This window comes from Variovorax sp. GW821-FHT06D12 (assembly GCF_059419205.1).
In genome coordinates this window covers 874,004-916,983 of the sequence record NZ_JBWKRI010000002.1, presented here as the reverse complement: position 1 = coordinate 916,983, position 42,980 = coordinate 874,004, and the positions used below count along the sequence as shown (strand labels likewise).

The following is a 42,980-nucleotide window of genomic DNA, read 5'->3' as shown; positions in this document are numbered from 1 at the left end:
CACTCAGCGTGCGACACCGCATGCAATTCCAGAAGCTTGAACTTCATCAGCACCTTCATCGCGTGACGCGCGTGCTTTACAGGATCGCGCTCCAAGCCAGCTAAACGCTTGCGCGCCGTATGCAACGCGCGCTCGACATCGGTGAAGACGCCACCATGCCCCGGGATCACCTGCCGCGGCGCCAACTTCTCGATCAAATCGAGCGTTGCCGCAATGTCCCCGAACGAGGGCTCACCCATCAGCTCCGGAAAGGCGATGCCAAACCCGTTCTCCCAGAGCGCGTCCGCTGAAATCAGAGTCCGCGACACCGGGTCGAATAGGATCACCGAGTGCGGATCGTGACCTGGAGCCCCATGCACTTGCCACGCGCTGTCTCCCAGCAGGCATTCAGTGCCTGGCTCGAGCAGTCCAGTGAAGCCAAAGCGCGGGCAACTCTGCCCCGTCGCAAGAAAACTCAGACCCTGCGCATCCCATCGTTCAACCAGCGCCGCCTCTCCAGGCGGGATGTCCGTCCGCAGCGATGGATAACGCTGCTGCAACGCCGCGTTCCCCCCGCAGTGATCGCTGTGCAGATGTGTGTTCAGCACCCGATCGAGTGGACGTTTGCCCAACACCGACTCCACCAGGGCCAGCGTCTGATCGGCATGCGTGGCATAGCCGGTGTCGACCAGCGCCGTTTCCTCGGCTCCGACGAAGAGGATGTTGTTCGAAGACAGCCAGCCCCGCTCGAACACGACGACATTCGCTGGCAGCCCGGCGCTGGCTTCCCAGTGGCGCCCCACGCGCTCAGGCACCGGTGCTGGTGCGCAGCTCGCGCCGCAGGATCTTCCCCACGTTGGTCTTGGGCAGCGACTCGCGGAACTCGATGTGTTTCGGCCGCTTGTAGCCGGTGAGCTGTCCGTTGCAGTACTGGAGCACGGCGTCTTCCGTCAGCGTCGGGTCCTTGCGGACCACGAAGACCTTGATGGCTTCGCCCTGCTTCTCGTCTGGCACGCCGACGGCCGCACATTCGACAACCCCCGGACACAGCGAGATCACGTTCTCCAACTCGTTGGGGAACACGTTGAAGCCGCTCACGAGGATCATGTCCTTCTTGCGGTCGACGATCCGGCTGTAGCCGTCTTCCTGCATCACGGCGATGTCGCCGGTGCGCATGAAGCCGTCGGCCGTGAAGGCTGCGGCCGTCTCGACGGGCTGGTTGTAATAGCCGGTCATCACGTTCGGCCCCTTGATGCACAGCTCGCCCGCCTGTCCGATCGGCAGTGATTGGCCTTCATCGTCCTTGATCGCGATCTCAATGCTCGGCAACGGCAGGCCGATGGTGCCCGTGAACTTCGTGTTCGACACCGGGTTGTTGGTGCCGATCGCGCAGGTCTCGCTCATGCCCCAGCCTTCGATCATCGGGCAGCCGGTGGCTTCGAACCACTTGCGCGCCGTGCCTTCGGAGGCAGCCATGCCACCGGCCTGCGAGACGAACAGCGTGGAGAAGTCGACTGTCTTGAACTCCGGGTGCATCAGCAGCGCATTGAACAGGGTGTTCACGGCCGGCAGCATGTGGAAGGGCCGCTTCTTCAGCACCGCGACGAACTTGTTGAAGTCGCGCGGGTTCGGAATCAGCGTCATGTGTGAGCCCTGGCGGATCACCAGCAGGCACAGCGTCAGCGCGAAGATGTGATACAGCGGCAGCGCGGCGATGCTGTTGACCTTCGCCAGGTCGCCGGCCCGCGCCAGTGCGGGCGTGAACCAGGCTTCAGCCTGCAGCGTGGCGGCCACGATGTTGCGGTGGGTCAGCACCGCGCCCTTCGACAAACCGGTGGTGCCACCCGTGTACTGCAGGAAGGCGATCGAATCGAGCGTGCTCTGGTCGGGCCCGAGCGTGCGTCCGCGGCCTTCGGCAATCGCCTGCTTGAACGGCGTGACCGTGCGGCCGTCGCTCAGCGGCAGCTTGTAGGGCGGCACCATCTTGGCCAGGTGGCGCACGGCCACCGTGATCCAGGCGCCGTACAGCCCGCCGAGCAGGTCGCCCATCGCGGTCATCACCACGTGCTTGACGGGCGTGCGCTCGATCACCTGTTCGAGCGTGGCGGCAAAGTTCTCGAGGATGACGATGGCGGTGGCGCCGGAGTCCTTGAGCTGGTGCTCCAACTCGCGCGCCGTGTACAGCGGATTGACGTTGACGCAGGTGTAGCCCGCGCGCAGCACGGCGCACATCGTGACCGCGAACTGCGGCACGTTGGGCAGCATGATCGCCACCCGCGCACCGGGCGCGAGGCCCTGCGATTGCAGCCAGGCACCCATCGCCTTCGAGAGCGTGTCGAGCTCGCCGTACGACATCCAGCGCTCCATGCAGACCGAGAACGGACGGTCCTTGTAGCGGCCGAAGGCCTCGTCGAACATGTGAGGCAGGGAGCGGTACTGCTCCGGATGAATCTCGTGCGGCACGCCGGCCGGGTAGTTCTGTCGCGCGGATGTCTGCATGCAAGCTCCTTTGGCGCGGATTGTGGGAGCCAATGCCTCCCACCCGCCAGCGGGCTTGTCCTAGGGGCGCTTGCCCGGTGTCGCGCAGGCGATAGCCGCCGTGCGCGCTCGGGTCACTGCAATGCGATCAGGCGTTGCCGGATTCGCCCGGCAGCAGCACGCCGGCCGGGATGTCGGGCTCGACCTCGAGCGCGCGGTACAGCGGCGTGAAGTCGGGGGCCGTGAGATCGAAGAGCTGCGCGAAGTTCTCGATCACGAAGTAGTTGGCCTGGTAGGTGTCGATCTTGTATTGCGTGCGCATGGTGCGCAGCAGGTCGAGCGGGAGGCGGTGCGGCTTGGGGCTGCGCACCGCGTGCTGCAGCTCGCCGACCGAACTCAGGATGCCGGCGCCGTAGGCGCGCAGGCCCTCGGGCTGGCGGATCAGGCCGAACTCGACCGTGTACCAGTACAGCCGCGCCAGCTTCTCGCCCGCGCCCAGCTCGTGCGCCTTGATGCCGCCCTGGCCGTAGCGCTGCACGTAGTCGGCGAAGGTGGGGTCGAACAGCATCGGCACGTGGCCGAACAGGTCGTGGAACACGTCGGGCTCGACGATGTAGTCGAACTCTTCGGGCTTGCGGATCCAGTCGGTCACCGGGAACTTGCGGTTCGCCAGCAGCGTGAAGAAGGGCAGCTCGGGAATCAGCCCCGGCACCGCGACGATCTCCCAGCCGGTGGCGCGGTGCAGGCGCTCGTTGAGTTCCTCGAAGCGCGGGATGCGGTCCTTCACGCCGAGCAGCGGCAGCGACTTGATGAAAGCATCGCAGGCCAGGCCCGTCAGCTGCGCGGCCTGGCGTTCGTACAGCCGCTTGTAGGTGTCGTGGTCGGCCGCCGTGTAGCTGGCCCAGTCCTGCGGGCAGGTGTAGTCGGCTTGCACCGAACCGCCGCGCGAGTAGTCGCCGCGCGGCGGGCGATCGGAGGCGCCATAGACGGCGGGAGTGACAACGGCGGCGGGGGAATCCATGGGGCGTTCGGTTTCTCGGGTTACTTGAGCCAGCGGTCCATCACGCGCTGGAAGTCGCCGCCGGCTTGCTGCAGGTGCAGCCATTGGTCGACATACGATTTGAAAGCCACGTCGTCGCGCGGCAGCATCCAGGCCATCTCGCCGTACTGCAGCGGCTTGTCGGGGTTCACGGCGCACAGCCCGGGCTTGAGCTTCTGCTGCGTGATGGCCTCGGCCGATTCGGTGACGAACACGTCGGCGCGGTTGGCCAGGATCTCGTCGAAGATCGTGACGTTCTCGCCGTGCAGCGTGAGCCTGGCCTGCTTGAAGTGGGTACGGGCGAAGCGTTCGTTGCTGCCGCCCGGGTTGAAGATCACGCGGGTCGACGGCTGGTCGATGGCCGCCACGCTCTGGTACTTGGCCACGTCGGCGCAGCGCGCGATGGGCGTCTTGCCGTTGACCATGTAGGGCGTGCTGAAGAAGGCACGCTTCTGGCGGTCGGTGGTCACCGACACGCCGCCCACGGCGATGTCGCACTTGCCCGCGGCCAGGTCGGGCAGCAGGTTGGCCCACGTCGTCTTGACCCATTCGGGCTTGGCGCCGAGGCTGGCGCTGAAGCCGGCCATCAGGTCGACGTCGATGCCTTCGAACGAGGCGTCGGCCTTCTGGAAGCTGAAGGGCCGGTAGTCGCCCGGCGTGCAGATGCGCAGCACCGCCGCCTTCTGCACCGTGTCCAGGTGCGAGGCACCCGGGCCGGCCGCGGGCGGCGCCGAAGCGCAGCCCGAGAGCACGACAGCAGCGGCAACTGCCGCGACGAAGGAAGTGACGACAGTCGAAGAAGACGCGTGGCGCATGCCGGGCTCCAGGGCAGTGGTGAAGCGCCTTATTTTGCGGCGCTCAGCACGCCCCGGCGCATCTGGTCGAGCTCGATGCTCTCGAACAGCGCCTTGAAGTTGCCGTTGCCGAAGCCGTCGTCGCCCTTGCGCTGGATGAACTCGAAGAAGATCGGGCCCAGCTGGTTCTCGCTGAAGATCTGCAGCAGCAGTGCGTCCTTCTTGCCGTCGATCAGGATCTTGCGGCTCTTCAGCTCAGCCACGCTTTCGCCGTGGCCGGGAATGCGCTTGTCGATCAGCTCGTAGTAGGTGTCGATGGTGTCCAGCAGCGTCACGCCGTTGGCGCGCAGCGCGTCGACGCTCTCGTACAGGTTGTCCGAACCCATGGCGATGTGCTGGATGCCCTCGCCCTTGTACATGTCCAGGTACTCCTGGATCTGGCCGGCCTGTTCCTTGCCTTCTTCGTTGATCGGGATGCGGATCTTGCCGCAGGGGCTGGTCATGGCCTTGCTCTTCACGCCCGTCACCTGGCCTTCGATGTCGAAGTACTTCACTTCGCGGAAGTTGAAGAGCTTCTCGTAGAAATTGGCCCACACGTCCATGCGGCCGCGGTACACGTTGTGCGTCAGGTGGTCGATGTAGGTCAGGCCGTTGCCCTTGCGCGCGAGCGCGTCCTGCGACGACACGCCCGGCAGCGCCTCGAAGTCCACGTCGTAGAAGCCGATGTTGCCGATGTCGCCCGGCTGCGCGCCGTTCTTGCCGGGCCAGCGGTCCACCAGGTAGATCAGGCTGTCGCCGATGCCCTTGATGGCGGGAATGTTCAGCTCGCCCGGGCCGGCCTTGTCGGCGAAGCCCCAGGCGCCCAGCGCGGTGGCGCGCTCGTAGGCCTGCTTGGCGTCCTGCACGCGGAAGGCGATGGCGCACACGCTCGGGCCGTGCTCGCGCGCAAAGCGCTGGGCGAACGAATCGGGTTCGGCGTTCAGGATGAAGTTGATCGTGCCCTGGCGGTACAGCAGCACGTTCTTGTGGCGGTGCTTGGCGATGGCCACGAAGCCCATGCGCTCGAACACCTTGCCCATCGCGACCGGATCGGGTGCCGCGTACTCGATGAATTCGAAGCCATCGGTGCCCATCGGGTTCTCCCAGGGCGTGAAGGCGGGGGCGTCGGCGTGGCTCATGGGTGCTGTCTCCGGAAAGTGGGGAAGTTGTGCAGAAAGGAAAACAAAGGCTCGGATTCGGGCCGTGCTGCACTGTAGGTCGGAAGGCGTTCAGGTTTTCTGCGTTTCTGGGCGCCCTGGGTGGCCATGACGCAGTAAAACTGCAAAAATGAGGAAATGGAAGCACTCGACAAGATAGATCGGCTCATTTTGCGCATGCTGCAAGCAGATGGCCGTGCCACCTACGACCAGATCGCGGAGCAGGTCAGCCTGTCGCCCAGCGCCGTGCTGCGGCGGGTCAAGCGGCTCGAAGAGCACAAGGTCATCGACCGCTACGTGGCCCTGGTCCAGCCCGAGGCGGTCGGCCTGGGCCTCACGGCCTACCTGAACGTGCGGCTCGAAAAGCACACCGAAAGCCACAAGCGCAACCCCATGGACCTGTTCCGCGCCAGCGTGCAGACCTGGCCCGAGGTGGTCGAGTGCGCGGCCCTCACCGGCGACATGGACTACCTGTTGCGCGTGGTGGTGGCCGACATGGCGCACTACAGCCGCTTCATCATGGACACCCTGCTGAAGCACCCCAGCGTCGAAGACTGCAAGACCAGCTTCGTGCTCGATCGTGTCAAAGCCACAACATCTGTGCCCGTTTAACCACAAATTGGTTGCGGAAACACCACGCACTCTGGTATCGAGTCACGAATGCGTCCAGAAAGTGTCCTTGCGGGCTTGGTGATTAAGGGAAAACCCTTACATTGGAGCCATGCTTACCGCCAAGACCCTCCTCAAAGCGTCTCTCGGCCTCGGCTCTTTCCTGAAGGCGCCGATGGTTGAGGCGCAACCGCGCGCCGTCAGCGCGCCCCCACCCGTCATGGTGCCGATCCGTTCGATCGGCCCGCGCGAACGCGAACGCATCGCGCGCCACCTGCTGGACCTGACGCCGCACGACCGCTACCTGCGCTTCGGCTATGCCGCGGCCGACGAGCAGGTCCTGCGCTATGTCGAAGGCCTGGACTTCGACCGTGACGAACTGTTCGGCATCTACAACCGCCGCCTCGACCTGATCGCGATGGCGCACGTGGCCTACGCACCCGGCGACCAGCACAGCGACTGCGCCGAATTCGGCGTGTCCGTGTCGTCGCACGCCCGCGGCCGCGGTTATGGTGCGCGCCTGTTCGAACGCGCCGTGGTTGCTGCGCGCAACGAAGGCGTGGGCATGCTCTTCATCCATGCGCTGAGCGAAAACGCGGCCATGCTCAAGATCGCCCGCAACGCCGGCGCCACCGTGGTGCGCAGCGGCTCCGAGTCGGAGGCGCACCTGCAGCTGCCCACCGCCACCTTCGACAGCCGCATGAGCGAGATCGCGCTGGAGCACTACGCCGCGGTCGATTTCGCGCTCAAGAGCCGCGCCAAGCAGTTCTGGGCCTTCCTGGCGAGCCTGCAGGAAGTGCGCAGCGGCATGCGCGACGCAAGAAGCAAATCGGCGCCCTGAGCGGGCAGGGCCGGCCTATGCCGGCCGGACGGTAGAGCCTGTCATGCGCAATCCGTTATCCTTGTCTCTCTTCAACTCCGCCCTCCCGCAGTGGCCGACCCTCACCCTGAACGCGCTCCCGTTGAACGGGAAGACAAGCGTGGCTTTCTCCAGAAGCTCGCCGAATTCATCCACCCCGGCCCCGATTCGCGCGACGAGCTGATCGAAACCCTCGCCGATGCCGAGGACAACGAGGTGATCGGCGCCGAATCGCGCGTGATGCTCGAAGGCGTGCTGCGCATGGCCGACATGACGGCCGGTGACGTGATGGTCGCGGCGCCGCGCATGGACCTCGTGGACATCGACGCGCCCTTCGACGCGCTGCTGCACGCCGTGATCCAGACCGCGCACTCGCGCTTTCCGGTCTACGAGGGCGAAAAAGAAAACATCATCGGCATCCTGCTCGCGAAGGACCTGCTCAAGCTGCAGCGCGCGCCGGGCCTGAACATCCGCGCCTTGCTGCGCCCGGCCACCTTCGTGCCCGAGAGCAAGGGCCTGAACGACCTGCTGCGCGAGTTCCGCGGCAACCGCAACCACCTGGCCATCGTCATCGACGAGTTCGGCCGCGTAGCCGGCCTCATCACCATCGAGGACGTGCTCGAGCAGATCGTCGGCGAGATCGAGGACGAGTTCGACATCGCCGAGGACGAGGGCGACATCTTCGGCCTGGCCGACCACACCTACCGCGTCTCGGGCGACACGCCCATCGAGCGCGTGGCCGAGGCCTTCGGCATCGTCTTCAATGAAGAACAGCTGAGCGAAGACTTCGACACCATCGGCGGACTCATCGCGCACGAGATGGGCCACGTGCCCAAGCGCGGCGAGCACCACGCCATCGGCGGCTTCGACTTCGTGGTGCTGCACACCAAGGGCGGCGCGGTGCGCTGGTTCCGGGTGTCGCCGGCGCGCGGCGGCGACGCGGCCGACTGATGCCGGCGCCCGCAGCAGCGGCCCCGGCCCGCGTCTCGCCCACCTCTCCCCCTTCCTCCGCCGCCTCCGGGCTGCTTCGCCTGCTCGGCTTCGGCCTGGCGGGCGTGGCGCAGGCCCTGTCCATCGCCTGGCCGGGCGACGGCCGTCCGCTGTGGTGGCTGCAGCTGCTGTCGCTGGCGGGGCTGGTCTGGCTGCTCGACGGCCTGCGCGCCCAAGGCGCGGGCTGGCGCCGCGCCGGCCTGCACGGCTGGGTGTTCGCGACCGCCTGGCTCACCGGCAGCTTCTGGTGGCTCTTCATCTCGATGCACACCTACGGCGGGCTGCCGGCGCCGCTGGCGGTGATCGCCGTGCTCGCGCTGGCGGCGGCGCTCGGGCTCTACTACGCCGTGGCCTGCGCCTGGTTCGTGGTGCGCGGGCCGGCAGGGCGCATCGCGGGCGCCTTCGTGTTCGCCGCGCTGTGGACGCTGGCCGAGCTCGTGCGCGGCAGCTGGTTCACCGGCTTTCCCTGGGGCGCAGGTGGCTACGCCCATGTCGACGGCCCGCTGGCCGCGCTGGCGCCGTGGGTCGGCGTGTACGGCATCGGCGCCGCCGCGGCACTGGCCGTGGCGCTGGTCGCGCGGCGGCTGCCGCTGCGTGGCGTGGTGCCGACGGCGCTGGCCGCGATGCTGCTCGCCGCGGTTTTCGTGCTGCCCAACGTTGTCTCGCCGCTGCCTGCCGATGCGCGCGGCGCGCAGGGCACTGCCGGCACGCTGCAGGTCGCACTGCTGCAGGGCAACATCCCGCAGGACGAGAAATTCATTCCCGGCGGCGGCATCGAAACCGCGCTGCGCTGGTACGCCGAACAGCTGCGCGACGCCAAGGCCCAACTCGTGGTCACGCCCGAAACGGCGCTGCCGCTGCTGCCGCGCCAGCTGCCCGCCGGCTACCTCGACAGCATCCAGGAACGCTACGGCCAGCCGGGCTCGCAGCAGGCCGCCATCGTCGGCCTGCCGCTCGGCGACGGGCCGGGCACCTACCGCAACGCCGTGCTCGGCTTCATGCCCGGTGGCGCGGCGCAGCCCTACGCTTACAGCAAGCACCACCTCGTGCCCTTCGGCGAGTTCATTCCGCCGGGCTTTCGCTGGTTCATCCGCATGATGAGCATCCCGCTGGGCGACTTCGAGCGCGGCGGGCTGGCACAGGCGCCCTTCGTCTGGCAGGGCCAGCGCATCGCGCCCAACATCTGCTACGAAGACCTGTTCGGCGACGAGATCGGCGCGAACTTCCGCGACGAGGCCACGGCACCGACCGTCCTGCTCAACGTCAGCAACATCGCCTGGTTCGGCGACTCGGTCGCCATCGACCAGCACCTGGCCATCTCGCGCATGCGCGCGCTCGAGTTCGCGCGGCCGATGGTGCGCGCCACCAACACCGGCGCGACCGTGGTGATCGACGCCGCGGGCCGCGTCACGCACCAGCTGCCGCGCCTCACGCGCGGCGTGCTCGAAGCGCCGGTCGAGGGTCGGCGCGGGCTCACGCCCTTCGCGCGCTGGGTCGCACCCTTCGGCCTGTGGCCGCTGTGGATCGCGGCGCTCGCGATCGTCGCACTGGGCGCGGTCTTCTTCCGGCCCGGGCGCACCCGGGGCTGAGGCGTACCGGCGGATGCAAATTCGACGTCGTCGTCCATGAAGCACCACCACCGCCCCAAGCCCGCCGCGCCATCCGTGGTCGATGGCACAGGCGACCTTCGCGCCAGGGGCTCGGTGCTCGAAGTCTTTCTCGCTTTCCTGAAGCTCGGCCTGACCTCCTTCGGCGGACCGGTGGCGCACCTGGGCTACTTCCGCACGGAGTTCGTGGAGCGCCGCAAGTGGCTCGACGACAAGCGCTATTCCGACCTCGTGGCGCTGTGCCAGTTCCTGCCCGGTCCCGCGAGCAGCCAGGTCGGCATCGCCCTGGGGCTCGGCCGCGCGGGCTGGGGCGGGGCGCTGGCGGCGTGGCTCGGGTTCACGCTGCCGTCCGCCGTGGCGCTCATCCTCTTTGCGGCCGGCGTCACGCACTGGGCGGGGCTGGCGCAATCGGGCGCGGTGCACGGGCTGAAGGTCGTCGCGGTGGCCGTCGTCGCGCAGGCGGTGTGGGGCATGGCGAAGTCGCTGTGCCCCGACCGGCTGCGTGCGGGCGTCGCCATCGCCGCGGCGCTGCTGGTGCTCGCGGTGCCTTCGGCCATGGGGCAGATCGCCGCCATCGTCGCCGGGGGCGTCGTCGGCCGATGGGCGCTGCCGCCCGGCCATCTTCCCGCCGCGCAGCACCGCGACCATGGCGTGAGCAGGGCGACCGGCGCCGCGCTGCTGGGCCTGTTCGCCGCGCTGCTCGTCGCCCTGCCGATGCTGGCCGCGGCGACGGATTGGCCGCCGCTGTCCGTCATCGCGTCCTTCTACCGGTCGGGCGCGCTGGTGTTTGGCGGGGGCCACGTCGTGCTGCCCTTGCTGCAGGCGGGCGTGGTGCCGACAGGCCTGGTCTCGAACGACGTGTTCCTGGCGGGCTACGGCGCAGCGCAGGCCGTGCCGGGGCCCCTGTTCACCTTCGCGGCCTTCCTCGGCGCCGCGATGCCGGGGCCGTTCGGCGGATGGGTGGGTGGCTTGGCGCTGCTGCTGGCCATCTTCCTGCCGGCCTTCCTGCTCGTGGCGGGTGCGCTGCCGTTCTGGGAGACGCTGCGCCAGCGCGACGGCGTCCAGCGCGCGATGGCGGGTGTCAACGCGGCGGTCGTCGGCGTGCTGCTCGCCGCGCTCTATGACCCGGTGTGGACGAGCGCCATCCACTCGAAGGCCGACTTCGGGCTGGCGCTGGCGGCGTTCGGCTTGCTGGTCTACGCGCGCCTGTCGCCGGTGTGGGTCGTCGGGCTGGCGGCGGTGGCGGGCTGGCTGCTGGCCCTCTAAGGCCGGCGCATGACCGCATGCCATGCCGGCATGCAGCGGCATGGCATGCGGGCATGGTTCATGTATCTTCCTCGCCGCCTCGAGAAATCATCCTCAAACCAAGGAGCCCGTATGTACTTTTCTACCCATTTCCGTGCCTTTGCGGCCGGTGCCGCACTGCTCGCGGCCAGCGCGCTCGCGCAGGCCCAGCAGGCGCTGCCCAACGTGGTGATCCTGGCGACCGGCGGCACCATCGCCGGTGCCGGCGCGTCGGCCGTCAACAGCGCCACCTACGCGGCCGCCAAGGTCGGCGTTGAGAAGCTGATCGCCGGCCTGCCCGAGCTTTCCAAGGTCGCCAACGTGCGTGGTGAGCAGGTGTTCCAGGTGGCTTCCGAAAGCCTCACCAACGACAACCTGATGACGCTGGCCAAGCGCGTCTCGGCGCTGTCCAAGCAGTCGGACGTGGACGGCATCGTGATCACCCACGGCACCGACACGCTGGAAGAGACCGCCTACTTCCTGACGCTCACCGTGCACACCAACAAGCCGATCGTCGTGGTCGGCTCGATGCGCCCGGGCACGGCCCTGTCGGCCGACGGCGCGCTCAACCTGTACGACGCGGTGAACGTGGCGGGCAGCAAGGACGCGATGGGCAAGGGCGTGCTCGTGACGATGGGCGACAACATCGACACCGGCCGCGACGTGAGCAAGAACGTCAACATCAAGACCAGCGCGTTCTCCAGCCAGTGGGGCCCGCTGGGCATGATCGTCGAGGGCAAGAACTACTGGTTCCGCGCGCCGGTCAAGCGCCACACCACGAACTCGGAATTCAACATCGACACCATCACCGCGCTGCCGCCGGTCGAGATCGCGATGGGCTACGAAGGCGTGTCGTCGGTGGCCATCGACGCGATCGCCAAGAGCGGCGCCAAGGCGCTGATCCACGGCGGCACGGGCAACGGCTCGGTGGCCGACCGCATCGTGCCGAACCTGCAGAAGGCACGCACCGACGGCGTGATCGTCATCCGCAGCTCGCGCGTGCCCGACGGCTTCGTGATCCGCAATGCCGAGCAGCCCGACGACAAGTACGACTGGGTGGTGGCGCACGACCTGCGCCCGCAGAAGGCGCGCATCCTGGCGATGGTGGCCTTGACCAAGACCAACAACACCAAAGAGCTTCAGCGCATCTTCTGGGAATACTGATCGACGGTCAGCGCGCGGTGCGGCGCTTGCGGTGCCGCGCGTATTCCAGGCTGCTCACGCACACCAGCAGCCAGCCCAGGCCGGTCAGCAGGCCGGCCGCGACATCGCTCGCGAAGTGCACCTGCAGGAAGATCCGGCTGCAGGCGATGGTGACGATGGCCGCCACCGCGGCCATGGCGGCCGGCACATGCCAGCGCGCCGGCAGCAGCCGCAGCGCCAGGTACAGCAGCATCCCGTAGCTCACGATCGCGCCCGCGCTGTGGCCGCTGGGAAAGCTGAAGCTCGTTTCCAGCGCCAGCCCGTGGTCATGCACCGGCCGGGCCCGCGCAAAGATGTGCTTGAGCGCGGGGTTCAGCACCACGATGCCGCCGAGCGCGGTCACCCAGCCGAGCGCCAGCCCGCGGTGCGCGTGGCGCCAGAGCAGCAGCGCGACCACAAGGCACACAGGCGCGAGCAGTTGCGCATCGCCCAGATGCGTGAGCCAGCTGAAACTCACGAGCGCGCCCCACGGCACGTGGGCGCCGATGGCGTCGGCCAGCGCCTGGTCGGCGCGGCCCATGGTGCGGCCGTCGCCCAGGTGCGAGGCGATCCACGCGACCAGCACCGCCGCTGCAAGGATCAGCACGAAGCCCAGGCCCAGTCCGAGCGCCAGGCGCGATTCGTCAGGCTCGCCGGTGTCGGGCAGCGGATGGCGCCGTTGCAGCATCCGGCAGGCGAGGCCGGCGCCGAGCACCGACACGGTCAGCGCGAGCGCGAACCAGGCCAGGGCGTGTTCGCCCAGCTGTTGTGCAAGAAGAACCAAGGGGGCTGAAGAAGAAAGAAGAAGGGTGTCCGCAGGAGGCATGCGGCGCAACCCTAAGGGGCCGTCGCGCGGCTGGCAAGCGGAAGCCGCAATAGGTCGACGCGCGTGAAGGCTTTGTCTGCCGCCGAATGGTCCCAGCGCTCGACCACGCACACGCGCTGCGCGCCGTCGCCGGACGTCTCCGCGCGCAGCACGTTCACCGAGTTCGGCGCGTCCCAGCGCACGCGCGTCGACACCGCGGTGCCGGCCTGCACCGCCCAGGCCGTGGGCGGGCAGCCCGGAAAGCGCTCGTCCAGCGGGCGCACGAAGGGCAGGTGGATGTGACCGCCGACGATCAGGTCGGCGCCCGCCGCCGTCCAGCGCGCCACCGCCGCCGCGCGCCCGTGCAGTCGGTTCTGCCGGTCTTCGGGCCGCGTCACCAGCACCGGCTGGTGCGTCACGACCACGCGCACCTGCCGGGGCGTGGCGCTTGCCAGCCGCGCCGCGACGCGCTCGACCTGCGCGGGCGACACCTCGCCGTCCTCGTGCCGGTACCAGCGCGTCGTGTTGACCGTGACCACCAGCCAGTCGTCGCAGGCGAACACCGGCTCCAGGTCGGGGCCGAAGGCTTCTGTGTAGCGGCCGTAGGGCGAGAACACGCGCGCCGCCAGCTGGAACAGCGGGATGTCGTGGTTGCCCGGAATCGCGACCACCGGCACCGCCAGCCGGTCGGCGAAGGCCCGCGCCGCCGCGAACTGGCGGCGCGTGGCGCGCTGCGTGATGTCGCCCGACAGCAGCACCGCCTGCGGCGCCAGCGCGTGCGCCAGGCGTTCGAGCGCCTGCAGCACCTCGGGCTGCTCGGTGCCGAAGTGCGGGTCGGACACTTGCAGCAGGCAGCTCATGGCCGTGCCGCCTCCAGTTCGGGCGCGCTGTCGGGCCGCACCAGCCACAGCGGGTCGGGCGCCACGCGGAACAGCAGGGGCATGTCGACCCAGTCGATCTCGCCGTCGGTGGCGATCTTCACGCGGCGCGGCGTGCGCAGCCGGCCGGCCTTCACCGTCATCGACTCGAAGGGAAAGCTCAGCACCTCGTCGGCATCGCCCAGCCGCCCGAGCGCGCCGCGCACCAGCAGCCTCGGCATCGCCAGCAGGCCGACCGGCTTGAGCGCCACCGCAGTCAGCCGGCCCTGCTCGGGCGCCTCGGCGTGGTCGACGCCCGCCTGCATCAGCTGCAACGGGTTGTTGCCCACGAACAGCGTGGGCGTGCGGATGTCGCGCTCGTGGCCGTGCGAGGCGATGCGCAGCTGCCAGTGGCGATGGCGCCCGCGCAGCACCGTCAGCAGGCCCGAGTAGAAGGCGATCCACCGGTGGCGGCCGAAGCGTGCCTTGTGGCTCTCGCGCTCTTCCAGCAGGTCGGCATACAGGCCCATGCTGGCGTTGACCAGGAACACGCGGTCGTTCACCAGCCCCACCTGCACGGCCCGGGGCTGCTGCGCGAGCAGCACCTGCAGCGCCTGCGCCGTGTCGCGCGGGATGCCGTGGGTGCGGCTGAAGTAGTTGAAGGTGCCCTGCGGCAGCACGCCGAAAGGGCAGCCGCTGCCCAGCGTGGCCTGGGCCACGGCGTTGATGGTGCCGTCGCCGCCCGCGGCCACCACCACGCCGCCCACGGCCCGGGCCCGTTCGACCGCCTCGCGCGCCAGCGCCTGCACGCGGCCGGGGCCGTCCACGAGGAACACGCGGTGCCGGCGGCCGTCCGCGGCAAAGGCGTCGTCGATGACCTGCCGGGCCTGCGCGGCGTCTTCGCTGCCGGAGCCGGCATTGAGCACGATGAAAAACGGGGTGTCGGGGCCGATGTGGGGCGATGCCATGCAGTGAGAGAGGGGGAAAGCGCAGGAAAGTGCCGAAAGCGGCGGGAAACGCAAAAAAGCGTGCGGGGCCGGGCTTTGTCCCACAGCCGCGCGGGCTGTCGCGGCAGCCGGCATCCCGAGCGGCTGTGGGAGAGATGCCCTCCCGCGAACGTAAAATCGTCGCCTTTCGCGGCGTGTGCCGCGCCACCGTCCCGTCCAATGTCCGGCCCCCGACGCCGGCCAGCTTCATGTTGACCTTCCAGCAAATCATTCTCAAACTGCAGTCGTACTGGGCCGACAAGGGCTGTGCGCTGCTGCAACCGTACGACATGGAAGTGGGCGCGGGCACCTCGCACACCGCCACCTTCCTGCGCGCGCTCGGCCCCGAGCCCTGGAAGGCCGCCTACGTGCAGCCCAGCCGCCGCCCCAAGGACGGCCGCTACGGCGAGAACCCCAACCGCCTGCAGCACTACTACCAGTACCAGGTCGTGCTCAAGCCCGCGCCCAGCAACATCCTCGAGCTCTACCTCGGCAGCCTCGAGGCCCTGGGCTTCGACCTGAAGAAGAACGACATCCGCTTCGTCGAGGACGACTGGGAGAACCCCACGCTCGGCGCCTGGGGCCTGGGCTGGGAGGTCTGGCTCAACGGCATGGAAGTGACGCAGTTCACCTACTTCCAGCAGGTCGGCGGCATCGACTGCAAGCCCATCACCGGCGAGATCACCTACGGCCTGGAGCGCCTGGCCATGTACCTGCAGGGCGTGGACAACGTCTATAACCTGACGTGGACCGACGGCCTGAGCTACGGCGACGTCTACAAGCAGAACGAGGTCGAGCAGTCGACCTACAACTTCGAGCACAGCGACGCCGAGTTCCTCTTCACCGCCTTCGCCGCGCACGAGAAGCAGGCCAAGCACCTCATGACCGAGCAGCTCGCGCTGCCGGCCTACGAGCAGGTGCTCAAGGCTGCCCACAGCTTCAACCTGCTGGACGCGCGCGGTGCGATCAGCGTGACCGAGCGCGCGGCCTACATCGGCCGCATCCGCAACCTCGCGCGCAGCGTGGCGCAGAGCTACTACGACAGCCGCGAGCGCCTGGGCTTCCCGATGGCCCCGCGCGAGTGGGTGGCGCAGATGCCCCCGAAGAAAGCCGCCTGAGCGATGACGACCCCCATGAACAACAAGAACTCCCTCCTGGTCGAACTGTTTGTCGAAGAGCTGCCGCCGAAGGCACTGAAGAAGCTCGGCGAGGCTTTTGCCGGCGTGCTGCGCGATCAGCTCGTGGCCCAAGGCCTGGCCGAAGCCGGCTCGGTGCTCACGCCGTATGCGTCGCCGCGCCGCCTGGCCGCGCACCTCACGCACGTGGCCGAGCGCGCCGCCGACAAGGCCGTGTCGCAAAAGCTCATGCCCGTGGCTGTGGGGCTCGACGCTTCGGGCCAACCGACGCCCGCGCTGCTCAAGCGCCTGGCCGCGCTCGGCGCCGATGCCTCGGCCGTGCCCGGCCTGAAGCGCGCCATGGACGGCAAGGCCGAAGCCCTGTTCTACGAAAGCACCGCCAAGGGCGCCACGCTGGCCGAAGGCCTGCAGAAGGCCCTGGCCGAAGCCATCGCCAAGCTGCCGATTCCGAAGGTCATGAGCTACCAGCTCGAAAGCGGCTGCGAACTGCCCGGCTGGAGCAGCGTGAGCTTCGTGCGCCCCGCGCACGGCCTGGTGGCGCTGCATGCCGACACCGTGGTGCCCATCGAGGCGCTGGGCCTGAAGGCCGGCCGCGAGACGCACGGCCACCGCTTCGAAGCGGCGGTCGACCCCGTCGTGCTGCGCGATGCCAACAGCTACGCCCTGCAGCTGCAGGACGACGGTGCCGTCATCGCCAGCTTTGAAGCGCGCCGCGCCGAAATCGCACGACAGCTCGCGGCCGCCGCTGTGACGGTGGGCGGCGGCTCCGTGCCGATCCACGACGACGCGCTGCTCGACGAAGTCACGGCGCTGGTCGAGCGCCCCAACGTGCTGGTCTGCAGCTTCGAGCGCGAGTTCCTCGAAGTGCCGCAGGAGTGCCTCATCCTCACGATGAAGGCCAACCAGAAGTATTTCCCGCTGCTCGACGCGCAAGCCAAGCTCACCAACAAGTTCCTTGTCGTCAGCAACATCAGCCCCGACGACGCGAGCGCCGTGACCGGCGGCAACGAGCGCGTCGTGCGCCCGCGCCTGGCCGACGCCAAGTTCTTCTTCGACCAGGACCGCAAGAAATCACTGGCCTCGCGCGTCGAGTCGCTGGGCAAGGTGGTCTATCACAACAAGCTCGGCACGCAGGGCGAACGCGTGCAGCGCGTGATGCACATCGCGCGCGGCATTGCCGAAAAGCTCGGCGACGCCACGCTGGCTGCGCAGGCGACCCAGGCCGCCCAACTGGCCAAGGCCGACCTCGTGACCGACATGGTCGGCGAGTTCCCCGAGCTGCAGGGCACGATGGGCCGCTACTACGCGCTGCACGACGGCCTCGACGCCGCAGTGGCCGACGCCATCGAAGACCACTACAAGCCGCGCTTCGCCGGCGACGAGCTGCCGCGCAACAGCGTGGGCCTCGTGGTCGCGCTGGCCGACAAGCTCGAGACGCTGGTCGGCATGTTCGGCATCGGCAACCTGCCCACCGGCGACCGCGACCCGTTCGCGCTGCGCCGCCACGCGCTGGGCGTGATCCGCATGCTGATCGAGAAAGACCTCGCGCTGGGGCTCGATGCCCTGCTGCAGGACGCCGCCGCGCAGTTCAGCGCCATCGACGGCTTCGACAGCAGCAAGGCCACGGTCGAGCTGCGCGACTTCATCCTCGACCGGCTCGCCGGCAGCCTGCGCGAGCAGGGCGCCAGTGCCCAGGAAGTCGACGCCGTGCTGGCCCCGCTGCCGCAGCGCCTGGGCGAAGTGCCCAAGCTGCTGGCGGCCGTGCGCGCCTTTGCCGCACTGCCCGCCGCCGCCGCACTGGCCGCCGCCAACAAGCGCATCGGCAACATCCTGAAGAAGGCGCCCGAGGCCGACGCGCACGTGAGCGAACTGCTGCTGCAGGAGCCGGCCGAGAAGGCGCTGCACGCCGCCATGGCGCAGGTCGTGCCCGCTGCCAACGCCCAGTTCGATGCGGGCGACTACACCGGCTCGCTGCAGACGCTCGCCGCGCTGCGCGAACCGGTCGATGCGTTCTTCACGGACGTGATGGTGAATGCCGAGCAGGCCGACCTGCGGCTGAACCGCCTGGGCCTGCTGATGTCGCTGCACAGCGCGATGAACCGCGTGGCGCAGCTCGAGCGGCTGGCTGTCTGACCCCGTGCCCCATCCCTCCACCAGGAGCGGTTCCGCCATGAAGCTCGTCATCCTCGACCGCAACGGCACGATCAACGTGCACCGCGAAGATTTCGTCAAGAGCGACATCGAGTGGACGCCGCTGCCCGGTGCGCTCGAGGCCGTGGCGCGCCTGAACCATGCGGGCTGGCACGTGGTGGTCGCGTCGAACCAGTCGGGCCTGGGCCGTGGGCTGTTCGACATGGCTTCGCTCAACGCCATGCACGCCAAGATGCACAAGATGCTCGCGGCCGTGGGCGGCAAGGTGGATGCGGTGTTCTATTGCCCGCACAGCCCCGACGAAGGCTGCGACTGCCGCAAGCCCAAGGAAGGGCTGTTCCTTCAGATCGGCGACCGCTTCGGCATCGACCTGAAGGGCGTGCCCACCGCGGGCGACAGCCTGCGCGACCTGCAGGCCGGCGCTGCGGCCGGCTGCGAACCGCACCTCCTGCTCACGGGCATGGGCGCGGCGTGCCGCGGGGTTCACCCGCTGCCTCCCGAATATCCGGCGGACACGAGGGTGCATGAAGACCTCGCCGCCTTTGTCGACTTTTTGCTCGCGCGCGAAGCGCGGGCTGCACTGCAGGTGGCTGTCTGATGGCGTTTATCCGTTCCGTTCTCCACGCCCTGTGGATGCTTGTCACCGTGGTGCCCTGGGGCATCATCATGTGCGTCAGCTCGCTCTGGAAGCGCGGCATTCCGCTGTACTGGATGGCCGAGCAATGGCTCAGCTGGGCCATCGGTGGCGCGCGCGTGCTGCTGGGCATCAAGACCCGCGTGACCGGCATGGAAAACCTGCCGACCGACCAACTCGCCGGCGCGGTGCTGCTGGTGAAGCACCAGTCCACGCTCGAGACTTTCCTCATGCCCACGCTGATGCCGCATCCGCTGGCCTTCGTTTTCAAGAAGGAACTGATCTACGTGCCGTTCTTCGGCTGGGCGATGGCGCGGTTGGACATGATCCACATCGACCGGAGCCAGCGCGCGCAGGCGTTCAACAAGGTGGTGAACCAGGGCCGCAAGCTGCTCGCGCAGGGCATCTGGATCATCATGTTCCCCGAAGGCACGCGCATTCCGCGTGGCCAGAAGGGCACCTACAAGAGCGGCGGCACGCGCCTGGCCTGCGAAACCGGCGTGCCCGTGATCCCGATCGCAGTCACCTCGGCCAAGGTCTGGCCGCGCAAGGCCTTCATCAAGCGCCCCGGCGTGGTCGACGTGTCGATCGGCCCGGCGATCTCGAGCGTGGGCCGCAAGCCCGATGAGCTGATGCGCGAAGTCGAAGCCTGGATCGAGGCCGAGATGCGCCGCCTCGACCCCGAGGCCTACAGCGACACCCCGGCGCAGCCGCAGCAGACGTTGCCGCGCGAAGCGGGCTGACGCGCCACCCTCGGACCGGGCCCGACATGCGGGGAATGCTGCAGTTCACGATGGACCTCTTCGAGGGGTTGGGGAGCACGCCGGCGCCTGCTGCTGCTCCGCCGCGGCGGCCGCGGAAGAAGGCGCCTGCGCCACCTGCTGCTCCCGTGCCGGTGGTGGCCGATGTGCCTTCATCCATCGGGCCGGTGGACCCGCGTCCTGCGGTGCCGTTGGCTGACACACTGACGCTGGCGAATTTCACACATCCGCAGGCCACGCGTGAAGTGGTGTTGGGGTCGGCGCGGGTGGCCTACGAGTTCAAGCGCGGGCAGCGCAAGACGATCGGTTTTCTGGTCGGCGCCGAAGGACTGTCGGTGCGGGCGCCGCGGTGGGTCACGCTGCGCGATGTCGATGCGGCGGTGCGGGAGAAGGCCGACTGGATTCTGCGCAAGCTGGCGGAGACGCAGCAACGCAATGCACGGGTCGAGGCGACGCGGATTGCTTGGGAAGATGGGGCGGAGTTTCCTTTTCTTGGCGAGCTGGTGGTGATCCGGCTCGATCCGAAGCACGGTTTCGCCAGCGTTGGCGGCACGCTCGACCCCGCTGTCGAAGGCGGCGGCCCGCGGACGCTGCGGCTGGCTGTGGCGCAGAACGCGGCGCCTTCGCAGATTCGGGATGCGGCGCAGGCCTGGTTGATGCGGCAGGCGCGCAAGCTGTTCATCGAGCGACTGGATCACTTTGCGCCGCTGCTGGGGGTGTCATGGCAGAAGCTGTCGCTCTCTAACGCGGCTACGCGGTGGGGGAGTGCGAGTGCGGATGGGTCGATTCGGTTGAACTGGCGGTTGATTCACTTTCGATTGCCGGTGATCGACTATGTCGTTGCGCATGAGTTGGCGCATCTGCGGGTGATGGATCACTCGCATCGGTTCTGGGAGACCGTTGAAAGCGTTGTGCCTGACTATGGGGTGCTGAGGCAGCAGTTGAAGGATGAGGCTGTGCCTCGGTGGGGCTGACTTTGTTTGTTTGCTTCCCGGGGCCGGGACTCGCCCCGGCGGGCGACTTACTTTCTTTTGCTTCGCCAAAAGAAAGTAAGCAAAGAAAAGGCGACCCCACTGTCTGCGACCCTTCGCTTCGCTACGGGCAACCTGCGGTGCTCACGTTTCGCGGGGTCTCGCAGAACTCGCTTCGCTCAAACAGCTGCGAGCCCTGATCCGCGAAACGCTGCGCTCCTCGGCGCAGCCAGAGGGGCTTTGATACCGGGCGGGCCGTCGCTTCGCTCGGCCCGGCAGTTGCCAACAGCCGAATCCCGTGTTCGTGCTCGTGTTGGTGCTCGTAAGCACATCTGCACCCGCGCGTGCGCTTGCGCTCATGTTCCAACCAACGCCGCGACCAATCCCAGCCGCAGCAGGCGCAAAGCGCCTGCTGCGGCCCACTGGCCGAGCGAAGCGATGGCCCGAGAGGTTCCCCAACCCCTTCTGTATGCGCCGAGGAGCGCAGCGTTTCGCGGATCAGGGCTCGCCCTTGTTTGAGCGAAGCGAGTTTGGGCGAGACCCCGCGAAACGTGAGCACCGCAGGTTGCCCGTAGCGAAGCGGAGGGGCGCAGACAGTAGGGTCGCCTTTCTTTTGCCTACGTTTCTTTGGCGAAGCAAAGAAAAGTAGGTCGGCCGCCGGGCCGAGACCCGGCCCCGGAACCCAAACGAATCAGCGCGCGTGCGTAACGCCCCCGTCCACCACCAGCGTAGACCCCATCACATAGTCCCCAGCCCGCGAAGCCAGGTAGATAGCGGCACCAGCCATATCTTCGGGAGTACCAATGCGCCCAGCAGGAATCCGTCCTTTGACCTCATCCCCGTGATCCCGCGCATCCTTGTTCATATCCGAAGCGAACGCTCCGGGAGCAATCGCACTGACCACGATCCGATCCTGCGCCAGCCGCAGCGCCATCCGCCGCGTCAACTGAATCAACCCCGCCTTGCTAGCCGCATAGGAGTACGTCTCCTGCGGATTCACAGAAATCCCGTCAATAGAAGCAATGTTGATCACCTTCGACAGATGATCCGTAGCCGCCTTCTTGAGCATCGGCGTCAGCGCCTTGGTCAGGAAGAAGGGCGTCTTCAAGTTCAGGTCGACGACCTTGTCCCAGCCACTCTCTGGAAACTCTTCATACGGCGCGCCCCAAGCAGCCCCCGCGTTGTTGACCAGGATATCGAGCGACCCTTCATGCTTCGCATAAGCATCGACCAGCGCCTGCGCCCCCTCCACAGTCGACACATCAGCAGGCAGTGACACGCAATGCCCAAAAGCCGACAGCTCCTTCGCCGTCTGATCGCAAGCCGCCGCCTTGCGCGCCGAGATGTACACGCGCGCGCCTTGCGCCAGGAAGCCCTCGGCAATCATGCGGCCGATGCCGCGCGAGCCGCCGGTGATCAAGGCGCTGCGGCCCTTCAGCGAGAAGAGTTGGGTGGTGTCCATGTGCGTTTGTCTCCTGAGTGGTGGAAGAGAGGAAGTTCAATTCCCGTCAGGAGAAAGCTTAGTCCGCGACGCGCCCGCGCCGCGTCACCTAGGCGGCAGCAGCAGAAGAAGCAGGCAGCGCCAGCCGGCGCGGGCTCTCGAAGGTGCGCAAGGCGCCGCTCAGCGGGTCGATGAACGCCAGCGACCGCGCCAGCAACTGCAGCGGCCTGTCGAAGTCGTCATTCCCCGCGGGCTGCAGCGTGGGATAGAACGGGTCGTTCACGATCGGCAAACCCAGCGCCTGGCAGTGCACGCGCAACTGGTGCTTGCGGCCGGTGACAGGCGAGAGTTCCAGCAGCGCATGGCCGTCGCGGGCCTCGCGCAGCACGATGCGGGTCTCGGAGTTCGGCTCGCCGGGCGCTTCGCGCATGCGCATGAAATGGTCGTCATCCACCAGCCGGCTGCGGTACACGGCGGGCACCGACGACACGCCCTCGTGCCACGGCACGACGGCCTCGTAGTGCTTGTCGATGCGCCGCTCGGGAAACATCGCCTGGTAGGCACCGCGCGTCTCGCGGCGCACCGAGAACAGCACCAGCCCCGAGGTGTTGCGGTCGATGCGGTGCAACGGCACGAGGTCGTCCAGGCCGAGCTTGCGCTTCAGGCGCACCAGCAGGCTCTGCTGCACGTACTTGCCGGTGGGCGTGACGGGCACGAAGGGCGGCTTGTCGACCACCACGAGGTCGTCGTCCTGGTGCAGCACCAACTCTTCGAAAGGGATGGGCGTCTCGGCGTCGAGCGCGCGGTAGTAGTACACGCGCAGCGGTGACTCGTAGCGCCGCGTGGCGGTGATGGGCACGCCGTGCTCGTCGCACACGTCGTTCGCTTCGATGCGCGAGAGCCAGGCCTCGCGCGAGATGGCGGGAAAGCGCTCGACGAGAAAGTCGGCGATGGTGGGCCAGGGGCCGTAAGGCAGCGAGACACAACTCGGGCTCACGCCGTCGCGCGTGGGCATCGGGACGGGGAAGCGGGGGCGCGTCATGGTACGGCGGCGTCCAGCACCGGCAGCACCTCGGCGAACGATGGCCGTGCCGCCACGTCGGCTTGCAGGCAGCGCGCCGCGAGCGTGGTCAAAGTCGAAGAAGAAACCGCATCGTCACAGCGCTCGGCCAGTTCTTCGAGCAGGCAACCGAAGGCGCGCATCTCCACGCCTTGCAGTGCCTTCGCGTGCGCGGGGTCGAGCGCGCCCGTCATCCAGGCCGCGCCGAAGTCGCCGAGCCGCCCGCCGTCCTGCGCGTGCCAGAGGATGTTGTGGGCGTACAGGTCGCCATGCAGCAGGCCGCGCGCATGCAGGTGCGCCATGGCCGCCGCGATGTCGCGCGCGATGCGCAGCGCGGTGCCGCTGGTCCAGCGTGCGTCGTCGGCATAGACATCGCGGGTGCACGAGGCCAGGCTCGGTGGCCCGGCCAGGGTGATGAACGACGGTGGCACCAGCGCCATCACCAGGCCCTCGGTGCCGTCGGGGTGGCCGTCGATGCGGCCTTGCGCGGCGATCAGCGTCGGGTGCGCGCCGGCCGCGATGCAGGCCGCCATCTCGCTGTGCGGCCAGCCGTCGCTGGTGACGGCGCCCTTGAACAGCTTGACGGCCACGGGCTGCGCGGCGCCATCGGGCGTGGCGAGTGTGGCGCGATGGATCACGCCCGAGGCGCCTTCACCGAGCTTCGGGCCGAGTGTCAGGTTGCGCCAGTCGACGTGCGGCACGGTGGGCGCGTCGATGGCGGCGTCTTCGGCCTGGGTGTCGAACGGGTTGCCCGCGCAGGCCAGCCAGGCCAGGCGCGGCAGGGTGTGCAGCCAGTCGGGCAGCGCCTCGAAGCGGTTGGCCGACAGGCGCAGCAGTTCGAGCTGCCGGCAGCGGGCCACCGACGGCGGCAGGGCGCGCAGGCGGTTGCCGGCCAGCATCAGCTTCTGCATGCGGGTGCAGTCGCCGAGGGTGTCGGGCAATGCTTCGAGCGCGTTGTCGGTCAGGATCAGCCAGCGCAGCGAGGGCGGCAGCGCCTCGGCGGGCACGTGGGCGATGCGGTTGGCCTTGAAGCCCACGATGTCGAGCTGGCGGCACTGGCCGATGGAGGCCGGCAGTTCGGTGAAGCGGTTGTCGGAGCCGAACAGCACGCGCAGCTTGTGCAGCCGGCCGAGGTCGTCCGGCAGCGCGCTGAGCGCATTGCCCGTGAGGTTCAGCGTTTCGAGGGTGTCGGCGAGCGCAAAAATCTCGCGCGGGAACTCGGTGAGTCCGCACGAGAGGTCCAGTCGTCGTGCGCCAGCCAGCCGGCCGGCGCGCAGCTCAGCCAGCGTGTTCGACATTGTCATTCCCAGAGTCTATGCGGCCGCCGCCGGGCCGCCCCAAGGCGAGCCGCGCCTCCCCCTCGGGGGGGAGTTACACGCAGCGAAGCGAAGTGAAAAGCCGGGGGGCCTCAGGCTGCGCCGAAGCGGTAGATGCCGTCGGCATCGAGCGTGCGCTTCACCTGCCCCGAGAACCACAGCAGGTGCAGGTGGGCCACGGTCTCGCCCATCGCGAAGGTGATCTGGTGCAGGTCGAGCTCGCGCTTGAACAGGATCGGCAGGCCCTCCGACGCCGTGATCGGCCGCGCGAGGCAGGCCTCGAGCAGCTCGGCCAGGCGGTCGCGGTGGTGCTCCTGCAGCTGGTCGACGCGGCGGTGGATGCCGGTGAAGGGCTTGCCGTGCGAGGGCAGGCCCAGCGTGTCGGCCGGCAGGGCCTTGAACTTGTCGATGCTGTCCAGGAACAGGCGCAGCGAATTGGCCTCGGGCTCGCCCGCATGCACGCTCACATTGGTCGAGATGCGCGGCAGCATCATGTCGCCGCCCAGCAGCAGCTTGGGCTCGGCGCAGTACAGCGCGATGTGCTCGGGCGCGTGGCCGTAGCCGCTGATGCAGCGCCAGTCGCGCTCGCCGATGGTGACGATGTCGCCGTCCATCATGCGCACGTAGCGGGCGGGCACGCTGGGCACCATGTTGGTGTAGTAGCTGGTGCGTGCGCGGATCTTGGCGATCGACTCGGGGTTGGTGAGGCCGTGCGAGGCGAAGAAGTCGGCGGCCGCGTCGCCGCCCGCGAGCGTGTCGCCGGCGCTGCACAGCACGCGTGCCACGTGGTAGTCGGTGGCGCTGATCCACAAGGGCGCGTTCCAGCGCTGGCACAGCCAGTCGGCCAGGCCGATGTGGTCGGGGTGCATGTGGGTCACGATCACACGCAGGATCGGCAGGCCCTGCAGCTGCGTCTCGAAGATCTGCTCCCACTGCGCGCGGGCCTCGTCGTGCGCGATGCAGCAGTCGACCACCGTCCAGCCCTCGACGCCGTCGATCGTGTCGCGCAGCAGCCAGAGGTTGATGTGGTCCAGCGCAAAGGGCAGTCGCATGCGGATCCAGCGCACGCCGGGCGCGACTTCCAGTGCTTCGCCGGCGGCGGGCAGGGTGTCGCCCAGGGGGTAGTGGAGTTCGCGTTCGAGGAGGTTCATGTATGATTGACGTTTACGTAAACGTCATGGGTTGAGGCAACATTGTAGAGAATGCGCCGCCAACCTGCTGTCGCCCCCGCAACCCTTGCCGCCCATGCCCGCGCAGACCTTCACCATCAGCCAGCTCGCCAAGGAGTTCGATCTCACGACGCGCGCCATCCGCTTCTATGAAGACATGGGCCTGCTGTCGCCGGAGCGGGCCGGCCTGCAGCGCGTGTACAGCGCGCGCGACCGGGCGCGGCTCACGCTCACGCTGCGCGCCAAGCGCCTGGGCCTGACGCTGGTCGAGGCGAAAGACATCCTCGACATGTACGACAGCCCGCGCGACACCGTGCCGCAGCTGGAAAAATTCCTGGGCGTGCTCGGCGCCCACCGCGCGCAGCTCGAGGCGCAGATGGCCGAACTGCAGGCCAACCTCGCCGAAGTGCGCGAGCACGAGAAAAAGGGCCGCGCCACGCTGGTCAAGGCGCAGAAGGCACAAGGCGCAGCCAAGACTCCCAAGACTGCCTGATCCGAGCGGGACTCAACCCCTCGTCGACAATAGCGCCATGCTCCGCAAATCCGCAACGTCCCGCTCCTGCTGTTGCCGTTGGCTTCGGGCACTTGCCTTGGCTGCGTGCGCCGCATTGGGGGCCGTTTCAGGGTTCGCGGCGCCGAGCCGTGATGCACTCTTTGAAAGACTGAAGGCCGGCACTGTGCCAAGCGAGGCATTCCTCACGCACATCCAAACCGGCATCGACTTCAGGATGGAGTCCTACGAGAACGTTCGACAGGCCATGCTGGCGTGCCGCTCTCGCTTGGTGGATCGACGCTCGCCGGCATTCTTCGTGCCAGCCGTGGTGCACCTCACTTCGCAGTTCATGCCTGAGATCGCGAAGCTGCGTCAGTCCGAGTCCAACGTCGCCTATGCGCGACAACAACTCGCTCTTGAACTGACCTACGCTGGCCATTCGATCGACGAGATGATCGCGTTAGACGACTATTTCCGCTCGACCGATGGACAGCGAGCCAGAAAAATCGAGGAGGCCGCTACGGTGATTCGCCTTCTTGAGACGGCCACGCGGGACGAGCACAGCGGTCACTCTTGGCAGTGGCCGATCGGGCACGTACTTGCTTACATGGATGAGGTCAGCTTCCGAGCTGACTTCCTCTCGGCCGTCGAAAACGAACGGTTCGAGACATCGCGGTTGTTGGATCAGGTGACTGTGGAGATGGGCCAACTGCTGCCTGAGGAAGTGGCCGAGCACATTGACCGAATCAGCTGGGAGGGGGTACGCGTGCAGCTCGGCCGCGTTCTCTCGATCCGCGATACACAGCTCCTGACCAATCCACCCATGGAGCGCTACCTTTATAGCAACGAGGTCGCTCGCGCTTTTTCCCGGCCGGGGTCGTCTTTCACACTGTCGAAGGACCCGCAGCAGATCGCACAGATAACATGCGACCTGGCCATAGGAAAGTCGTGTCCTTCGGAGGTCGTGGAGCGCGTGCGCAGATGGCAGTCTGTGATGCGCGAAACCTCCAAGCCCGACGTTGCCAGGCTCCACAAGATGATTCAAGCAGCTCCAGAGTCGGGCTGCTCTGCCATCCCCTTGCCTGTTGTATCCAAATAGTCTGAAACAACCGCCTGAACTCCACCATGCCCTCCGACAACCTCGACGACCTCTTTGCCCACAACCGTGCCTGGTCCGCCCAGATGGAGCGTGACCGGCCCGGCTTCTTCACCGGCCTTGTCAAGCAGCAGACGCCGCGCTACATGTGGATCGGCTGTTCCGACAGCCGCGTGCCCGCCAACCAGATCACCGGCCTGGAGCCGGGTGAAGTGTTCGTGCACCGCAACGTCGCCAACATCGTGGTGCACTCCGACCTCAATGCGCTCTCGGCGATCCAGTTCGCGGTCGAGCACCTGAAGGTCGAGCACATCATGGTGGTCGGCCACTACGGCTGCGCCGGCGTGAAGGCTGCGCTCAGCGGCAAGCGCATCGGCCTGGCCGACAACTGGATCCGCCACATCCAGGACGTGCGCGACCGCCACAGCGTGATGCTCGACAGCCTGCCCGAAGACGTGCGCGTCGATGCGCTGTGCGAGCTCAACGTGGCCGAGCAGGTGGTCAACGTGGCCGTCAGCACCGTCATGGTCGACGCCTGGGCGCGCGGCCAGAAGGTGCGCATCCACGGCTGGACCTTCGGCGTGCACGACGGCCTGCTGCAAGACCTCGGCCTGAGTGTCGAGGGCGACAAGCCGCTCGACGCCATCTACAAGGCCGCCGTGCAGCGCATCCGCTACAAGTGGAGCAAGCCCGCAGGCGCCTCGCCGTCGGCGCAGGCAGGTGCCGACGGCACCGAAGGCACCGAGACCCCGCCAGCCGCCTGAGCGAACCCGCCGCTGCCATCGCCGGTCCTGTCGCCATGTTCCCGCAGCGCCTCGATTCCCCGCTGGCCTACGACATCGCGAAGGCGATGATCGACGGGTTCAACCGGCACTACCGGCTGTTCCGCGCCGAATCGGCGCGCGCCAAGCACCGCTTCGAGACCGCCGACTGGCACGGCCAGCAGCGGGCGCAGCGCGAGCGCATCGAGTTCTACGACCTGCGCGTGAACGAGGCCGTGGCCCGGCTCGAAAAAGAGTTCAAGGCCGGCGACCAGCCCATGGAAGTCTGGCACCAGGTCAAGCTGCACTTCATCGGCCTGCTGGTGAACCACCACCAGCCCGAGCTGGCCGAGAGTTTCTTCAACTCGGTCACCACGAAGATCCTGCACCGGGCCTACTTCCAGAACGACTTCATCTTCGTGCGCCCGGCCATCAGCACCGAGTACATCGAGCCGCGCGGCGCACCCACCTACCGGCCGTACTACCCCTCGCAGGCCACGCTGCCCGACATCATCGAGCAGATGCTCGACGACTTCGCGCTGCAGGGCAGCTACGCCAACAAGCGGCGCGACGCCGAGCGCGTGGCGCACGTCATCCTGAACCGCTTCCACCAGGTCAAGCTGCGCGCCAACTTCCAGCTGCAGGTGCTGTCGGGCCTGTTCTACCGGAACAAGGGCGCCTACGTGGTCGGCAAGATCATGAACGGCTTCACCGAGATCCCGTTCTCGCTGCCCATCCTGCACGACACCCACGGCAAGTTCTACATCGACGCGGCGCTGTTCGGCGAGGACGACCTGCAGATGCTGTTCAGCTTTGCGCGCGCCTACTTCATGGTCGACATGGAAGTGCCCTCGGCCTGGGTGCAGTTCTTGCGCTCGCTCATGCCGCGCAAGCCGCGCGCCGAAATCTACAACGCGCTCGGCCTGGCCAAGCAGGGCAAGACGCTGTTCTACCGCGACTTCCTGTCGCACCTGAACTACTCGAGCGACCGCTTTCGCATCGCGCCCGGCATCAAGGGCATGGTCATGCTGGTGTTCGACCTGCCCTCGTTCCCCTTCGTGTTCAAGGTCATCAAGGACTTCTACCCGCCGCAGAAGGACACCACGCGCGAGCAGATCAAGGGCAAGTACATGCTCGTGAAGCAGCACGACCGCGTGGGCCGCATGGCCGACACGCTCGAGTACAGCAACGTGGGCTTTCCGCTCGACCGTTTCGAGCCCGAGCTCATCGAGGAGATCCGCAAGTTCGCGCCCAGCCAGCTCGAGATCGGCGACCGCGACGGCAACGGGGAGATGGAAGTCGTGCTCAAGCACGTCTACATCGAGCGCCGCATGATCCCGTTGAACATCTACCTGCAGGAAGCCTTCGACACGCTGGCCCACCCCGAGAGCCCGGCCCAGGCCCGGCGTGCCAAGGACCAGCTGGAGCATGCGGTCATCGAGTACGGCAACGCCATCAAGGACATGGTGGCCGCCAACATCTTCCCCGGCGACATGCTGTGGAAGAACTTCGGCGTCACGCGCGGCGGCAAGGTCGTGTTCTACGACTACGACGAAATCGAATACGTCACCGACTGCAAGTTCCGCAAGGTGCCCACGCCGCGCAACGAGGAAGACGAGATGAGCGGCGAGGTCTGGTACTCGGTCGGCCCGAAGGACGTGTTCCCCGAGACCTTCGAGCCCTTTCTGCTGGGCAACAAGGACGTGCGCGCCGCCTTCATGGCGCACCACGCCGACCTGCTCGACGCCGCCTTCTGGCAGCACCACAAGGAACGCATCCAGGCTGGCCAGATGCTCGATGTGTTCCCGTACGAAGAGTCGCAACGCTTCCAGCACGAAGGCCATGCGACGCATTTCTGACCGCCCGTTTCCCGATTCCGTTTTCGTTTTCGTTTTGTCTTTGATTTCACTTTCACATTCCTGAAGGAGACCCCCATGTCCGAATCCATCGTCATCGTCGGCGCCGCCCGCACCCCCATGGGTGGCTTCCAGGGCGACTTCTCGTCCCTCTCCGCGCACGACCTGGGCGGCGCGGCCATCAAGGCGGCCGTCGAGCGCGCCGGCATCGCGCCCGAGAGCGTGGGTGAAGTGCTGTTCGGCAACTGCCTCATGGCCGGCCAGGGCCAGGCCCCGGCGCGCCAGGCGGCCTACAAGGGCGGCCTGCCCGACAGCGCGGGCGCCGTCACGCTCAGCAAGATGTGCGGCTCGGCCATGAAGGCCGCGATGCTCGCGCACGACCTGTTGCTGGCCGGCACGCACGACGTCATCGTGGCGGGCGGCATGGAAAGCATGACCAACGCGCCCTACCTCATGCTCAAGGGCCGCGGCGGCTACCGCATGGGCCACGACAAGATCTATGACCACATGATGCTCGACGGCCTCGAAGACGCCTACCAGCCCGGCCGCTCCATGGGTACCTTCGGCGAAGACTGCGCCGCCAAGTACAACTTCACGCGCGAGCAGCAAGACGCCTTCGCCATCGCCAGCGTGCAGCGCGCCAAGGCCGCCACCGAATCGGGCGCCTTCAAGGACGAGATCACGCCCGTCACCGTGAAGGGCCGTGGCGGCGACACCGTCATTTCCATCGACGAAGGCCCGGGCAAGGTCAAGCTCGACAAGATCCCCACGCTCAAGCCCGCGTTCAAGAAAGAAAACGGCACCATCACCGCCGCATCGAGCTCGTCGATCAACGACGGCGCCGCCGCGCTGGTCATGATGACCGAGTCGCACGCCAAGAAGATCGGCGCCAAGCCGCTGGCGCGCATCGTCGGCCACGCCACGCACGCGCAGCAACCCGAGTGGTTCTCCACCGCGCCGGTCGGCGCCGTGCAGAAGCTCTTCGCCAAGACCGGCTGGAGCGTGAAGGACGTCGACCTGTGGGAAGTGAACGAGGCCTTCGCCGTCGTGCCCATGGCCCTCATGCACGAGCTCGACGTGTCGCATGACATCGTCAACGTGAACGGCGGCGCCTGCGCGCTGGGCCACCCCATCGGCGCCAGCGGCGCGCGCATCATGGTCACGCTGCTGCACGCGCTGAAGGCGCGCGGCAAGAAGCGCGGCGTCGCCACGCTGTGCATCGGCGGCGGCGAAGGCACCGCGGTCGCGCTCGAATTGCTATAACGCCAGGAGCCGCCGGCGCCCGGGAGAGGGCGCCAGCCGGTTTTTCACCCCGGACAGTTCAAACAAAACCATGCGTAGAGCAGGAGATTTCATGCGCCCATCCATTCACCGTACCGCCGTTGCCGCCGTGCTCGCTACCGCCTTCGTGGCAGGTGGCGCCTGGGCCCAGAAGCGCGACAACGTGCTGTTCCAGGCCGCCACCGACGAGCAGCCGGCGGTGATCAAGACGCTCGAGAAGCTCGTCAACATCGAGACCGGCACCGGTGACGCCGAAGGCATGGCCGCCGCCGGCGCGTACCTCGAAGGCGAGCTGAAGAACCTCGGCTTCACCGTCACGCGCAGCAAGTCGGTCGGCCTCGTGGTCGGCGACAACATCGTGGGCAAGCTCAAGGGCCGCGGCGGCAAGAACCTGCTGCTCATGTCGCACATGGACACCGTGTACACCAAGGGCACGCTCGCCAAGGCGCCGTTCCGCATCGAAGGCGACAAGGCCTACGGCCCCGGCATCGCCGACGACAAGGGCGGCAACGCCGTCATCCTGCACACGCTCAAGCTGCTCAAGGACTACGGCGTGCGCGACTACGGCACCATCACCGTGCTGTTCAACACCGACGAGGAAAAAGGCTCCTTCGGCTCGCGCGACCTGATCCAGGAAGAAGCCAAGCTGGCCGATTACGTGCTCTCGTTCGAGCCCACCAGCGCCGGCGACGAAAAGATGTCGCTCGGCACCTCGGGCATCGCCTACGTGCAGGTCAACATCACCGGCAAGGCCTCGCACGCGGGCGCCGCGCCCGAGCTGGGCGTGAACGCGCTGGTCGAAGCTTCTGACCTCGTGCTGCGCACCATGAGCATCGACGACAAGTCGAAGAACCTGCGCTTCAACTGGACCATCGCCAAGGCCGGCAACGTGTCGAACATCATCCCGGCCAGCGCCACGCTGAACGCCGACGTGCGCTACGCACGCAACGAGGACTTCGACGCCGCCATGAAGACCCTCGAAGAGAAGGCACAGCAGAAGAAGCTGCCCGAGGCCGACGTCAAGGTGCTCGTCACGCGCGGCCGTCCGGCCTTCAACGCGGGCGAGGGCGGCAAGAAGCTGGTCGACAAGGCCGTGGTCTTCTACAAGGAAGCTGGCGGCAGCGTGGGCGTCGAAGAGCGCACCGGCGGCGGCACCGACGCGGCCTACGCGGCGCTCTCGGGCAAGCCCGTGATCGAAAGCCTGGGCTTGCCCGGCTTCGGCTATCACAGCGACAAGGCCGAGTACGTCGACATCAGCGCCATTCCGCGCCGCCTGTACATGGCCGCGCGTCTCATCATGGACCTGGGCGCTGGCAAGTAAGCCTCGCACCCGCCGACAAGAAAGAACTGGAGACAACGCCATGCTGCTCAGCGCAGACCAGGAAGCCATCCGCGACGCGGTGCGCGATTTTTCGCAAGCCGAGTTGTGGCCCAACGCCCCCAAGTGGGACCACGAGCACAGCTTTCCGAAGGAAGTGCACCAGGGCCTCGCCGCACTGGGCGCCTACGGCATCTGCGTGCCCGAGGAGCATGGCGGCGCGGGCCTCGACTACCTCACGCTCGCACTGGTGCTCGAGGAAATCGCGGCCGGCGACGGCGGTACCAGCACCGCCATCAGCGTGACCAACTGCCCCGTCAACGCCATCCTCATGCGCTACGGCAACGCGCAGCAGAAGAAGATGTGGCTCGAGCCGCTGGCCCAGGGCCAGATGCTCGGCGCCTTCTGCCTCACCGAACCGCAGGCCGGCAGCGATGCCTCGAGCCTGCGCACCACCGCGCGCAAGGACGGCGACGGCTACGTGATCGATGGCGTGAAGCAGTTCATCACCAGCGGCAAGAACGGCCAGGTCGCCATCGTCATCGCGGTGACCGACAAGGGCGCGGGCAAGCGCGGCATGAGCGCGTTCATCGTGCCGACCGACGCGCCCGGCTACAACGTCGCGCGCCTGGAAGACAAGCTCGGCCAGCACAGCAGCGACACCGCGCAGATCAACTTCGACAGCTGCCGCATCCCGGCCGAGAACCTCATCGGCGCCGAAGGCGAGGGCTACAAGATCGCGCTCGGTGCGCTCGAGGGTGGCCGCATCGGCATCGCCGCGCAGAGCGTGGGCATGGCCCGCAGCGCCTTCGACGTGGCCGTGGCCTACGCCAAGGAACGCCAGGCCTTCGGCGGCGCCATCTTCGACCAGCAGGCCGTGGGCTTTCGCCTGGCCGAATGCGCCACGCAGATCGAAGCCGCACGCCAGCTCATCTGGCACGCCGCCAGCCTGCGCGACGCCGGCCGGCCCTGCCTGAAAGAAGCCGCCATGGCCAAGCTCTTCGCCAGCGAGATGGCCGAGCGCGTGTGCAGCGCCGCCATCCAGACGCTGGGCGGCTACGGCTACGTGAACGATTTTCCGTTGGAGCGCATCTACCGCGACGTGCGCGTGTGCCAGATCTACGAAGGCACGTCGGACATCCAGAAGCTGTTGATTCAACGCGCGCTCGCCTGAGATCGTCTGATCACGTGAACCAACGCCGCGGCCTGAGTGGGTGATGTTTCGGGTGGGGCGGTGCGTTCCAGTCGCTGACGCTTGACGGGCGTCCGAGCGACCGCGTACATTGCTTTTGCCTCGTGATGAGCGAGGCCGGGATTGGCGTCCCGCTGACATCCTGCGACGAAAGCCGCAGTTACCGCACAAGGTCTGCGGCTTTTTCATTCGCGCTTCTTTTTTAGGCGGCTCGAATGGGAGGGCTCGCGCCCTGCCGGTTTCCGCAAGGATGTCCCGGTACGCCAACCCGTTCGAGCTGCCGCCCCCGATTGGCGTCGGGTGCGTCGGTTGTTGCAAATCGACATCCTTGGAGGCCTATGGCCACTGCTTCAAATGCGGGTACCGACGCTGGTTGTTCTTGTGCGTCTCAACGACCCACTGCCTTGTTCAAGCCCTTCGAATGGGTTGAAGGCGAACGGCTCTCTCCTTCACAGCAAAGTCACGCTGCCTTCCTCAACGATGCGCGTGATGTAGTGCAGTGCGCTCAGACGTTGGTGCAGTTGCTCGACTGGGATGAGGATCGGCGCGACGCCGCTACTTCAGATGCAGACGCCGCGCCGCTTTTCGATGCATGCCAGCGCAGTTCGTTGCAACGGTTTCTTACGGTCTCGCTGGGGCTGCTTCATGCGCGGATTGAAGCGCAGTGCGAGGCGTTGGCCGAGTAGCTCGCGCCGCGTGACATCAGTCGGCCGTCTTGCCGCTCGCCACATCTGCGACCTTTGGGGCCAGAGACAGCAGCGCAAGCCTCAACCTGGGCTGCGCCGACGCCAAGTCCGAGACAAGGCCTGTGTAGAAGGGATAGATCTTTCCGCTTGGGCCATCGAAGATGATGGTCTGGCGTCCCAGAAAGGCCTTCGTCTTCGCGTCATACATGGCCATTCCCACGGAGACGTTCATGCGGTACTCATTCAGGGGGCCCGGCGCGTTCCAGAACGCGATCGGGCTGATCTGCAGCAGCATTTCCGAATCGGTGGGTTCGGCATCATCCAACGAGCCTGAGCGATAGCGCTCGCCGTCTTCCTTGCTTGCAGGCCAGAGCAATGTGTTGGTCTTTCTGCTGGCGATGACGGGCTGCATTCCTCGCTGCCGCAGTGCGGGCAGCAAGGCATCCATGAACTCCTGCTGCGGGTTCCAATCTGGGAAGAGCTTTCGCACTTCGCGGTCGAAGCCCTGCGCCTTTCTTTGCGTGTCGTCCGCGCTGGCCTGAATCAATGCGCCCACAAGGCCGGCAGCCACCAAGGACGAGGCTCCGGCACTTCGGCTCACAGGCGGTGACGCCGTTTGCTGGGCCAGGGTGGACGCAATCGCATCGCCCGCATAGTCGCCGCGCAGGGTGTAGTCGACATTGGAAAAGAACATGTCCGATCGACTCGAAAAATGGAAGTCGAAGTAGGGCGCCATCACACCGATCAATGCCAGGTTCTTGAGCGGTGGTGTTTCGATGATGGTGACGGTGCTCTTTCCGCGCACCTTGTCGGCTGCGATCTTGGGATGGACGGCACATCCCGAGAGGATGAACATCGCGAGCAGGAAGCACAGGGCAACGCGCAATGAGCTGAAGTTGGCGATGGCTCTTGAAGTGGGAAACGGGGTCATGGGGATGAGGATGGTGTTCAACGTACCGGTCGCATGGGCGCGACCTGCGACGCAGGATAGATGCAGCATTGACACCGTGCCCTCAGGCTTTTTACCAAGAGCGGTGTTCTGTGCGGCGGGTTCGACGGACATCCGCAACACCGTTCACCTTCATGTCCGGCGCGCTCCCATCCTCGTCGGTTCTTTGCGCTCGCATTCCGCGCGGCTACAGTCGACCAGAACCGGACTTTCAAAAAAATGGATCACCTTCCCATCCTTCTGCTGTTCCTTTTGGTCTTCGGTCTTTTCTTCTGGCGTCTCGTATTCGTAGTCACGATCAGCATGCTTTTTGCTTTTTTGGTCTCCAAGACGACCACCGCAAACACTGCGTACTTCAGCTACGCCCTGCTTCTTGCTAGCTTAGCGGGAGGCGTTCTATGGGAGATAAGAGCTCGTCGGCGACTTCGCGCGTCCGTTTTTTCCGACGATCATCGGTAGCGTGTTTATCGGGGCGAAGCGGTCTGTTGGGAGGGCGGCTGGCTGAGCCATGGAGATCAGATGCATGACGGAGGTAGCTGAGTTCTCGGTGTGGGCCAAGATTCGCCGAGACGCCAAGCGAGAATTTCGGAAGTGGATGGCCGCCCAGACCGGGTGGAGAGAAATCGACGTTCACCGACTGCTAGTTGCAGCGGTGGATGCGGGCCGGCCGGTTGAACTCTTCCAACTCCTGGGATGGGAAGACGCACGCGTTGAGCTTGGAAGGCTGCCGGCATTTGTCGAAGCCGGAACCGAGCAACTGACGGTGACTTCGTTCGCTCCAAGCGACCAAACGCCATACTGCGCCGTCCATTCGCTGTACACGTGGAACCTAGGATGTCCTGTTTGTGAGGAGAACTATGTCCATAGGGGCGCCAGAAGTAAGCCAGAGCCGGACTGGGTGTTTCATGAGTGACCGCTTTGGAGCAACACGTACAGCCGCTTCGGGCCCATAGCAGTCATTACCTCTACTCCAAAACAGTCGTTGCGTGGTCTGTTGGCAGTTCACTCAATGGCACTAGATCGCCGCTCGCTAGTTGCGAAAGTTACCTGCGAGGTCATCCCATTGGATGGCCTTGATTTGTGCCTCTATTTCTGAGGTCGGCGGGAAGGAAAAATCCTCTTGAAACCAGATAACTGTGAGCCCCGATTCGTCGCCTTCGCCACCGACCGTAGGCAAATGAGACTCTAGGCGGATGATGCAAGTAACCGATGGAAGAGCCGACGGAGTGCCAAAAGGATATTTTCGGCCCGGCGGCAGCTCGATCAATTTTTCAACTGCCCGTATAAGAAGTGGAGGTGCTCCATGGCTTCTCTCCTTCAACAGTCCCTCAATCATGCGTTGATTGTTCTCGATTGTGGGCAAGCCCTCCAACAGTCCGCGATAAGTGCCGTATTGGCGGAGCGATTCGAGTCTCACTCCTCGGCCAGAATTCAGTGTCAAGCCATAGGTCATCTACTGTCCTCTTGATGTTGGCCACGCGTCCCAATTTTCCGGTTTTAGTCGGCGGTAGCCGTGCGGGCTGCCGATTCGCTTGTAGTTTTCAATGTTTCCATCACGTCTATCTCTTGGTAGACGATACCCAACTCATTTTCTGAAGTCATGTGCTGCGTCTGCTGGCCGTAACCAGTCAATTTAACGGCTTCCTGTGCCGGCGGGCGTTCACTTCGCCTTCCCAGAGCAGACCCGCACCGCCGCCGATGAGCACGAGCAAGATGCTAGGGAAGCCAACGAACCAAGTGAAAGCAATGCATAGGAGCAGTGCCATACATGCGGCGGCTAGGAGACCGACCCCGACTCGCCAATGGAGGAGCAACAACGCTACAAGTTCATCCATACGCGCTTTTCCTAGGTTTTGGCTTCTAGATTTTGCCCGGGCCGCGAAGGTCCGGTCCTGACCGGTTGCAGACAGACAAACCTATTGCGTGTGAACTCTAAATCCCAAGTAGAGAAAAAACGCCACAACCGCCCCGACGATGGCAAGCCCAACCGACCACGGAATGTCCATGTCACTGCGCTCGCGACGCGAGACGCCATCCATACGGGTCAGCATCGTGCGTCGCTGGTCCGGCGTGTTGATGAGGAACTTGACGACGCCTGCAATGCCGCAAAGAGCAACAGCGCCCCCGAGGATCATCAACCCCCAAACTTCCATATTGAACGTGATGGGAAATGCACCATCGGCGGCTGCGACAAAGGGGTCGCGTCCCCTTCGCGTGACAACGATTTGTCCGGCGCGCCATGCATTGAATCCGTGCAGAAAGGCGAAGACGCCCAAGGAGAGGGTTGCGGCGAGCAGGAAGAACAGCTTGAGGAATCGCAAAAGCATGCTTTGGTGTTCAGCTTGAAAGAACGAAACGCCGGACGACTGTAGCGACACAAGCCATTGGCGCAAGAGGCCCCGGCGCCTTTAGCCCCGGCAGGTCCTCGCAAAGCGGGCATGCCCGGAAGCGCCCTTCAGCCCCCGCCGCGCCAAGTGTTCCAATAGAGCCCTTCATGAGCGCCACCGACCCCACTCCCGGCCCCTGCCCCTGCGGCCGCACCGACCGTCGCGACAAGCCCATCGGCTACGCCCTGTGCTGTGGGCGCTACCTCGACGATTTCGAGAACACGCCGGCGCCCGACGCCGAATCGCTGATGCGTTCGCGCTACTCGGCCTTCGTGCTGGCGCGTGCCGACTACCTGCTCGCCACCTGGCATGCGTCGAAGCGGCCGGCGTCGGTCGAGTTCGAGCCGGGCGTCAAATGGCTGGGGCTGGACATCCGCTCGCGCTCGGTGCTTGACGCCGACCACGCCGAGGTCGAGTTCGTCGCCCGCCAGCGCGGCGCGACGGGCGTGGCGTTCCGCCTGCACGAGCGCAGCCGCTTCGTGCGCGAGGACGAGCGCTGGTATTACGTCGACGGCGACCTGCACCAGCCCCCGGGTTGACGGCGGCGGGCTTCGGCCCGCACAATCGGCCCCGCTCCGGGGTGCACGCATGTGGCGTGCTGAGATGGCAAAGCTGCCGACCCGCGAACTTGATCCGGGTCATACCGGCGTAAGAAGAGCTGCACTCCCTGACTTCGGTCCGTCACTCCCTTTTTCGGTGGCGGGCCTCCCGAGGTCCACGAGCGATTGCGGAGCACCCTTTCCCTCAACAAGGAGTGCCTCCGATGAATGCCCCCGATAAATTCACCTCGCTGCTGTCGCTGACGCGCGAACCCTTTCCCGCCTCGCACAAGTGCGTCATTCCGGGCAGCCGGCCCGACCTGTTCGTGCCCGTGCGCGACGTGGCGCTGACCAACGGCGAAACCGTCTCCCTGTACGACACCTCGGGCCCCTACACCGACCCGAAGGTCGAGATCGACGTGCGCCGCGGCCTGCCCGATGTGCGCAGCGCCTGGGTCATCGAGCGCGGCGACACCGAAAGTTATGAAGGCCGCACGCACCACGCGCTGGACGACGGCGCCAAGAACGAAGACCGCGACGCGCAGCGCCTGGCCGAGCTGCGCGCCGGTGCCTCGGCACTGCAACGCACGCCGCGCCGCGCCAAGTCGGGCGCCAACGTCACCCAGATGCATTACGCGCGCCGCGGCATCGTCACGCCCGAGATGGAGTACGTGGCTCTGCGCGAGAACGGCAAGCGCGAGTGGATGGCCGAGTACCTGGCCAACGAGGAGCGCGCCAAGCGCGTGGCGGGCAACCCGATGGGCGCGAGCATTCCGCGCATCATCACGCCCGAGTTCGTGCGCGACGAAGTGGCCCGCGGCCGCGCGATCATTCCCGCGAACATCAATCACCCCGAGGTCGAGCCGATGGCCATCGGGCGCAACTTCAAGGTGAAGATCAACGCCAACATCGGCAACTCGGCCGTCACCTCGAGCATCGAGGAAGAGGTCGAGAAGCTGGTGTGGGCCATCCGCTGGGGCGCCGACAACGTGATGGACCTGTCGACCGGCAAGAACATCCACACCACGCGCGACTGGATCGTGCGCAACTCGCCGGTGCCCATCGGCACGGTGCCGATCTACCAGGCGCTCGAAAAGGTGGGCGGCGTGGCCGAAGACCTCACCTGGGAAATCTACCGCGACACGCTCATCGAGCAGGCGGAGCAGGGCGTCGACTACTTCACCATCCACGCGGGCCTGCGCCTGCCGTTCATCCACCTCACGGCGGACCGCATGACGGGCATCGTGTCGCGCGGCGGCTCGATCATGGCCAAGTGGTGCATCGCGCACCACAAGGAGAGCTTCCTCTACACGCACTTCGAGGACATCTGCGACATCATGAAGGCCTACGACGTGAGCTTCTCGCTCGGCGACGGCCTGCGTCCCGGCAGCGGTGCGGATGCGAACGACGAGGCGCAGTTCGCCGAGCTGCGCACGCTGGGCGAGCTCACGCAGATCGCCTGGAAGCACGACGTGCAGACCATGATCGAAGGCCCGGGCCACGTGCCGATGCACATGATCCAGGCCAACATGGACGAGCAGATCAAGCATTGCCACGAGGCGCCGTTCTACACGCTGGGCCCGCTGACCATCGACATCGCGCCGGGCTACGACCACATCTCCAGCGCCATCGGCGCCGCGATGATCGGCTGGGCCGGCACGGCGATGCTCTGCTACGTGACGCCCAAGGAGCACCTGGGCCTGCCCGACCGCGACGACGTGAAGCAGGGGATCATTGCCTACAAGATCGCCGCGCACGCGGCCGACGTGGCCAAGGGCCACCCGGGTGCGCGCTCGCGCGACGACGCGCTGAGCAAGGCGCGCTTCGAGTTCCGCTGGCAAGACCAGTTCAACCTGGGCCTGGACCCCGACACGGCGCGCGAATTCCACGACGAGACGCTGCCGAAGGACTCGAGCAAGGTGGCGCACTTCTGCTCGATGTGCGGCCCCAAGTTCTGCTCGATGAAGATCACGCAGGAAGTGCGCGAGTACGCGGCCAAGAAGGGCGTGGCCGAGGCGGCTGCCATGGCCGAGGGCATGGAAGAGAAGTCGAAAGAATTCATGGCCGGCGGCGGCGAGATCTACATCCCGATCCGACCAGTGGCCTGAGATGACCTGATAGCTTGAGTCTCCCCGTGCGGAAAGGGTGCGTTGCTACCATGGGGCCAGACCCCTGAACTCCAGCCTCGCAATGACCCCTTTCCCCTTTTCCGCCGTTCTCTTCGATTGCGACGGCGTGCTCGTCGATTCCGAACCCATCACCAACCGCGTGCTCGCCGACATGCTCGGCGAGCTCGGCTGGCAGCTCACGGCCGAGGAATCGATGAACATCTTCACCGGCAAGGCCGTGAAGGACGAGACGGCGCTCATCGAGGCCAAGACCGGCTTCAAGATCACCGACGACTGGCTGCGCGGCTTCCGCGCCCGCCGCAACGAGGCGCTGGACCGCGACCTCGTCGCCATTCCCCATGCGCCTGCCGCCATCCGCGAGATCCATGCGCGGCTCAAGGGCCGCATCGCCTGCGCGTCGGGTGCCGACCGCCACAAGGTCGAGCTGCAGCTGGCCAAGGTCGGCCTGCTCGACTGCTTCGAGGGCCGCATCTTCAGCGGCCACGAGATGCCGCGCTCCAAGCCGCATCCCGACGTGTACCTGGCCGCGGCGGAAGCGCTCGGTGTCGATCCGACGCGCTGCGCGGTGGTCGAAGACACGGTCACCGGCGCGATGGCCGGCGTGGCCGCGGGTGCCACGGTGTTCGGCTACAGCACGGGCGAGTCGGGCCACAGCGGCCCGGGCGCGCTGCGCGCCGCGGGCGCCGTGGCCGTGTTCAGCGACATGACCGAGCTGCCCGCATTGCTGGCCGGCTACGGCCTGCAGGCGGCCTGAGTTTCTGGTGCAATGACGCCCGTCAGCGTGTGGCGTGCCCGTCGCCTTCACGCGCTCCTTCCCACGAATTCGCAAGGACCCTGCCCATGACCTCCGAGTACCAGACCGAGCAACCCGACCGCAGCGAGATCGACGCGCTCCAGGGCCCGGCCGTGGTGGAGTTCGGCACCAACTGGTGCGGCATCTGCAAGGCCGCGCAGCCGAACATTGCCGAGGCCTTTGCCCAGTACCCGAACGTGCGCCGCATCAAGGTGGAAGACGGCAGCGGCCGACCACTGGGGCGTTCGTTCAACGTGCGGCTGTGGCCTACGCTGGTGTTCATGCGCGACGGACAACAGGTCGCGAAGCTGGTGCGGCCGGAAGACAGCCAATCGATCGCCGACGCGCTGGCGCTGATCGATTCGCCGGCCTGAGTTCGCTTTTCGTCGCGTGGTTCAGGGCGACGCTCCCGCCGACGCGGTACCTTGCTCCGCGAATGTCCCCCGGGGCTTCGCCCCTCCTCCTTGATTTCGCTGCGCAAGGCACCCCATCGGCGTGAGCGTTGGGCAGTGCGGTTGTTGATCGGGCTGCACAACGACAGCGCCCGGCGTGCGCAGGACACTGGGTGCTTCCCGCAGCGAAATCAAGGAGGAGGGCGAAGCCCGGGGGACATTCGCGGAGGGAAGTACCCGGTGGCCTGTGCACGCGCCCTGAACAAGCGCCCTACAACCCCAGCTGCCGAAAATCCCGAGGCGCGTGCCCCGTCCACTGCAGGAACGCACGCGAGAAACTCTTCTCGTTGCGGAACCCCACCGCCAGCGCCACCTGCTTGATCGGTCGCGTGGTCCGGCGCAGCTGCTCCACCGCCAGTTCGTGCCGTACCTCGTTCTTCAGCACCTGCAGCGAGGTGCCTTCCTCATGCAGCTGTCGATGCAACGTGCGCCCCGACACATTCAGCAGCCCCGCCAGCGCCTCCGCCGTGGTCGCCTCGCCGGCGCGCGCGCGCAGTAGTTCGCGCACGCGCTGCCCAAGCAGGCGGTCGCGGCGGTACTGCAGCACCGTGAGCGGCAGGGCGCGCTTGAGCATGGTGCGCAGCGCGCGCTCGTCGCGCAGCAGCGGCAGCGCGAGGTAGCGCTCGTCGAAGCTGATGCTGGCCTGCGGCGCGTCGAAGTGCACGTCGGGCGTGAACATCAGCGGGTAGGCGTCGCGGTGCGGCGGTGCCGCGAACGGAAAGGTGGCCTGGCGCAGCGAGATGCGCGAGTCGATGGCCCAGCACACGTAGCCGTGCATGAAGCGCAGGCTGGTCACCAGGCAGAACTCGCGGAATGCAGGGTCGAGCGGGCGGTTCTCGGTGATGCGCAGCGTGGCCACGCCGCCGGTCACCTCCAGCGCGAGCGTGATGTCCTCGGTCAGCAGGCGGTGGTGGCGGCACCAGCGTTTCATGGCCACGCCCAGGTCGGGCGAGGTGAGCGAGGCGCGGCACAGCATGCCGTAGCTGCCCCAGGGCAGGCGGCGCGAGAACCAGCCCAGCGCCTCGTCGTCCAGCTCCTGCATCGCGTGGCCCGACAGCGCCTCGAACTGCGCGGCCGTCACCCGCGCACCCGGGCGGGCCAGTTCGCGCGGCGCGATCTGTGCCGCCTGCAGGGCCTGCGCCGGGTCCTTGCCGTAGCGGGCATATCCTTGCACGATGGCTCGCACGAAGGCCATCGGCGTGACGGCGCGGGCGGGTCGCAGGAAGGCGGGGGACGACGTGGTGGAGGGCATCGGTCGTGGCGCAATTTGCAACCATTGTGGCGCCAATTGCGGCGCCACGAGGCGTAAGCTGCGTTTTTTCAAGCGCCATCCGCGCGGGCAGCCCTGCGCGCCGACCCCTTCAGAGGAGACAAGACTCATGCACGATTTCGGCCTCAACTTCGACCTGGGCGACGACATCGACGCGCTGCGCAGCGCGATCCAGGACTTCGCCGCCAACGAAATCGCGCCCCGCGCCGCCGAGATCGACCGCGACAACCTGTTCCCGCACGACCTGTGGCAAAAGCTCGGCGAGCTGGGCCTGCACGGCATGACGGTGAAGGAAGAATTCGGCGGCACCGAGCTGGGCTACCTGGCCCACATCGTGGCCATGGAAGAAGTCTCGCGCGCCTCGGCCTCGGTGGGCCTGTCGTACGGCGCGCACTCCAACCTGTGCGTGAACCAGATCCACCGCAACGGCAGCGAAGCGCAGAAGAAGAAATACCTGCCCAAGCTGGTGAGCGG

General features: G+C 66.7%; 40 protein-coding genes and 1 riboswitch (1 of these 41 cut by a window edge). Of the genes, 24 read left to right on the top strand and 16 right to left on the bottom strand.

The features are described from left to right. The 5 genes from AC07SQ_RS10620 to hppD form a co-directional block, all read right to left on the bottom strand. Positions 1-794, bottom strand: a 794-nt coding sequence (locus AC07SQ_RS10620; RefSeq protein WP_495273647.1) for an MBL fold metallo-hydrolase, incomplete at its 3' end; no start/stop codon positions are given. Further along, entirely contained in the window at positions 787-2,478 is a 1,692-nt protein-coding gene (locus AC07SQ_RS10615) for an AMP-binding protein (protein WP_495273646.1), read from the bottom strand. The genes AC07SQ_RS10615 and AC07SQ_RS10620, both read right to left, overlap by 8 nt. 127 nt (positions 2,479-2,605) lie before the next feature. Continuing rightward, positions 2,606-3,478: a phenylalanine 4-monooxygenase gene (phhA, locus tag AC07SQ_RS10610; RefSeq protein ID WP_495273645.1), complete on the bottom strand. Its 873-nt coding sequence runs from the start codon at positions 3,476-3,478 to the stop codon at positions 2,606-2,608. Between the two features lie 20 nt (positions 3,479-3,498). Continuing rightward, on the bottom strand, positions 3,499-4,311 hold the full coding sequence (locus AC07SQ_RS10605) for a transporter substrate-binding domain-containing protein (protein WP_495273644.1): 813 nt from the start codon (positions 4,309-4,311) through the stop codon (positions 3,499-3,501). Between the two features lie 29 nt (positions 4,312-4,340). After that, on the bottom strand, positions 4,341-5,468 hold the full coding sequence (gene hppD, locus AC07SQ_RS10600; protein WP_062482244.1) for a 4-hydroxyphenylpyruvate dioxygenase: 1,128 nt from the start codon (positions 5,466-5,468) through the stop codon (positions 4,341-4,343). A gap of 156 nt (positions 5,469-5,624) precedes the next feature. Between hppD and AC07SQ_RS10595 the strand changes: the two genes are divergently transcribed. The 6 genes from AC07SQ_RS10595 (at position 5,625) to AC07SQ_RS10570 (ending at position 11,999) form a co-directional block, all read left to right on the top strand. Beyond that, on the top strand, positions 5,625-6,098 hold the full coding sequence (locus AC07SQ_RS10595) for an Lrp/AsnC family transcriptional regulator (RefSeq protein ID WP_070062947.1): 474 nt from the start codon (positions 5,625-5,627) through the stop codon (positions 6,096-6,098). 109 nt (positions 6,099-6,207) lie between these two features. Continuing rightward, entirely contained in the window at positions 6,208-6,936 is a 729-nt protein-coding gene (locus tag AC07SQ_RS10590) for a GNAT family N-acetyltransferase (protein WP_062482250.1), read from the top strand. 90 nt (positions 6,937-7,026) lie between these two features. Then, a complete protein-coding gene (locus AC07SQ_RS10585; protein ID WP_495263199.1) occupies positions 7,027-7,905 on the top strand; it encodes a CorC family transporter in 879 nt (292 codons plus the stop codon). Next, on the top strand, positions 7,905-9,533 hold the full coding sequence (gene lnt / locus AC07SQ_RS10580) for an apolipoprotein N-acyltransferase (RefSeq protein WP_495273643.1): 1,629 nt from the start codon (positions 7,905-7,907) through the stop codon (positions 9,531-9,533). The genes AC07SQ_RS10585 and lnt overlap by 1 nt, the downstream gene beginning before the upstream one ends. Positions 9,534-9,569: 36 nt before the next feature. Then, a complete protein-coding gene (gene chrA / locus AC07SQ_RS10575) occupies positions 9,570-10,817 on the top strand; it encodes a chromate efflux transporter (protein WP_495273642.1) in 1,248 nt (415 codons plus the stop codon). 111 nt (positions 10,818-10,928) lie between these two features. Continuing rightward, positions 10,929-11,999, top strand: coding sequence for an asparaginase (locus AC07SQ_RS10570; protein WP_492687423.1), 1,071 nt, complete (start codon positions 10,929-10,931; stop codon positions 11,997-11,999). 7 nt (positions 12,000-12,006) lie between these two features. Here the strand turns inward: AC07SQ_RS10570 and AC07SQ_RS10565 are convergent, their stop codons facing one another. From AC07SQ_RS10565 to AC07SQ_RS10555, 3 genes are read right to left on the bottom strand one after another with little or no spacing between them, the layout of a single operon-like run. After that, positions 12,007-12,801 (bottom strand): phosphatase PAP2 family protein, encoded by a 795-nt coding sequence (locus AC07SQ_RS10565; protein WP_495273641.1) that lies wholly within the window; start codon positions 12,799-12,801, stop codon positions 12,007-12,009. Positions 12,802-12,854: 53 nt separating this feature from the next. After that, positions 12,855-13,682, bottom strand: a complete 828-nt coding sequence (locus AC07SQ_RS10560) for a metallophosphoesterase family protein (RefSeq protein WP_495273640.1) — start codon at positions 13,680-13,682, stop codon at positions 12,855-12,857. Beyond that, positions 13,679-14,647 (bottom strand): diacylglycerol/lipid kinase family protein, encoded by a 969-nt coding sequence (locus AC07SQ_RS10555; RefSeq protein WP_495273639.1) that lies wholly within the window; start codon positions 14,645-14,647, stop codon positions 13,679-13,681. The genes AC07SQ_RS10560 and AC07SQ_RS10555 overlap by 4 nt, the downstream gene beginning before the upstream one ends. 227 nt (positions 14,648-14,874) lie before the next feature. Here AC07SQ_RS10555 and glyQ point away from each other — a divergent pair, with 227 nt between their 5' ends. From glyQ to AC07SQ_RS10530, 5 genes are read left to right on the top strand one after another with little or no spacing between them, the layout of a single operon-like run. Next, the gene (gene glyQ, locus AC07SQ_RS10550; protein WP_062481784.1) at positions 14,875-15,783 is read left to right on the top strand and encodes a glycine--tRNA ligase subunit alpha; all 909 of its coding nucleotides are present in this window, start codon (positions 14,875-14,877) and stop codon (positions 15,781-15,783) included. Between the two features lie 15 nt (positions 15,784-15,798). Then, positions 15,799-17,934: a glycine--tRNA ligase subunit beta gene (glyS, locus tag AC07SQ_RS10545; protein ID WP_095947895.1), complete on the top strand. Its 2,136-nt coding sequence runs from the start codon at positions 15,799-15,801 to the stop codon at positions 17,932-17,934. 37 nt (positions 17,935-17,971) lie between these two features. Continuing rightward, a complete protein-coding gene (gmhB, locus tag AC07SQ_RS10540) occupies positions 17,972-18,550 on the top strand; it encodes a D-glycero-beta-D-manno-heptose 1,7-bisphosphate 7-phosphatase (protein WP_070062939.1) in 579 nt (192 codons plus the stop codon). Next, positions 18,550-19,329: a lysophospholipid acyltransferase family protein gene (locus AC07SQ_RS10535; protein WP_095746939.1), complete on the top strand. Its 780-nt coding sequence runs from the start codon at positions 18,550-18,552 to the stop codon at positions 19,327-19,329. The genes gmhB and AC07SQ_RS10535 overlap by 1 nt, the downstream gene beginning before the upstream one ends. 50 nt (positions 19,330-19,379) lie before the next feature. Then, positions 19,380-20,321, top strand: a complete 942-nt coding sequence (locus AC07SQ_RS10530) for a M48 family metallopeptidase (RefSeq protein WP_495313007.1) — start codon at positions 19,380-19,382, stop codon at positions 20,319-20,321. Positions 20,322-21,009: 688 nt separating this feature from the next. On the opposite strand, the gene AC07SQ_RS10525 is transcribed toward AC07SQ_RS10530, so the two are convergent. The 4 genes from AC07SQ_RS10525 to AC07SQ_RS10510 form a co-directional block, all read right to left on the bottom strand. Next, complete coding sequence (locus AC07SQ_RS10525) at positions 21,010-21,780, bottom strand: SDR family oxidoreductase (RefSeq protein ID WP_062478757.1); 771 nt, start codon at positions 21,778-21,780, stop codon at positions 21,010-21,012. An 88-nt stretch (positions 21,781-21,868) separates the two neighbouring features. Further along, on the bottom strand, positions 21,869-22,801 hold the full coding sequence (locus tag AC07SQ_RS10520; protein ID WP_495271919.1) for a pseudouridine synthase: 933 nt from the start codon (positions 22,799-22,801) through the stop codon (positions 21,869-21,871). Then, positions 22,798-24,117 carry a leucine-rich repeat-containing protein kinase family protein gene (locus tag AC07SQ_RS10515; protein ID WP_495271920.1) on the bottom strand — a complete coding sequence of 440 codons (1,320 nt, stop codon included), beginning with the start codon at positions 24,115-24,117 and terminating at the stop codon, positions 22,798-22,800. Before AC07SQ_RS10515 ends, AC07SQ_RS10520 begins: the two co-directional genes overlap by 4 nt. A gap of 110 nt (positions 24,118-24,227) precedes the next feature. Then, the gene (locus AC07SQ_RS10510) at positions 24,228-25,286 is read right to left on the bottom strand and encodes an MBL fold metallo-hydrolase (protein WP_495271921.1); all 1,059 of its coding nucleotides are present in this window, start codon (positions 25,284-25,286) and stop codon (positions 24,228-24,230) included. A 94-nt stretch (positions 25,287-25,380) separates the two neighbouring features. Between AC07SQ_RS10510 and AC07SQ_RS10505 the strand changes: the two genes are divergently transcribed. The 8 genes from AC07SQ_RS10505 to AC07SQ_RS10470 all read left to right on the top strand — a co-directional run bounded on the left by AC07SQ_RS10505 (position 25,381) and on the right by AC07SQ_RS10470 (position 33,987). Continuing rightward, on the top strand, positions 25,381-25,797 hold the full coding sequence (locus tag AC07SQ_RS10505; RefSeq protein WP_495271922.1) for a MerR family transcriptional regulator: 417 nt from the start codon (positions 25,381-25,383) through the stop codon (positions 25,795-25,797). A 37-nt stretch (positions 25,798-25,834) separates the two neighbouring features. After that, a complete protein-coding gene (locus AC07SQ_RS10500) occupies positions 25,835-26,896 on the top strand; it encodes a hypothetical protein (protein ID WP_495271923.1) in 1,062 nt (353 codons plus the stop codon). A 26-nt stretch (positions 26,897-26,922) separates the two neighbouring features. After that, the gene (gene can, locus AC07SQ_RS10495) at positions 26,923-27,657 is read left to right on the top strand and encodes a carbonate dehydratase (protein ID WP_062478745.1); all 735 of its coding nucleotides are present in this window, start codon (positions 26,923-26,925) and stop codon (positions 27,655-27,657) included. A 35-nt stretch (positions 27,658-27,692) separates the two neighbouring features. Beyond that, positions 27,693-29,513: a bifunctional isocitrate dehydrogenase kinase/phosphatase gene (gene aceK / locus AC07SQ_RS10490; protein WP_062478759.1), complete on the top strand. Its 1,821-nt coding sequence runs from the start codon at positions 27,693-27,695 to the stop codon at positions 29,511-29,513. 75 nt (positions 29,514-29,588) lie between these two features. Next, positions 29,589-30,773, top strand: a complete 1,185-nt coding sequence (locus AC07SQ_RS10485) for an acetyl-CoA C-acyltransferase (protein WP_095746933.1) — start codon at positions 29,589-29,591, stop codon at positions 30,771-30,773. Between the two features lie 91 nt (positions 30,774-30,864). Continuing rightward, positions 30,865-32,112: a glutamate carboxypeptidase gene (locus AC07SQ_RS10480; protein WP_495271924.1), complete on the top strand. Its 1,248-nt coding sequence runs from the start codon at positions 30,865-30,867 to the stop codon at positions 32,110-32,112. Positions 32,113-32,152: 40 nt separating this feature from the next. Further along, entirely contained in the window at positions 32,153-33,283 is a 1,131-nt protein-coding gene (locus AC07SQ_RS10475; RefSeq protein WP_495271925.1) for an acyl-CoA dehydrogenase family protein, read from the top strand. Positions 33,284-33,705: 422 nt separating this feature from the next. After that, positions 33,706-33,987, top strand: coding sequence for a hypothetical protein (locus AC07SQ_RS10470; RefSeq protein ID WP_495271926.1), 282 nt, complete (start codon positions 33,706-33,708; stop codon positions 33,985-33,987). 16 nt (positions 33,988-34,003) lie between these two features. On the opposite strand, the gene AC07SQ_RS10465 is transcribed toward AC07SQ_RS10470, so the two are convergent. The 3 genes from AC07SQ_RS10465 to AC07SQ_RS10455 all read right to left on the bottom strand — a co-directional run bounded on the left by AC07SQ_RS10465 (position 34,004) and on the right by AC07SQ_RS10455 (position 37,263). Further along, the gene (locus tag AC07SQ_RS10465; protein WP_495271927.1) at positions 34,004-35,050 is read right to left on the bottom strand and encodes a hypothetical protein; all 1,047 of its coding nucleotides are present in this window, start codon (positions 35,048-35,050) and stop codon (positions 34,004-34,006) included. A gap of 916 nt (positions 35,051-35,966) precedes the next feature. Next, positions 35,967-36,389 carry a hypothetical protein gene (locus AC07SQ_RS10460; RefSeq protein WP_495271928.1) on the bottom strand — a complete coding sequence of 141 codons (423 nt, stop codon included), beginning with the start codon at positions 36,387-36,389 and terminating at the stop codon, positions 35,967-35,969. 463 nt (positions 36,390-36,852) lie between these two features. Next, complete coding sequence (locus tag AC07SQ_RS10455; protein WP_495271929.1) at positions 36,853-37,263, bottom strand: hypothetical protein; 411 nt, start codon at positions 37,261-37,263, stop codon at positions 36,853-36,855. A 167-nt stretch (positions 37,264-37,430) separates the two neighbouring features. On the opposite strand from AC07SQ_RS10455, the gene AC07SQ_RS10450 reads away from it, so the two are divergent. The 4 genes from AC07SQ_RS10450 (at position 37,431) to AC07SQ_RS10435 (ending at position 41,158) form a co-directional block, all read left to right on the top strand. After that, positions 37,431-37,862 carry a YchJ family protein gene (locus tag AC07SQ_RS10450; protein WP_159279453.1) on the top strand — a complete coding sequence of 144 codons (432 nt, stop codon included), beginning with the start codon at positions 37,431-37,433 and terminating at the stop codon, positions 37,860-37,862. Positions 37,863-37,889: 27 nt separating this feature from the next. Continuing rightward, positions 37,890-37,995: riboswitch (TPP riboswitch) on the top strand. 91 nt (positions 37,996-38,086) lie between these two features. Next, positions 38,087-39,970 (top strand): phosphomethylpyrimidine synthase ThiC, encoded by a 1,884-nt coding sequence (gene thiC / locus AC07SQ_RS10445; protein ID WP_062478718.1) that lies wholly within the window; start codon positions 38,087-38,089, stop codon positions 39,968-39,970. A gap of 82 nt (positions 39,971-40,052) precedes the next feature. Continuing rightward, positions 40,053-40,745 carry an HAD family hydrolase gene (locus tag AC07SQ_RS10440; RefSeq protein ID WP_095746927.1) on the top strand — a complete coding sequence of 231 codons (693 nt, stop codon included), beginning with the start codon at positions 40,053-40,055 and terminating at the stop codon, positions 40,743-40,745. 86 nt (positions 40,746-40,831) lie between these two features. Beyond that, positions 40,832-41,158 (top strand): thioredoxin family protein, encoded by a 327-nt coding sequence (locus AC07SQ_RS10435; protein ID WP_070062914.1) that lies wholly within the window; start codon positions 40,832-40,834, stop codon positions 41,156-41,158. Positions 41,159-41,447: 289 nt separating this feature from the next. On the opposite strand, the gene AC07SQ_RS10430 is transcribed toward AC07SQ_RS10435, so the two are convergent. Continuing rightward, positions 41,448-42,488, bottom strand: a complete 1,041-nt coding sequence (locus AC07SQ_RS10430) for an AraC family transcriptional regulator (protein WP_095746925.1) — start codon at positions 42,486-42,488, stop codon at positions 41,448-41,450. A gap of 127 nt (positions 42,489-42,615) precedes the next feature. Between AC07SQ_RS10430 and AC07SQ_RS10425 the strand changes: the two genes are divergently transcribed. After that, positions 42,616-42,980, top strand: the 5' end (the start) of a protein-coding gene (locus AC07SQ_RS10425) for an isovaleryl-CoA dehydrogenase (RefSeq protein WP_062478706.1). It continues 808 nt past the right edge of the window; the window shows 365 of its 1,173 coding nt (coding positions 1-365); it begins with the start codon at positions 42,616-42,618; the stop codon falls past the right edge of the window.

Excerpts from the sequence above, each read along its gene's own strand:
- AC07SQ_RS10480 (WP_495271924.1), top strand. The coding sequence starts at position 30,865 with ATGCGCCCATCCATTCACCGTACCGCCGTTGCCGCCGTGCTCGCTACC.
- AC07SQ_RS10465 (WP_495271927.1), bottom strand. The coding sequence starts at position 35,050 with ATGTCCGTCGAACCCGCCGCACAGAACACCGCTCTTGGTAAAAAGCCT.
- AC07SQ_RS10605 (WP_495273644.1), bottom strand. The coding sequence starts at position 4,311 with ATGCGCCACGCGTCTTCTTCGACTGTCGTCACTTCCTTCGTCGCGGCA.
- AC07SQ_RS10615 (WP_495273646.1), bottom strand. The coding sequence starts at position 2,478 with ATGCAGACATCCGCGCGACAGAACTACCCGGCCGGCGTGCCGCACGAG.
- hppD (WP_062482244.1), bottom strand. The coding sequence starts at position 5,468 with ATGAGCCACGCCGACGCCCCCGCCTTCACGCCCTGGGAGAACCCGATG.
- AC07SQ_RS10535 (WP_095746939.1), top strand. The coding sequence starts at position 18,550 with ATGGCGTTTATCCGTTCCGTTCTCCACGCCCTGTGGATGCTTGTCACC.
- AC07SQ_RS10590 (WP_062482250.1), top strand. The coding sequence starts at position 6,208 with ATGCTTACCGCCAAGACCCTCCTCAAAGCGTCTCTCGGCCTCGGCTCT.
- AC07SQ_RS10570 (WP_492687423.1), top strand. The coding sequence starts at position 10,929 with ATGTACTTTTCTACCCATTTCCGTGCCTTTGCGGCCGGTGCCGCACTG.
- AC07SQ_RS10515 (WP_495271920.1), bottom strand. The coding sequence starts at position 24,117 with ATGTCGAACACGCTGGCTGAGCTGCGCGCCGGCCGGCTGGCTGGCGCA.
- AC07SQ_RS10500 (WP_495271923.1), top strand. The coding sequence starts at position 25,835 with ATGCTCCGCAAATCCGCAACGTCCCGCTCCTGCTGTTGCCGTTGGCTT.
- glyS (WP_095947895.1), top strand. The coding sequence starts at position 15,799 with ATGAACAACAAGAACTCCCTCCTGGTCGAACTGTTTGTCGAAGAGCTG.
- AC07SQ_RS10525 (WP_062478757.1), bottom strand. The coding sequence starts at position 21,780 with ATGGACACCACCCAACTCTTCTCGCTGAAGGGCCGCAGCGCCTTGATC.
- AC07SQ_RS10435 (WP_070062914.1), top strand. The coding sequence starts at position 40,832 with ATGACCTCCGAGTACCAGACCGAGCAACCCGACCGCAGCGAGATCGAC.
- lnt (WP_495273643.1), top strand. The coding sequence starts at position 7,905 with ATGCCGGCGCCCGCAGCAGCGGCCCCGGCCCGCGTCTCGCCCACCTCT.
- AC07SQ_RS10510 (WP_495271921.1), bottom strand. The coding sequence starts at position 25,286 with ATGAACCTCCTCGAACGCGAACTCCACTACCCCCTGGGCGACACCCTG.
- AC07SQ_RS10440 (WP_095746927.1), top strand. The coding sequence starts at position 40,053 with ATGACCCCTTTCCCCTTTTCCGCCGTTCTCTTCGATTGCGACGGCGTG.
- AC07SQ_RS10555 (WP_495273639.1), bottom strand. The coding sequence starts at position 14,647 with ATGGCATCGCCCCACATCGGCCCCGACACCCCGTTTTTCATCGTGCTC.
- AC07SQ_RS10450 (WP_159279453.1), top strand. The coding sequence starts at position 37,431 with ATGAGCGCCACCGACCCCACTCCCGGCCCCTGCCCCTGCGGCCGCACC.
- glyQ (WP_062481784.1), top strand. The coding sequence starts at position 14,875 with ATGTTGACCTTCCAGCAAATCATTCTCAAACTGCAGTCGTACTGGGCC.
- AC07SQ_RS10430 (WP_095746925.1), bottom strand. The coding sequence starts at position 42,488 with ATGCCCTCCACCACGTCGTCCCCCGCCTTCCTGCGACCCGCCCGCGCC.
- AC07SQ_RS10455 (WP_495271929.1), bottom strand. The coding sequence starts at position 37,263 with ATGCTTTTGCGATTCCTCAAGCTGTTCTTCCTGCTCGCCGCAACCCTC.
- AC07SQ_RS10460 (WP_495271928.1), bottom strand. The coding sequence starts at position 36,389 with ATGACCTATGGCTTGACACTGAATTCTGGCCGAGGAGTGAGACTCGAA.
- chrA (WP_495273642.1), top strand. The coding sequence starts at position 9,570 with ATGAAGCACCACCACCGCCCCAAGCCCGCCGCGCCATCCGTGGTCGAT.
- aceK (WP_062478759.1), top strand. The coding sequence starts at position 27,693 with ATGTTCCCGCAGCGCCTCGATTCCCCGCTGGCCTACGACATCGCGAAG.
- AC07SQ_RS10505 (WP_495271922.1), top strand. The coding sequence starts at position 25,381 with ATGCCCGCGCAGACCTTCACCATCAGCCAGCTCGCCAAGGAGTTCGAT.
- gmhB (WP_070062939.1), top strand. The coding sequence starts at position 17,972 with ATGAAGCTCGTCATCCTCGACCGCAACGGCACGATCAACGTGCACCGC.
- can (WP_062478745.1), top strand. The coding sequence starts at position 26,923 with ATGCCCTCCGACAACCTCGACGACCTCTTTGCCCACAACCGTGCCTGG.
- AC07SQ_RS10485 (WP_095746933.1), top strand. The coding sequence starts at position 29,589 with ATGTCCGAATCCATCGTCATCGTCGGCGCCGCCCGCACCCCCATGGGT.
- AC07SQ_RS10520 (WP_495271919.1), bottom strand. The coding sequence starts at position 22,801 with ATGACGCGCCCCCGCTTCCCCGTCCCGATGCCCACGCGCGACGGCGTG.
- thiC (WP_062478718.1), top strand. The coding sequence starts at position 38,087 with ATGAATGCCCCCGATAAATTCACCTCGCTGCTGTCGCTGACGCGCGAA.
- phhA (WP_495273645.1), bottom strand. The coding sequence starts at position 3,478 with ATGGATTCCCCCGCCGCCGTTGTCACTCCCGCCGTCTATGGCGCCTCC.
- AC07SQ_RS10560 (WP_495273640.1), bottom strand. The coding sequence starts at position 13,682 with ATGAGCTGCCTGCTGCAAGTGTCCGACCCGCACTTCGGCACCGAGCAG.
- AC07SQ_RS10530 (WP_495313007.1), top strand. The coding sequence starts at position 19,380 with ATGGACCTCTTCGAGGGGTTGGGGAGCACGCCGGCGCCTGCTGCTGCT.
- AC07SQ_RS10475 (WP_495271925.1), top strand. The coding sequence starts at position 32,153 with ATGCTGCTCAGCGCAGACCAGGAAGCCATCCGCGACGCGGTGCGCGAT.
- AC07SQ_RS10595 (WP_070062947.1), top strand. The coding sequence starts at position 5,625 with ATGGAAGCACTCGACAAGATAGATCGGCTCATTTTGCGCATGCTGCAA.